The sequence below is a fragment of the Armatimonadota bacterium genome, assembly GCA_039679645.1.
Taxonomy (GTDB): Bacteria; Armatimonadota; UBA5829; order UBA5829; family UBA5829; genus UBA5829.
Genome location: JBDKUO010000067.1, coordinates 1 through 56,975 on the forward strand (window position 1 = coordinate 1; position 56,975 = coordinate 56,975).

General features: G+C 52.6%; 62 protein-coding genes, 1 tRNA gene and 2 pseudogenes (1 of these 65 running past the window's edge). 50 read left to right on the forward strand and 15 right to left on the reverse strand.

Features of this window, described 5'->3' with window-relative positions:
- Window positions 1-131 precede the first annotated feature (131 nt).
- The 37 genes and pseudogenes from rpsJ (at window position 132) to ABFD83_14285 (ending at window position 23,303) form a co-directional block, all read left to right on the forward strand.
- The gene (gene rpsJ / locus ABFD83_14105; protein ID MEN6358204.1) at window positions 132-440 is read left to right on the forward strand and encodes a 30S ribosomal protein S10; all 309 of its coding nucleotides are present in this window, start codon (window positions 132-134) and stop codon (window positions 438-440) included.
- A gap of 11 nt (window positions 441-451) precedes the next feature.
- Complete coding sequence (rplC, locus tag ABFD83_14110; GenBank protein MEN6358205.1) at window positions 452-1,081, forward strand: 50S ribosomal protein L3; 630 nt, start codon at window positions 452-454, stop codon at window positions 1,079-1,081.
- Between the two features lie 3 nt (window positions 1,082-1,084).
- Window positions 1,085-1,708, forward strand: coding sequence for a 50S ribosomal protein L4 (rplD, locus tag ABFD83_14115; protein ID MEN6358206.1), 624 nt, complete (start codon window positions 1,085-1,087; stop codon window positions 1,706-1,708).
- Window positions 1,709-2,002 carry a 50S ribosomal protein L23 gene (gene rplW / locus ABFD83_14120; GenBank protein MEN6358207.1) on the forward strand — a complete coding sequence of 98 codons (294 nt, stop codon included), beginning with the start codon at window positions 1,709-1,711 and terminating at the stop codon, window positions 2,000-2,002.
- A 2-nt stretch (window positions 2,003-2,004) separates the two neighbouring features.
- Window positions 2,005-2,835 (forward strand): 50S ribosomal protein L2, encoded by an 831-nt coding sequence (rplB, locus tag ABFD83_14125; GenBank protein MEN6358208.1) that lies wholly within the window; start codon window positions 2,005-2,007, stop codon window positions 2,833-2,835.
- A gap of 11 nt (window positions 2,836-2,846) precedes the next feature.
- Window positions 2,847-3,131 (forward strand): 30S ribosomal protein S19, encoded by a 285-nt coding sequence (gene rpsS / locus ABFD83_14130; protein MEN6358209.1) that lies wholly within the window; start codon window positions 2,847-2,849, stop codon window positions 3,129-3,131.
- A 120-nt stretch (window positions 3,132-3,251) separates the two neighbouring features.
- Complete coding sequence (gene rplV, locus ABFD83_14135) at window positions 3,252-3,890, forward strand: 50S ribosomal protein L22 (protein MEN6358210.1); 639 nt, start codon at window positions 3,252-3,254, stop codon at window positions 3,888-3,890.
- Window positions 3,891-4,688 carry a 30S ribosomal protein S3 gene (gene rpsC / locus ABFD83_14140; GenBank protein MEN6358211.1) on the forward strand — a complete coding sequence of 266 codons (798 nt, stop codon included), beginning with the start codon at window positions 3,891-3,893 and terminating at the stop codon, window positions 4,686-4,688.
- 5 nt (window positions 4,689-4,693) lie between these two features.
- The gene (gene rplP / locus ABFD83_14145) at window positions 4,694-5,128 is read left to right on the forward strand and encodes a 50S ribosomal protein L16 (GenBank protein MEN6358212.1); all 435 of its coding nucleotides are present in this window, start codon (window positions 4,694-4,696) and stop codon (window positions 5,126-5,128) included.
- Complete coding sequence (rpmC, locus tag ABFD83_14150; GenBank protein MEN6358213.1) at window positions 5,115-5,327, forward strand: 50S ribosomal protein L29; 213 nt, start codon at window positions 5,115-5,117, stop codon at window positions 5,325-5,327. The genes rplP and rpmC overlap by 14 nt, the downstream gene beginning before the upstream one ends.
- Window positions 5,327-5,581, forward strand: a complete 255-nt coding sequence (gene rpsQ / locus ABFD83_14155; GenBank protein MEN6358214.1) for a 30S ribosomal protein S17 — start codon at window positions 5,327-5,329, stop codon at window positions 5,579-5,581. Before rpmC ends, rpsQ begins: the two co-directional genes overlap by 1 nt.
- 87 nt (window positions 5,582-5,668) lie before the next feature.
- A complete protein-coding gene (gene rplN / locus ABFD83_14160; GenBank protein ID MEN6358215.1) occupies window positions 5,669-6,037 on the forward strand; it encodes a 50S ribosomal protein L14 in 369 nt (122 codons plus the stop codon).
- A 52-nt stretch (window positions 6,038-6,089) separates the two neighbouring features.
- Window positions 6,090-6,455, forward strand: coding sequence for a 50S ribosomal protein L24 (gene rplX / locus ABFD83_14165; protein ID MEN6358216.1), 366 nt, complete (start codon window positions 6,090-6,092; stop codon window positions 6,453-6,455).
- A gap of 10 nt (window positions 6,456-6,465) precedes the next feature.
- Entirely contained in the window at window positions 6,466-7,008 is a 543-nt protein-coding gene (rplE, locus tag ABFD83_14170) for a 50S ribosomal protein L5 (GenBank protein ID MEN6358217.1), read from the forward strand.
- A 3-nt stretch (window positions 7,009-7,011) separates the two neighbouring features.
- On the forward strand, window positions 7,012-9,084 hold the full coding sequence (fusA, locus tag ABFD83_14175) for an elongation factor G (protein MEN6358218.1): 2,073 nt from the start codon (window positions 7,012-7,014) through the stop codon (window positions 9,082-9,084).
- Between the two features lie 31 nt (window positions 9,085-9,115).
- On the forward strand, window positions 9,116-9,301 hold the full coding sequence (locus ABFD83_14180) for a type Z 30S ribosomal protein S14 (GenBank protein ID MEN6358219.1): 186 nt from the start codon (window positions 9,116-9,118) through the stop codon (window positions 9,299-9,301).
- Window positions 9,302-9,528: 227 nt separating this feature from the next.
- Complete coding sequence (gene rpsH, locus ABFD83_14185; protein MEN6358220.1) at window positions 9,529-9,927, forward strand: 30S ribosomal protein S8; 399 nt, start codon at window positions 9,529-9,531, stop codon at window positions 9,925-9,927.
- Between the two features lie 16 nt (window positions 9,928-9,943).
- Complete coding sequence (rplF, locus tag ABFD83_14190) at window positions 9,944-10,504, forward strand: 50S ribosomal protein L6 (protein ID MEN6358221.1); 561 nt, start codon at window positions 9,944-9,946, stop codon at window positions 10,502-10,504.
- A gap of 129 nt (window positions 10,505-10,633) precedes the next feature.
- Complete coding sequence (gene rplR, locus ABFD83_14195; GenBank protein ID MEN6358222.1) at window positions 10,634-10,993, forward strand: 50S ribosomal protein L18; 360 nt, start codon at window positions 10,634-10,636, stop codon at window positions 10,991-10,993.
- A gap of 17 nt (window positions 10,994-11,010) precedes the next feature.
- Window positions 11,011-11,505 (forward strand): annotated as a pseudogene (gene rpsE, locus ABFD83_14200) (30S ribosomal protein S5).
- Window positions 11,506-11,687: 182 nt separating this feature from the next.
- Window positions 11,688-11,885, forward strand: a complete 198-nt coding sequence (gene rpmD, locus ABFD83_14205) for a 50S ribosomal protein L30 (protein MEN6358223.1) — start codon at window positions 11,688-11,690, stop codon at window positions 11,883-11,885.
- Entirely contained in the window at window positions 11,882-12,325 is a 444-nt protein-coding gene (gene rplO / locus ABFD83_14210; protein MEN6358224.1) for a 50S ribosomal protein L15, read from the forward strand. The genes rpmD and rplO overlap by 4 nt, the downstream gene beginning before the upstream one ends.
- On the forward strand, window positions 12,326-13,621 hold the full coding sequence (gene secY / locus ABFD83_14215) for a preprotein translocase subunit SecY (protein MEN6358225.1): 1,296 nt from the start codon (window positions 12,326-12,328) through the stop codon (window positions 13,619-13,621). It begins immediately after the preceding gene.
- Between the two features lie 132 nt (window positions 13,622-13,753).
- Window positions 13,754-14,383: an adenylate kinase gene (locus ABFD83_14220; protein ID MEN6358226.1), complete on the forward strand. Its 630-nt coding sequence runs from the start codon at window positions 13,754-13,756 to the stop codon at window positions 14,381-14,383.
- The gene (gene map, locus ABFD83_14225; GenBank protein ID MEN6358227.1) at window positions 14,383-15,165 is read left to right on the forward strand and encodes a type I methionyl aminopeptidase; all 783 of its coding nucleotides are present in this window, start codon (window positions 14,383-14,385) and stop codon (window positions 15,163-15,165) included. Before ABFD83_14220 ends, map begins: the two co-directional genes overlap by 1 nt.
- Window positions 15,158-15,376, forward strand: a complete 219-nt coding sequence (gene infA / locus ABFD83_14230) for a translation initiation factor IF-1 (protein MEN6358228.1) — start codon at window positions 15,158-15,160, stop codon at window positions 15,374-15,376. Before map ends, infA begins: the two co-directional genes overlap by 8 nt.
- Before the next feature lie 96 nt (window positions 15,377-15,472).
- Window positions 15,473-15,589, forward strand: a complete 117-nt coding sequence (rpmJ, locus tag ABFD83_14235) for a 50S ribosomal protein L36 (protein ID MEN6358229.1) — start codon at window positions 15,473-15,475, stop codon at window positions 15,587-15,589.
- A gap of 93 nt (window positions 15,590-15,682) precedes the next feature.
- Entirely contained in the window at window positions 15,683-16,054 is a 372-nt protein-coding gene (gene rpsM / locus ABFD83_14240) for a 30S ribosomal protein S13 (protein ID MEN6358230.1), read from the forward strand.
- A gap of 10 nt (window positions 16,055-16,064) precedes the next feature.
- Complete coding sequence (gene rpsK / locus ABFD83_14245; GenBank protein ID MEN6358231.1) at window positions 16,065-16,463, forward strand: 30S ribosomal protein S11; 399 nt, start codon at window positions 16,065-16,067, stop codon at window positions 16,461-16,463.
- Between the two features lie 70 nt (window positions 16,464-16,533).
- Window positions 16,534-17,166: a 30S ribosomal protein S4 gene (rpsD, locus tag ABFD83_14250; protein MEN6358232.1), complete on the forward strand. Its 633-nt coding sequence runs from the start codon at window positions 16,534-16,536 to the stop codon at window positions 17,164-17,166.
- 19 nt (window positions 17,167-17,185) lie between these two features.
- Window positions 17,186-18,145: pseudogene (locus tag ABFD83_14255) on the forward strand (DNA-directed RNA polymerase subunit alpha).
- Window positions 18,146-18,296: 151 nt separating this feature from the next.
- Window positions 18,297-18,725 (forward strand): 50S ribosomal protein L17, encoded by a 429-nt coding sequence (gene rplQ, locus ABFD83_14260; GenBank protein ID MEN6358233.1) that lies wholly within the window; start codon window positions 18,297-18,299, stop codon window positions 18,723-18,725.
- Entirely contained in the window at window positions 18,725-19,459 is a 735-nt protein-coding gene (gene truA, locus ABFD83_14265; protein ID MEN6358234.1) for a tRNA pseudouridine(38-40) synthase TruA, read from the forward strand. The genes rplQ and truA overlap by 1 nt, the downstream gene beginning before the upstream one ends.
- Before the next feature lie 12 nt (window positions 19,460-19,471).
- A complete protein-coding gene (rplM, locus tag ABFD83_14270) occupies window positions 19,472-19,900 on the forward strand; it encodes a 50S ribosomal protein L13 (protein MEN6358235.1) in 429 nt (142 codons plus the stop codon).
- A gap of 106 nt (window positions 19,901-20,006) precedes the next feature.
- Window positions 20,007-20,402: a 30S ribosomal protein S9 gene (gene rpsI / locus ABFD83_14275; GenBank protein ID MEN6358236.1), complete on the forward strand. Its 396-nt coding sequence runs from the start codon at window positions 20,007-20,009 to the stop codon at window positions 20,400-20,402.
- Between the two features lie 118 nt (window positions 20,403-20,520).
- A tRNA-Pro gene (locus ABFD83_14280) sits at window positions 20,521-20,598 on the forward strand.
- 287 nt (window positions 20,599-20,885) lie between these two features.
- Window positions 20,886-23,303, forward strand: a complete 2,418-nt coding sequence (locus ABFD83_14285) for a hypothetical protein (GenBank protein MEN6358237.1) — start codon at window positions 20,886-20,888, stop codon at window positions 23,301-23,303.
- Window positions 23,304-23,463: 160 nt separating this feature from the next.
- Here the strand turns inward: ABFD83_14285 and ABFD83_14290 are convergent, their stop codons facing one another.
- The 9 genes from ABFD83_14290 to ABFD83_14330 form a co-directional block, all read right to left on the reverse strand.
- Entirely contained in the window at window positions 23,464-26,058 is a 2,595-nt protein-coding gene (locus ABFD83_14290; protein MEN6358238.1) for a S8 family peptidase, read from the reverse strand.
- A gap of 6 nt (window positions 26,059-26,064) precedes the next feature.
- A complete protein-coding gene (locus ABFD83_14295; protein ID MEN6358239.1) occupies window positions 26,065-27,087 on the reverse strand; it encodes an ATP-binding protein in 1,023 nt (340 codons plus the stop codon).
- Window positions 27,088-27,187: 100 nt separating this feature from the next.
- Window positions 27,188-27,586, reverse strand: a complete 399-nt coding sequence (locus tag ABFD83_14300) for a hypothetical protein (protein ID MEN6358240.1) — start codon at window positions 27,584-27,586, stop codon at window positions 27,188-27,190.
- Window positions 27,583-29,166: a recombinase family protein gene (locus ABFD83_14305; GenBank protein MEN6358241.1), complete on the reverse strand. Its 1,584-nt coding sequence runs from the start codon at window positions 29,164-29,166 to the stop codon at window positions 27,583-27,585. Before ABFD83_14305 ends, ABFD83_14300 begins: the two co-directional genes overlap by 4 nt.
- Window positions 29,163-29,618, reverse strand: coding sequence for a DUF2924 domain-containing protein (locus tag ABFD83_14310; GenBank protein ID MEN6358242.1), 456 nt, complete (start codon window positions 29,616-29,618; stop codon window positions 29,163-29,165). The genes ABFD83_14305 and ABFD83_14310 overlap by 4 nt, the downstream gene beginning before the upstream one ends.
- A 56-nt stretch (window positions 29,619-29,674) precedes the next feature.
- Complete coding sequence (locus ABFD83_14315; protein ID MEN6358243.1) at window positions 29,675-30,082, reverse strand: M15 family metallopeptidase; 408 nt, start codon at window positions 30,080-30,082, stop codon at window positions 29,675-29,677.
- Window positions 30,079-30,270: a hypothetical protein gene (locus tag ABFD83_14320; GenBank protein MEN6358244.1), complete on the reverse strand. Its 192-nt coding sequence runs from the start codon at window positions 30,268-30,270 to the stop codon at window positions 30,079-30,081. Before ABFD83_14320 ends, ABFD83_14315 begins: the two co-directional genes overlap by 4 nt.
- Before the next feature lie 75 nt (window positions 30,271-30,345).
- Window positions 30,346-30,933 carry a hypothetical protein gene (locus ABFD83_14325; GenBank protein ID MEN6358245.1) on the reverse strand — a complete coding sequence of 196 codons (588 nt, stop codon included), beginning with the start codon at window positions 30,931-30,933 and terminating at the stop codon, window positions 30,346-30,348.
- A gap of 201 nt (window positions 30,934-31,134) precedes the next feature.
- On the reverse strand, window positions 31,135-31,443 hold the full coding sequence (locus tag ABFD83_14330) for a hypothetical protein (GenBank protein MEN6358246.1): 309 nt from the start codon (window positions 31,441-31,443) through the stop codon (window positions 31,135-31,137).
- A gap of 446 nt (window positions 31,444-31,889) precedes the next feature.
- Between ABFD83_14330 and ABFD83_14335 the strand changes: the two genes are divergently transcribed.
- From ABFD83_14335 to ABFD83_14365, 7 genes are read left to right on the forward strand one after another with little or no spacing between them, the layout of a single operon-like run.
- The gene (locus ABFD83_14335; GenBank protein ID MEN6358247.1) at window positions 31,890-32,207 is read left to right on the forward strand and encodes a hypothetical protein; all 318 of its coding nucleotides are present in this window, start codon (window positions 31,890-31,892) and stop codon (window positions 32,205-32,207) included.
- Window positions 32,204-33,223, forward strand: a complete 1,020-nt coding sequence (locus tag ABFD83_14340) for a PD-(D/E)XK nuclease family protein (GenBank protein ID MEN6358248.1) — start codon at window positions 32,204-32,206, stop codon at window positions 33,221-33,223. The genes ABFD83_14335 and ABFD83_14340 overlap by 4 nt, the downstream gene beginning before the upstream one ends.
- A gap of 2 nt (window positions 33,224-33,225) precedes the next feature.
- Window positions 33,226-33,957: an ATP-binding protein gene (locus ABFD83_14345; GenBank protein MEN6358249.1), complete on the forward strand. Its 732-nt coding sequence runs from the start codon at window positions 33,226-33,228 to the stop codon at window positions 33,955-33,957.
- Window positions 33,954-34,427, forward strand: coding sequence for a DUF669 domain-containing protein (locus ABFD83_14350; protein ID MEN6358250.1), 474 nt, complete (start codon window positions 33,954-33,956; stop codon window positions 34,425-34,427). The genes ABFD83_14345 and ABFD83_14350 overlap by 4 nt, the downstream gene beginning before the upstream one ends.
- Window positions 34,427-34,897 (forward strand): ERCC4 domain-containing protein, encoded by a 471-nt coding sequence (locus ABFD83_14355; protein MEN6358251.1) that lies wholly within the window; start codon window positions 34,427-34,429, stop codon window positions 34,895-34,897. Before ABFD83_14350 ends, ABFD83_14355 begins: the two co-directional genes overlap by 1 nt.
- Window positions 34,864-37,074: an AAA family ATPase gene (locus ABFD83_14360; protein ID MEN6358252.1), complete on the forward strand. Its 2,211-nt coding sequence runs from the start codon at window positions 34,864-34,866 to the stop codon at window positions 37,072-37,074. Before ABFD83_14355 ends, ABFD83_14360 begins: the two co-directional genes overlap by 34 nt.
- Window position 37,075: 1 nt before the next feature.
- On the forward strand, window positions 37,076-40,411 hold the full coding sequence (locus ABFD83_14365; GenBank protein MEN6358253.1) for a CHC2 zinc finger domain-containing protein: 3,336 nt from the start codon (window positions 37,076-37,078) through the stop codon (window positions 40,409-40,411).
- Window positions 40,412-40,482: 71 nt separating this feature from the next.
- Here the strand turns inward: ABFD83_14365 and ABFD83_14370 are convergent, their stop codons facing one another.
- Window positions 40,483-43,305, reverse strand: coding sequence for a DUF4062 domain-containing protein (locus ABFD83_14370; protein MEN6358254.1), 2,823 nt, complete (start codon window positions 43,303-43,305; stop codon window positions 40,483-40,485).
- A 634-nt stretch (window positions 43,306-43,939) separates the two neighbouring features.
- Between ABFD83_14370 and ABFD83_14375 the strand changes: the two genes are divergently transcribed.
- A complete protein-coding gene (locus tag ABFD83_14375) occupies window positions 43,940-44,773 on the forward strand; it encodes a hypothetical protein (GenBank protein ID MEN6358255.1) in 834 nt (277 codons plus the stop codon).
- Between the two features lie 66 nt (window positions 44,774-44,839).
- Window positions 44,840-45,352, forward strand: coding sequence for a hypothetical protein (locus tag ABFD83_14380; protein ID MEN6358256.1), 513 nt, complete (start codon window positions 44,840-44,842; stop codon window positions 45,350-45,352).
- Between the two features lie 3 nt (window positions 45,353-45,355).
- Here ABFD83_14380 and ABFD83_14385 read toward each other — a convergent pair whose 3' ends face one another.
- From ABFD83_14385 to ABFD83_14400, 4 genes are all read right to left on the reverse strand, one after another.
- The gene (locus ABFD83_14385) at window positions 45,356-45,763 is read right to left on the reverse strand and encodes a PIN domain-containing protein (protein MEN6358257.1); all 408 of its coding nucleotides are present in this window, start codon (window positions 45,761-45,763) and stop codon (window positions 45,356-45,358) included.
- Between the two features lie 6 nt (window positions 45,764-45,769).
- On the reverse strand, window positions 45,770-46,072 hold the full coding sequence (locus ABFD83_14390; GenBank protein MEN6358258.1) for an AbrB/MazE/SpoVT family DNA-binding domain-containing protein: 303 nt from the start codon (window positions 46,070-46,072) through the stop codon (window positions 45,770-45,772).
- Between the two features lie 262 nt (window positions 46,073-46,334).
- On the reverse strand, window positions 46,335-47,258 hold the full coding sequence (locus ABFD83_14395) for a tyrosine-type recombinase/integrase (protein ID MEN6358259.1): 924 nt from the start codon (window positions 47,256-47,258) through the stop codon (window positions 46,335-46,337).
- Entirely contained in the window at window positions 47,221-47,619 is a 399-nt protein-coding gene (locus ABFD83_14400; protein ID MEN6358260.1) for a hypothetical protein, read from the reverse strand. The genes ABFD83_14395 and ABFD83_14400 overlap by 38 nt, the downstream gene beginning before the upstream one ends.
- Before the next feature lie 104 nt (window positions 47,620-47,723).
- On the opposite strand from ABFD83_14400, the gene ABFD83_14405 reads away from it, so the two are divergent.
- Entirely contained in the window at window positions 47,724-49,250 is a 1,527-nt protein-coding gene (locus ABFD83_14405; GenBank protein MEN6358261.1) for a hypothetical protein, read from the forward strand.
- A gap of 6 nt (window positions 49,251-49,256) precedes the next feature.
- Here the strand turns inward: ABFD83_14405 and ABFD83_14410 are convergent, their stop codons facing one another.
- Window positions 49,257-49,379 carry a hypothetical protein gene (locus tag ABFD83_14410; protein ID MEN6358262.1) on the reverse strand — a complete coding sequence of 41 codons (123 nt, stop codon included), beginning with the start codon at window positions 49,377-49,379 and terminating at the stop codon, window positions 49,257-49,259.
- 328 nt (window positions 49,380-49,707) lie between these two features.
- Between ABFD83_14410 and ABFD83_14415 the strand changes: the two genes are divergently transcribed.
- The 3 genes from ABFD83_14415 to ABFD83_14425 all read left to right on the forward strand — a co-directional run.
- Window positions 49,708-51,219, forward strand: coding sequence for a hypothetical protein (locus ABFD83_14415; protein ID MEN6358263.1), 1,512 nt, complete (start codon window positions 49,708-49,710; stop codon window positions 51,217-51,219).
- Window positions 51,192-52,781: a minor capsid protein gene (locus ABFD83_14420; protein ID MEN6358264.1), complete on the forward strand. Its 1,590-nt coding sequence runs from the start codon at window positions 51,192-51,194 to the stop codon at window positions 52,779-52,781. The genes ABFD83_14415 and ABFD83_14420 overlap by 28 nt, the downstream gene beginning before the upstream one ends.
- A 364-nt stretch (window positions 52,782-53,145) precedes the next feature.
- Window positions 53,146-56,975: the 5' portion of a DNA adenine methylase gene (locus ABFD83_14425; GenBank protein MEN6358265.1), read on the forward strand. The gene runs 4 nt beyond the window's last position; only the first 3,830 of its 3,834 coding nucleotides appear in the window; it begins with the start codon at window positions 53,146-53,148; its stop codon lies beyond the right edge, outside the window.

A 56,975-nucleotide genomic window follows, 5' to 3' on the forward strand; every position in this document is an offset into this window, starting at 1 on the left:
AGGTGATAGGTGATGGAGGTTAGGTGTTAGGGTTGGATATGTGGTGATTCGGAGGTTCAGCCTTTGAATTCTCAGTATTCCTTACCAACACCCAGCACCCAATACCCAACACCCAACTGGAGTTGGAATATATGCGCAAGGACAAGGTAAGAATCAGGCTAAAGGCGTTTGATCATAGAGTGCTGGATCAGAGCGCTGAGCGGATCGTTGAGACGGTGCGCCACACGGGCGCCAGGATTTCTGGTCCGGTGTTGCTTCCGACGGAGAAAGACATCTACTGCGTCAACCGCGGCACTACCATCGACAAAGAATCGATGGAACACTTTGAGATTAGGACGCACAAGCGTCTGATCGATATCTTGAATCCGGGGCCTAAGACGATTGACGCTCTCATGCGTCTCGATTTGCCCAGCGGCGTGGATATCGAGATCAAGCTTTAGGGGATCATAAAATGATCAATGGAATTTTAGGAAAGAAGCTGGGAATGACCCAGGTCTTCGATGAAAAAGGTCGCCTTGTTCCGGTGACCGTAATCGAGGCCGGACCATGTGTGGTTACGCAGATCAAGACCGAGGAAAAAGACGGTTATGAGAGCGTACAGGTTGCTTTCGGCGATGTAAAAGAAAAGAAGATAAACAAGCCGCTTAAAGGGCACCTCGCGAAGTCGGGTTCGGCTCCAAAGCGTCATCTGCATGAAATAGAAGTTGACGATCTGGGTGAGGTGACTCTTGGCCAGGAAATCAAAGCCGACGCATTTGATCGCGGCGATGTGGTCAAGGTATCGGGAATATCCAAGGGCAAGGGTTTCGCTGGTGCCGTTAAGAGATGGCATTTTCATGGCGGCGATATGACCCATGGCTCAATGATACATCGCAAGCCGCGGTCAGGCGGCGCAACAGATGCAGCTCGTACGTTCAGGGGTGTCAGACGCCCTGGCCGCATGGGTGGAAAACAGATCACACAGCGCGGGCTTTCGATTTTCAGAGTCGATGCCTTCCGCAATCTGATCCTTATTCAGGGGTCGGTGCCGGGCGCAAACGGCGGATTGGTCTTCATCCGCAGGCAGATGATAGGAGGATAGTCGATGGCCAAGATCAATCTGCATAATATGGCCGGTGAAAAGGTCGGTGACCTTGAACTGAAGGCCGAGGTGTTTGAAGTCGCGCCGAATGTCGCTTTAATGCACCAGGCTGTGGTCGGTGAGCAGGCGAATATGCGTCAGGGCACAGCCGACACGAAAAGCCGCAGCGAGGTAAGCGGCGGCGGGGCTAAACCTTATCGGCAGAAGGGTACGGGCCGCGCTCGACAGGGTTCTATTCGTGCTCCTCATTATTATCATGGTGGAGTCGTTTTTGGTCCCGGGCCGAGGTCATACAGAAAGGCTATGCCGAAAAAGATGAGACGCGGGGCTTTGCGCTCTGCGCTTTCGGCAAGGGTCGCTGATGATGCGCTGGTAGTGATTGATGAGATCAAGCTCGATGGCATCAGCACTAAGAAAATGGCGGCATTCCTTGATGATGTTGGTGCAACTCGCAGAGCGCTGGTTGTAATTGACGGACTTTCAAACGAAATTTTGCTTTCGTCACGCAACATTCCGGGCGTTGAGCTTAGAGTTGCGCCGTGCGTGAGTGTTCGCGATATATTGAACGCCGACAAGATTATTATGACTCGTGCGGCCGTGGCGAAATTAGAGGAGGTCTTTGCTTAGATGAAAGATCCTTATGCCGTCATAAAGCGTCCGTTGATTACAGAAAAGGGCATGGGCGCATCAGCGATGGGCAAGTATGTCTTTGAAGTAGATATCAACGCCAATAAGATAGAGATTGCCGATGCAGTGAAGAAGATCTTCCCAACCGTGGATGTTGTGAAAGTAAATACCCTTCATGTAAAGGGCAAGAGCAAGCGGATGGGCAGAATGACGCAGGGCAAGACCGCCGATTGGAAGAAAGCATATGTAACACTCAAGGCGGGACAGCACATAGAAATATTTGAGGGAGCCTAACTATGGCAGTCAAAGAATTTAAGCCTACCTCTCCCGCACGGCGTTATTACACGGTTTCCTCATTTGAGGAGATCACTAAGTCTACGCCTGAAAAGAGCTTGTTAAGGCCGCTGAAGAACACCGGCGGACGCAACAATCAGGGCACATTGACCATGCGCCATCAGGGCGGCGGTCACAAGAGGCAGTATAGAATCATCGATTTCAAGCGGGACAAGATTGGTATCCCGGGCAAAGTTGCCGGTATTGAGTATGACCCGAATCGGTCTGCTCGGATCGCGCTCATCAACTATGCGGACGGCGAGAAGAGATATATTCTCTGGCCGCTTGGCATGAATGTTGGTGACAGCGTTATCGCGGATGAGACCGCGGATATCCGTCCTGGAAATTGCATTCCGCTTGCCAACATACCGCTTGGAACGATTGTTCATAATATCGAGCTTAAGGTCGGCAAGGGTGGTCAGATTGTGCGCAGTGCGGGAGCAGGCGCTCAGCTTATGGCAAAGGAAGGCAAATACGCCAACCTCAGATTGCCGTCGGGTGAGATGCGCAATGTTCCGATTATGTGCAAAGCGACAATCGGTCAGCTCGGCAATGTCGAACATGAGAACATTTCCGTCGGTAAGGCCGGCAGGTCGCGGTGGAAGGGCATCAGGCCTACGGTCCGCGGCGTTGTTATGAACCCGAGAGACCATGCGCATGGCGGCGGCGAGGGCAAATCGCCTGTCGGGCGCAAGACGCCTGTCTCGAAGTGGGGCAAGCCTGCTCATGGAACAAAGACTCGTGGCAAGAAGCTTTCAGATGCAATGATCGTTAGAAGAAGAAACGCAAAGTAGGGGGATAACTAGTGGGACGCTCACTGAAAAAGGGACCGTATGCGGACCCGAAACTCCTTAAAAAAATAGAAGACATGAACGCCAGGGGCGAGAAGAGGATCATCCAGAGTTGGTCACGCCGTTCGACGATCTTCCCGCTGATGATCGGGCACACGATTGCGGTGCACGATGGCAGGAAGCACATTCCGGTGTTCGTCACCGAGAATATGGTCGGACACAAGCTGGGCGAGTTCGCTCCGACAAGACTTTATCGAGGGCACGGCCATCACACCGAGCGCTCGACATCCCTAAAGTAAGTTTTAATGTAGACATGAAGCATAGAACTTCATGAATGTAATTGAAGCGGTTGAGGTGAGGAGTTTTGGGCTCTTAGCTCTCCACTCTCCATTCTTAGCTGTTTTTGGGAGGCCAATGGTATGCAGGCAATAGCGAAGGCGCGTTTTGTGCGCACCTCGCCGCGGAAGGCACGCCTTGTTATAGACGAGATTCGAGGCAAGGATGTTAGGCAGGCCCTGGGGATATTGCAGTTTACGCCGAATTTTGCGGCGCGACTGATCGAGAAAGTCCTCAAGTCGGCTGTGGCCAATGCGGAGAACAATCACCATATGGATGGTGAAAACCTGAAGGTTTCACTGGCCATGGTAGACGGTGGACCGATGATGAAGCGTGTCCGCTATGCCCCGCAGGGGCGCGGCTACCGAATGGTCAAGAGACTTTCTCATATAACCATAGGTGTCGAGGAGACAGAGGCGAAGCTGAAAAAGAAGCGCAAGGAAGTTGCGCGGACGGCAAAGCCGGGGGCAAAGGCTCCTAAGGCTGCTGCTCCTAAGACAGCCACAAAGCGTGCTCCGAAGAAGACGGAAGAGCCGGCAAGTGAAGTCGAGGAAGAGAAGAAAGTAGTCGCGACTGAGCAAGTTGAGCAGGTCAAGACTAAGGCTCCCAAGACAAAGGCCGCTCCAAAGGCCAAGGCAAGCGCCAAGGCCGCGGCTCCGGAGGCCATCAAGTCGGAAACGGCACAATCCGAAGGCGAGAATGACGCCAAAGGAGGCGAGTAATTGGGACAGAAAGTTCATCCTATAGGTTTTAGAATCGGAGTCATCCGAGAGCCTGACAGCAAATGGTATGCTTCGGACAAGGAGTTTGCCGGATTACTGATCCAGGATGCGAAAATTCGCAAGTTCGTTAAGAAGAACCTTTATCAGGCCGGTATTTCCAAAATTGAGATCGAGCGCATGGCAAACAAGGTCAAGGTTACTGTGCACACCGCAAAGCCCGGAATTATTATTGGCCGTGGCGGTAAGGGTGTGGACGACCTTCGCTCGGAGATCGAAAAGATCGCGGGCGGCAAGATGGTCCATGTCAATGTGCAGGAAGTCAGAAATCCTGAGATTGAAGCGCAGCTTGTTGCCGAGTCAATTGCTCAGCAGATCGAGAAGCGTATCTCATATAAGCGCGCCAACAAGCAGGCCGTGCTTCGTTCGATGAGAATGGGAGCCAAGGGCATCCGAATCCGGGTTGCCGGACGGCTAGGCGGTTCGGAAATGGCGCGTGTTGATGGTGACAAGTCCGGCAAGGTTCCGCTTCATACCTTGAGAGCCGATATCGATTATGGCTTCACCGAGGCGAAGACCACATATGGACACATCGGCGTTAAGGTGTGGATATATCGCGGTGACATATTGCCCGGTGCAAGACGCGCGGAACCGACTGAAGAAGAGATTATGGCCGCAAGAAGACCGCGACGCCCGAGAGGCGAGCGATCTGATCGTGGTGATCGTGGCGGACGCGGTGGCTACGGCGGTGGTCGTGGCGGTGGACGCGGTGGTCGTGGCGGCGGCGAGAGGAGAAGTTAAGCCAAATGCTAATGCCAAAAAGACCCAGATACCGCAAGGTACAGCGCGGTTCACGTGCCGGCAAGGCAAACAAAGGTAACAAAGTCGATTTCGGCGAGTACGGTCTGCAGGGCCTCGAAGCGGCCTGGTTGACTGCCAATCAGATCGAAGCGGCTAGAGTTGCAATCACAAGGCATATCAAGAGAGGCGGACAGGTGTGGATTCGAATCTTCCCTGACAAGCCTATCACCCGGAAACCCGCCGAGACCCGTATGGGAAGCGGCAAGGGCAGCCCTGAAGGTTGGGTGGCTGTCGTGAAGCCCGGGAGAATGCTCTTCGAGATGGCCGGTGTTGATGAGAGCCTGGCAAAAGAGGCTATGAGACTTGCTTCTCACAAGCTGCCGATTGCGACCAGGTTTGTGACGAAGAAAGAGCAGAGTGATATCAGTGAGACAGTCTGAGCTTCGCAGCAAAGTTAAACAGTCGAGTGATACGGAACTGGAGACGATGCTCGCGCAGGAGCGTGAGAACCTGTATAAGATGAGGCAGCAGATCGCCTTGAAGCAGTTGGACAATCCTCACGCGATTGGTATCGCCAGGAAGAACGTGGCACGAATACTCAGCGAGCTTAAGAACCGCGAGATTAAGGCAGGCAAGTGATGGACAGAGGCAGACGAAAAGTCCGAAGTGGACGTGTAATAAGCGACAAGATGGACAAGACGGTTGTTGTTGCCATCGAGACTCTGGTCAGGCATCCGCTCTACGGCAGGATCGTGCGACGGACAGCAAAGTTCAAGGCTCACGATGAAGCAAATGAGTGCGGCATTGGCGATACGGTCGAGATTATGGAGACAAGGCCGCTTTCCAAAGACAAGTGCTGGCGGGTTGCCCGCGTTGTCGAAAAAGCGAAATAGTTTCGGGTTGGCGGTATCAGGTAAAGGTGATGGTCATATTCTATCACCCAACACCTAACACCCATCACCCGATGGAGAGGATAGACAATGATACAGCCCTATACGCGATTGAGAGCGGCTGACAATTCCGGTGCGCGAGAAATTTTGTGCATAAGAGTGCTAAAGGGATCAAACGCGCATTATGCCGGTGTTGGCGACGTCATTATCGGCGCTGTAAAACAGGCGACCCCTGGAGCGACAGTAAAGAAGAGCGAAGTCGTCAGATGCGTAGTCGTGCGCACAAAGAACGACGTTCAGCGTCCGGACGGCTCGATACTTCGCTTTGATGATAATGCAGCCGTGGTCATAAATAATGCCAACGAGCCTCGTGGAACCCGTATTTTCGGTCCCGTTGCTCGCGAGCTGAGGGACAAAGGGTTTATGCGAATCATATCGCTGGCCCCAGAAGTCATCTGATTTAGTAGTTAGTATTTAATAATTAATATTTATCCCATGTTGGGAGAGTCGTATGAAGAAGAAAAAACCGGTATACGAAGCAAAAATGAGGCTCAAGAAAGGCGATGAAGTTATCGTTCTTTCGGGCAAGGATAAGGGCAAGCGCGGCAAGGTTCAGCAGACCGTCCCCGAGCAGGGCAAGGTTATTGTTGAGGGCGTTAACATGGTAACGCGTCACCAGAAACCGCGTGGGCAATCCTCTCGCGCAATGGTCAAACAGCAGATGGGCGAGATGCAGATGCCGCTTAGCGTGCCAGTAAGCAAAGTTATGCTGATATGCCCGAACTGCAACAAAGAGACCAGATCGGCCAGCACCAAGACATCCGAGGGTGCACCGGCTCGCAAGTGCCGGAAATGCGGCACCGTGATCGAGAGTTAGGGAGTAACTTATGCCGAGAATGAAGGACAAATATAAGAGCGAGGTTTTGCCTGGCCTGATGAAAACGTTCAGCTACAAAAACGTGATGCAGGCTCCAAGGCTGACCAAAGTAGTCGTGAACATGGGCGTAGGGCAGGCGACACAGGACGCAAAGCTCCTCGACGGTGCGATCAATGACATGACGCTGATAACAGGTCAAAAGCCTGCTGTCACCCGTGCCACAAAGTCGATCTCTAACTTCAAGGTTAGAGAGGGAAACCGCGTAGGATGCAAAGTCACACTTCGCGGAGCCATGATGTTTGAGTTTTTGGACAGACTCTTCAACGTAGTGCTTCCAAGAGTCCGTGACTTTGGCGGAGTGCCCGCAGATTCGTTTGATGGTCGTGGCAACTTCGCTATGGGGCTCAAGGAGCAGCTCGTTTTTCCTGAGATTGATTATGACAAGATAGACCGCACACGGGGTATGAATATCGTTATTGCCACTACGGCGAAGACCGATGAGGAGGGCAGAGCCTTGCTGAAGGCGTTGGGTCTGCCATTCAGAGAGGCATAGTCCATGAAAAAGTATTCTATCGAAGCAATAAGAAATGTTGCATTGGTAGGGCACGGCGGCACAGGTAAGAGTTCGTTAGCTGAAGCGATGCTCTACGCTTCTGGGGGGATCAGCAGGCTGGGGCGAGTGGATGACGGTTCATCTGCCAGCGATTTTGACCCGGATGAAATAAGTAGAAAGATGAGCATCAATGCGGCAGTCTTGCCATGTGAGTGGAAGAATGCGAAGATCAATTTTGTGGATACGCCCGGCTATCCTGATTTTGTTGGAGATGCTATCGGCAGTATGAGAGCGGTCGAGGCTGCTCTGATCCTGGTTGATGGCAGCGGCTCCATTGAAGTCGGGACTGAGACCGGTTGGGACCTCGCCACTGAGGCGGGAATCACGAAGATGTTCTTCGTGAACAAGCTTGAAAAAGAAAACACCGACTTTTATAGGGCGCTTGAGGCTCTGCGGTCGAAGTTCGGAACCAGTGTAGCTCCGCTGCAGCTTCCGATCGGCACCGAGGACAATTTCATTGGCGTGGTTGATCTGCTGACCCACAAGGCGTACAAGTGGGAAAACGGCAAGGTTGCTCCGACGGATATTCCGGAGGATATGCAATCGCAGATTTCCGAGATGCACGATGCGCTTATCGAGTCTGTTGCTGAGATGGACGATGCCCTTATGGAGAAGTTCTTCGATGAGGGGACGCTGTGCGATGAGGATATCGCCAAGGGCCTGGAAATAGGTCTGAAGACAGGCAAGGTGGTTCCTGTGTTGTGCGGCTCGGCGATGAAGATGATTGGCATAGACACGCTGCTTGATTTCATTGTAAAGAGCGTGCCGTCACCAGCTTCTATTCCTCCGGTAGAGGGCAAGAACCTTTCAGGCGGTGAGGAGAAGCGCGCTCCCGGCGATCCGTTCTGTGCGCTGGTCTTTAAGACCATGGCGGACCCTTATGTTGGTAAGCTGACATATTTCAGAGTTTTCTCGGGTTCGTTGAAGTCGGACTCACATATATTTGATGCGACCAGGGATCGTGAGGAACGGGTAGGGCAGGTTTACTTCTTGGTGGGCAAAAACCAGGAAGCGACTACTGATGTCGGACCCGGTGACATAGGCGCCGTTGCCAAGCTTCAGGATGCGACGACCGGTGACACTCTCTGTGAGAAGAGTAAGCCTATAATTCTCGATCCGATTGCATTTCCTGATCCGGTTTATTCGCTGGCAGTAAGAGCGAAGACCAAGGCCGATGAAGACAAACTCGGACCGGCTTTGCAGAAACTCAGTGAAGAGGATCCGTCGTTTAAGACGCATCGCGAAGCTGAGACCAGCCAGACTATTATGGCCGGCCAGGGTGATACGCACCTTGATATAGTAGTTGGAAAGCTAAAGCGCAAGTTCGGAGTTGAAGTTGAGACCGAGACACCGAAGATTGCGTATCGCGAGACGATAACGAATAAAGCTGAAGCCCAGGGCAGGCACAAGAAACAGACCGGTGGTCGCGGACAGTTCGGCGATTGCTGGGTCAGACTTGAAGCGCAGCCCAGGGGCGCAGGTTATGAGTTCGTGGATGCGATTGTCGGCGGCTCTATTCCGCGACAGTGGATACCGTCGGTTGACAAAGGCATTCGTGAAGCAATGTCCACCGGCATTCAGGCCGGGGCAACAGTTGTTGACATCAAGGCGACGGTCTATGATGGCAGTTTCCATACTGTTGACTCATCTGATATGGCGTTTCAGCTTGCAGGGAGGCTCGCATTCAGAGCGGCTGCTGAAAAGGCGAATCCTGTAATCCTGGAGCCGGTTTTGGAAGTAGAGGTGATCGTGCCTGAGGAGTTTATGGGCGATGTGATCGGAGACCTGAACTCCAAGCGCGGCAGGGTTGCCGGTATGGAACCCATTGGCGGCGGGCGCCAGAAGATCAAAGCTCAGGTGCCGCAGTCCGAGATGTTGAGATATTCGATTGATTTGCGATCAATCGCGCGAGGCAGAGGAAGATTCTCTGCGAAGTTTTCACACTATGAAGAGGCTCCGCACAGCGTTGCACAGCAGATCATTGCGGAAGCCGAAAAAGCTAAGAAAGAAGAGTAAACCTCTAACATCTAGACTAGGAGTTGATTCCGTGGCAAAACAGTGCCTGATTCAAAAGCAACAGCGCAAGCCGAAGTTTAGTGTACGAAAGTACAATCGATGTGGGCTTTGTGGTAGATCAAGAGGATTCATCCGCAGGTTTGGTATCTGCAGGATTTGTTTCCGTGAGATGGCGCATCAGGGATTGATCCCCGGTGTCACCAAATCGAGCTGGTAATGAGCTGGGTGCGTGACTGCGCCCACAACATACCCTTGAGGGTAACAGCTCAGTGTTTTTTGAGCAAATTCGAATGATCGTTTATCGTTCGATCGTGTATGAGTCTCTTGACGATTCGCGATCCACGATGCGCGATCAGACGATATCTGACTAGAATTTGTTTGACAGCGACTCGCACAAAATGATAAACTCTTAAAATGTGCGGGCCGATAGACGGAGGATCAAGCATGACCGTGACAGATCCTGTAGCAGACCTGCTGACGAGGATTCGGAACGCGAATTCAGCGAAGCATGACTTCGTGGAGGTACCTGCGGCAAAACTGAGTATGGAAATACTTCGTATCTTGCGGGACGAAGGGTTCATCAAAAATTACGAATCTTTGAAGGACCGAAAGTTTCCGACTGCAAAGATCGCGCTGAAGTATGGCCCCAGGCAGGAAAAGATCATTAGTAATCTGAAGAGGGTTTCAAAGCCCGGACTCAGAGTATACGCCAAGCGTGACAAAGTGCCGAGAGTGCTTCGCGGGCTGGGTGTGGCTGTTATCAGCACATCCAGGGGCGTTATGACTGACCGTGATGCCAGGAAACTTGGCATTGGTGGCGAAGTTCTGTGCTACATTTGGTAGAGTAGGAGAGGTTGTTATGAGCAGAATAGGACAATTGCCTATACCGCTGCCGAGTGGAGTGCAGATTAGCCAGGACGATGGCGTAATTACGGTAAAGGGTCCCAAGGGAACCTTGAACCGTTCTTTACCCGGCGCTATATCGATAAAAGTGGAAGATAACAAGATTGTTTGCGAGAGACCGACCAACAGCAAGGAGCATCGCTCTTTGCATGGCCTTACAAGAACGCTGGTCAACAACATGGTGGTCGGCGTAACTGCAGGCTATGAAAAGAAGCTGCAGGTGCAGGGAGTCGGCTATCGCGCGGAGCTTCAGGGCAAGAACCTGAATCTTCAGGTGGGCCTGTCTCACCCGGTCCTTGTCGAACCTATGAACGGTGTGGAGTTCGAGGTCGGCATGGACACCAACACAAGGATGCCGTTCATAATTGCGCGATGCATCGATAAAGAAGTGTTGGGCCAGCAGGTGGCGAACATTCGCAAGATCAGACCGCCGGAGCCATATAAGGGCAAGGGCATCCGCTATTACGGCGAGGTTATAAGACGCAAAGCCGGCAAAAGCGGCAAAGCAACCAAATAATTTAGTAATTGATATTTGGTATTTAGTATTTCATTTAATATATGTGTTGAGTGTTGGGTTGGAGAGACAAGGCGTATGCCATGACCCCAACCCCCAACCCCTGACATTCAATGCTGTATTGGGGGCACTATGAATAAGAAGGAACAACTTCGGCAAAAGCGCCATAGGAGAGTAAGAAAGACCGTAGCCGGTACAGATTCCAAGCCAAGACTGAATGTCTACAGGAGCATTTGCAATATCTATGCTCAGGTGATAGACGATCAGTCCGGCAAGACGCTGGTTTCGGCTTCCACAATAGATGGCGAGTTGAAGTCGCAAGTCAAGAGCGGCGGAAATGCTGAAGCCGCAAAGTTGGTTGGTCAGCTCGTTGCAAAACGGGCTGTCGAAAAAGGTATTGATACGGTCGTTTTCGACCGTGGCGGATACAAGTATCATGGCCGTGTCGCCGCGCTGGCAGATGGTGCGCGCGAGGCTGGGCTGAAGTTCTAAGAGCCTAGGGAGGAAGCATGCCTAAGATCAATGCGGATACGCTCGATTTGGAAGAGCAAGTAATCCGGACGAATAAGGTACAAAAGACCCACAAGGGCGGTCGCACACTCAGCTGGAGCGTTCTGGTTGCCGTTGGCGACAGAAATGGCCACGTGGGTATTGGCCTGGGTAAGGCTGCAGGTATTCCTGACGCTATCCGTAAGGGTATCGAGGAAGCCAAGAAGAATGTCATCGAGGTGCCGATGGTGGGGACGACAATCCCTCACGACATCGAGATGGACTTCGGCGCAGCTAAAGTAAGAATGAAACCCGCTTCTTCGGGAACCGGAGTTGTGGCTGGTGGTGCGGTCAGGCCGATATTGGAGCTTGCGGGTATAAGAGACGTTTTGGCTAAGTCACTTGGTTCGCCCAATGCGGTCAATACCGCCAGAGCGACGATCAAGTGCCTGGAGAATATAAGAGTGGCCGAAAGAGTCGCGGAGCTTCGCGGCAAGTCGCTCGAAGATATGGTTCCATGGCTTGTCCGAAAGCGGCGTGAAGAGGCTGTTGCAGCCGGCGGCGACTTTGGCGGACCTGACGTAAGTGGCGAAGCTGGAGAGAGCACCGAAGCGGCAGTGGAGGCCGAATAATAAGGTGTTAATGGTGTTTTGGGATTTGATCCTGAAACTCATGTGACTGATACACGAGGCATATAATGCTTAAGATTACTCTTAAAAACTCTGTAATTGGATACAACAAGCGACAGCGCGCTACCGTAAAGGCTCTCGGGCTGGGCAAGGTAGGCTCAACTGTCGTGCAGTCGGATAACGACTGTGTGAAGGGCATGATCGGCAAGGTCGGTCACCTTCTTGAAGTGGAACAACTCAGTGATCCTGTGGAGGTAAAGGAATGAGACTCGAGGATTTGCGTCCTGCTCCGGGATCAACGCATAAGTCAAAGCGGATAGGCCGCGGCACAGGTTCCGGCCAGGGCAAGACTGCCGGCAAGGGCCACAAAGGCCAGAAAGCACGAAGCGGCCAGAAGCCGGGACCGGGCTTTGAAGGCGGACAGACTCCTCTGCATCGCAGACTGCCGCAGAGGCGTGGGTTCAAAAACATGAACCACAAGATTTATGCGGTTGTAAACCTGGATGATCTTGAAAGATTCGACGCCCAGACCGAGGTTACACCGGAACTGCTTATCTCGAGCGGCTTGGTAAGTGGTGCTATGGACGGTATCAAAGTCCTCGGTAATGGCGAGATAACCAAATCTCTAACGGTGCGTGCTCACAAGTTCAGCAAGAGCGCCGAAGAGAAGCTCAAGGCTGCCGGCGGCACGGCGGAGGTATTATAGATGCTTGCATCGTTGATGGCAGCGTTTAGAGTTCCGGACTTGAAGAAGAGGATAACGTTCCTTTTCATGATGTTTGCTGTCTATGTGATCGGGCTGCATATTTCCGTTCCCGGTGTAAACACTGAGATATTGTCCGAGAGGCTCAGTGGTGGTCTATTTGATATTCTCAATGCATTTACCGGCGGCGCGTTCAAGAAGTATACGATCTTCGCAATGGGCATTATGCCTTACATCAATGCGTCGATTATTATGCAGCTTTTGACAATTGCAATTCCGCAGTTGGAAGAGCTGCAAAAAGAAGGCGCCGCGGGTCAGAAGAAGATCAGGCTTTGGACTCGATGGCTGACAGGTGTTCTCGCAGTGTTTCAAGCGTTTGGAACAACAACCTGGCTTCGTTCGATGGGTGCTATACAGTCGTCGGGCGGAATGTTCGATCTTACCATCTGGTGGATAGCGCTTACGCTTGCGGCGGGAACCGCATTCCTTATGTGGATGGGCGAGCAGATTACTGATAAAGGCATTGGTAATGGCGTATCAATAGTAATTTTTGCCGGTATTGTTGCATATCTGCCGAGCCAGGTGTTTACAACGTTGGAAGTCGCCATCACGAATAAGTCCTGGGGCTCACTGATTGTGCTTGCTTTACTCTTTGTCGGCACTGTGGCGTTTATGATTGCGTTCACACAGGCGCAGCGCAAGATACCGATCCAGCATGTCAAGCGTGTTGTGGGCAACAAGATGTATGGCGGTCAATCAAGCTTCCTTCCATTGAAGGTAAACTCGGCCGGGGTTATCCCTATTATATTTGCCGTGTCTATCCAGTATTTCCCGCTGACGGTGGTAAATATCTTTACGCATGGCGATCCTCAGACCAGGTTTGGTGAGATTGCTCAGAGCTTTGCTCACAGCATCGCTCCGGGCGCTACCTGGTGGGGTTCGTTGTTCTATGCTCTTATGATTATTGGCTTTACTTACTTCTACACTGCCGTTACGTTCAATGTAAAGGATGTTTCGGATAATCTCAAGAAGTGGGGAAGTTTTATTCCAGGCATAAGACCCGGAAAGCCGACGCAGGATTATCTCGATAAGATCATGACAAGGATTACTCTTTCCGGCGCGATCTTCCTTGCAATAGTCGCATTGTTGCAGTATTATGTTCCGTCTATCACAGGTATCCAGACTTTCAGTCTGGTTGGCGGCACGTCACTGCTGATCGTTGTCGGTGTCGCGCTTGAGACTATGCAAGCCATTGAGAGTCATCTGCTTATGAGACACTACGAAGGCTTCATAAAATAGAGTTGTAGTAAAGCAGCATTGGGCAATCGGCTGTGATTTTTGGCAGCCGGTTGCCGGTTGCTGTGTAAATAGTGTATAATTGTAAGGTTGACGGTTTTTATTGCTGAATAGAGGATAGTTTTGAGGATAGTTTTGTTTGGACCTCCCGGGTCCGGTAAGGGCACGCAGGCGAGTATACTGAAAGAAAAATACGGCGCGGCTCACATCTCAACTGGAGACATACTGCGCGAGGCAGTTGCCAATAAGACCGAGGTCGGCTTGAAAGCCAAGGGCTATATGGACAAAGGCGAGCTTGTGCCGGATGAAGTAGTGATTGCAATCGCAAAAGACAAGCTTGCATCTGTCGGCGAGAAGGGTTTTCTTCTTGACGGCTTTCCGCGCACTATAGCGCAGGCCGAGGCCCTGGACAATGCGCTTGTTGAAATAGGCAAGCCGCTTGATGCTGTGGTCAATCTGCAGGTTGACGACGAGGAACTTGTGAAGCGGCTTTCGGGCAGAAGAGTATGCCCGGGCTGCGGCGAGCCTTATCACGTTGACAGCAAGGCCCCAAAGGTTGAGGGTAAGTGCGATAAGTGCGGCGGCGATCTTATCCACAGAGCCGATGATCAGGCAGAAGCGATAAGAAACAGATTAAAAGTTTATAATAGCCAGACGGCGCCCGTGCTGGGGTATTACAGCGAAAAGGCAATACTGAAGAACATAGACGCTGTTGGTGATATTTCTGCCATTCAAACACGAATTGCAGAGGCACTAGGTGCGTAATGATTACTAAAAAGACACCAGCTCAGATTGAAAAAATGCGCGCTGCCGGAGCTGTGGTGGCACGGTGTCTGAAAGAAATTTCTGAAAGTATTGTTCCCGGCAAGACCACAACTATGGATATCGACAGAATGTCCGAAGAGCTGATTAAGAAGTATCACGCAAAAAGCTCTTTCAAGAATTACAGGGGATATCCGAATACGGTCTGTGTCGCGGTAAATGAAGAAGTTGTTCATGGAATTCCGAGTGACAGGGCGCTATTGCCGGGCGATATTGTGGGTATAGACCTTGGAGCGATAGTTGACGGTTGGCATGGTGATTCCGCGATAACAGTTGCGGTAGGCGGTAAGGGTTCCGAAGAGGCGATGCGTCTGCTGAGGATTACTCGAGAGGCGCTGTATACTGGGATCGAGGCTGCCAGGGTTGGAAACAGGTTGTCTGATATCGGCCATGCGATTCAATCATACGTTGAGAAGAATGGCTATTCGGTTGTGCGTGATCTGGTCGGTCATGGGATCGGACGGAGTATGCATGAGGACCCGCATGTTCCAAATTACGGCAGGCCGGGTAAGGGCGTAAGACTTGAAGAGGGAATGACTCTGGCTATAGAGCCTATGGTAAATGTCGGCACATATGAAGTCGAGACTCTTGGTGACAGCTGGACGGTTGTGACTGCGGATAATTCTTTGTCTGCCCATTTTGAGCATACAGTGGCGATAAGGCGTGACGGACCCGACATCCTGACCGTGATACCGGCTGAGGAGGCGTTAACCACAAATGGCTAAAGAAAAAGCCATCGAAGTCGAGGGGAAGGTGAGTGAATCACTTCCCAACGCAATGTTTCGTGTAGAACTCCCGAATGGGCATACGGTGCTTGCGCATGTTTCGGGTAAGATCAGAATGCACTTTATCAAGATCTTACCGGGTGATCGTGTGCTGTTGGAGCTTAGCCCGTATGACCTGTCGCGGGGGAGAATTATATATCGATACAAGTAGCGGCATGACGGCCGGCGGCTGGTCTTCACTCTCACATCGACACTTCGAGTGGAGGCTTCGGTAAGATTGCTTTCTACATTCTGAGAGGTCAATTAGATGAAAGTAAGAGCTTCTGTGAAGCCCATGTGTGACAAGTGCAAAGTGATCAAGCGGAAGGGTGTTATCCGCGTGATCTGCAAGCAGTATCCTAAGCATAAACAGCGACAAGGATAGACGTTTCGGTTGACCGGTTGACAGGTTGGCGGTTTGGAACTGAAAACCGACAACTTTGAACCGACAACCATTTTGATTGGAGGGTAATTTAGCTTGGCGAGAATTGCAGGTGTAGACCTTCCCAGGGAAAAAAAAGTAGAATACGCGCTGACCTACATATATGGTATCGGTCTGCCCAGCGCTCAAAAGATAGTTGAGAAGGCGGGAGTCGATCCGAGTACAAGGATGCGTGACCTGACGGAAGGTGAAATCTCAGAACTGAGGCGTGTCATCGAAGGCGAATACACCGTGGAAGGCGATCTGCGGCGTGAGTTTTCGATGAGCATAAGGCGTCTTATGGAAATCGGCTCCTACAGGGGTCTTAGGCATCGCCGCGGACTGCCTGTGCGCGGTCAGCGAACGAAGACCAATGCGCGAATGCGCAAGGGTCCCAGAAGAACTGTCGGCGTGCGCCGCAAGAAGTAGGAGGCTCTAATTGGTTAGAAAAGCAGCAACGACTGTGCGTACAAAAGCCAAGGAAAAGAAAAATATCGTCCAGGGCATAGCGCACATCAAGAGCACGTTTAATAATACTATCGTTTCTATAACCGACGCGACAGGCGCCGTAGTTGCATGGTCGAGCGCAGGTCAGGTCGGTTTCAAGGGGACAAAGAAGAGCACGCCGTTTGCGGCGCAGCTTGCAGCCGAGGCGGCTGCGCGCAAGGCCATGGAGCATGGAATGAAGCGCGTGGATGTGTTTGTCAAGGGTCCGGGTTCCGGTCGGGAGACCGCGATAAGGTCGCTTCAGACGGTGGGGTTAGAGGTCAGTATGATAAAGGACTGCACCCCGATTCCTCACAATGGCTGCCGTCCGCCTAAGAGACGAAGAGTATAAACAAAGCATAACGCATATATTTAGTATCAATAACAATACTAAATATTCGATATTAAATGGAGACTAAGGTATGGCATCGGAAGGAAACGCCGTCTGCAGGTTATGCAGGCGCGAAGGCGTAAAGCTCTATCTCAAGGGCGATAAATGCTATTCCCGCAAGTGCCCTGTTGAGAAGAGGGCATACCCGCCCGGTCAGCATGGCCAGGGTGGAATGCGGCGCAAATTGTCTGATTACGGCGTCCAGCTTCGCGAGAAGCAGAAGATGCGCCGTGTATATGGCATAAGAGAAGGCCAGTTCAGAATATATGTCAAAGAGGCAACGCGGCGAACAGGCGTAACGGGTGAAAACCTGCTTCAGCTTTTGGAGATGCGTCTGGACAACGTGGTCTATCGATTGGGACTTGCGACATCAAGGGCGCAGGCTCGCCAGTTCGTCAATCATGGCCACATTCAGGTCAATGGGAAGCGCGTGGACATCCCATCATATCAGGTCCGTCCAAATGATACTGTTGAAGTAGTCGAGGGCGCGAGGAAGATTCCTCCGCTTGTCGGTGCAATCGAGGCTTCGGGCGGACGGGCACTGCCCACCTGGCTCCAGTTCGATGCGAATCAATTCAGGGGCAACATTGTGTCGGCGCCCACGCGGGATGAGATCGACACAGATGTGCAAGAATCGCTAATAGTCGAGTTCTATTCGAGATAATAACGGAGGCGACCAAAACATGGAGATGGTAGCGCCGCGCATCGAAATATTGGAAGACGGGGCAACCTATGGAAAGTTCGTTGTTGAGCCGCTGGATCAGGGGTTTGGTTATACTATCGGCAATGCTCTGAGAAGAGTGCTGCTGGCAACAATACCGGGAGCTGCGGTCACATCAGTGAAAATTGATGGTGTGCTGCATGAGTTTTCGACAATACCCGGGGTAAAGGAAGATACGACGGAGTTGATCCTGAACCTGCGGGAGCTGTTTGTGAAAATGGACCTGGATGGCGAGCAGGATTCTGATGAGCCGCGCGTGATCAAACTTGATGTGCATGGACCAGGTGAGGTTACAGGCGCTGATCTGATCACACCGCCCGAGGTGGAGATAGTAAACCCCGAGGTGCATATCGCGACCTTAAACGATGAGACGGCCACACTGCGAGCCGAACTGACCGTTGAACGCGGCAGGGGATACGTTCTGCCGGAAAAGCAGGAAAATATAAAAAAGAGCATTGGCGTGATTCCGATTGGCGCAGTCTTCGCGCCGGTGCGCAAGGTCGGCTATACGGTCGATCCTACAAGAGTCGGTCACAAGACGGACTATGATCGTCTTGTAATCGAGGTTACGACGAATGGAACTGTTATGCCGAGTGACGCGATAAGTGACGCGGCAAAGATTCTTGACAGACAGTTAAGGCTATTCTTTGACTTCGCCCGAAAGCCCAAGGGCGCGGGATTGGAGTATGGGGAAGCCGGAATGGGCAACCTCCCCGGACCGCCGGATGCCAGGATTGAAGAACTTGACTTCTCGGTCAGGACATATAACTGTTTGAAGAAGGCTAACGTTCTTACGATACACGAGCTTGTTCAGCTTACCGAAGCCGACCTTATGAACATAAGAAACTTTGGTAAGAAGTCTCTTAATGAGGTGCGTGACAAGCTTGAATCTATGAGTCTTTCTCTCAAGGCCGGTGGAGATAGAACTGAACTAAAGATTCTTCCGTCCACCGATGAAGACGAAGAGGAAGAGGATTATGAAGACGAGGAGTTGGTCGAGTCTGAGGAGGAGACCACAGGCTCCGAAGAAGAAATTGAAGAAGCCGAAGAGTAGAGGATAAGGCAGGTAAAAAATGCGACATCGTGTTGCCGGCAGAAAATTAGGTCTGCCAACCGACCAGAGGATGGCTCTTCTGCACGGTCTGGTAAGATCATTGATAATGTATGAAAAGATAGAGACCACCGAACCCCGCGCAAAAGAAGCTCGGGTGATTGCCGAAAAGCTGATAACACTGGCTAAGCAGAATACTGTTCATGCCAGGAGGGAGGCTCGCAAGGTCCTACCGACAGCAAACATGCCCAAGGGTATGCTCAGCGCTCATGGCAAGGCTCAGAAAGAGATGCGCGCAGAGATGGTCGCAAATGATGCCGTAAAGCATCTTTTCGACGTAATTGCCCCGAAGTTCGCGGACAAGCAGAGCGGTTATACCCGGATGACAAAGATCGGGCTACGCCGTGGTGATGCAGCTTCGGTAGTGAAGCTGGAGCTTGCGGTAGACTAGTGCGGAACGTCAAGGTCGTCGTGGAATACGACGGCACTGACTATTTCGGCTTTCAGTATCAGCCGGGCGTGCCGACGATTCAGGGAGAGCTCGAAAGAGTTCTCTCCACTATCGTGAAGCGAAAAGTGACTGTTTACGGTTCGGGGCGCACTGATGCAGGAGTGCATGCGGCGGGTCAGGTAATTAATTTCCGAATAGGCGATGGCATTCCGACTGAGCGGATATGTGCGGCGATGAACTCGCTGCTTCCAAAAGACATAGCCGTTCTTTCGGCAGCCGAAGTGGAAGATGATTTCCACGCACGATATTCGGCAGTCTCCAGGCTGTATAGATATGATATACTTTGCCGGAGTGTACGAAGCGCGCTTGAGGGACGTTTCAGTTGGCATGTAGACAGGGCTCTGGATGTAGATTCGATGAGGGTAGGGGCTAAGTGCCTCGTGGGTGTCCACGATTTCTCATCGTTCTGGTGCGCGAAGGGGGCTGACGATTGCCCGATTCGCGATATGATCTCGGTAGAGGTTAGTGAGCGCGGCGAACATGTGATTATCGAGATGCGTGCAAATGCGTTTTTGCGCTCGATGGTCAGAGTGATAGTCGGAACGCTGGTTGATGTGAGCCTTGGCAAGCTAGCCGGCTCGGACGTGTGTGATATTCTAGAGGCAAGGGACCGCAGGGCGGCGGGCAAGACAGCTCCGCCACAAGGTCTTTGCCTTGTGGAAGTTGAATACTAAAGAGGATACTCGATGGGTACTTATTTTGCTAAACGCGAAGATACGACACGAAAGTGGTTTGTGATTGATGGCGCGGGCATGCCGCTCGGAAGAGTGGCTGTCGAGGCTGCAAAGATTCTCAGGGGAAAGCACAAACCGACATTTACTCCACATATGGATTGTGGTGACCATGTAATAGTCATCAATGCCGCGAAGCTTGTTCTTACAGGAACCAACAAGGGTGATGAGCTTATTTACAGGCATTCCGGGTTTCCGGGCGGGATCAAGAGTGTATCACGTGCCAAGATGATGGAGCAGACTCCCGAGAAAGCAGTTATGCGCGCAGTGAAGGGCATGCTCCCGCACAACAAACTGGGTGATGCGATCTTGAAAAAGCTCAGAGTCTATTCAGGGGCGGATCACACTCAGGAAGCTCAGAAGCCTGAGGAATTTAAATTCTAGTTTGAAAGTCAAAATGTGCGAAAGTCAAAAAGTTGGAGTGTTAGGATATTGCCTACTTTTTGACCTTTAGACTTTCCAACTTTTTGACTCTATACGGAGGAACGATTTGGAACAGACCGCAAGATATTACGGTACGGGTCATAGAAAGAACGCCACAGCGCGTGTGTGGCTCGTTCCGGGTGATGGAAACGTCACAATTAACGGTCGGACGATGGCCGAATACGTCGGACGCAAGGCTCTCGAACTGCTTATTATGCAGCCGTTCGAAGCAGTCGATTCGATGGGCAAGTTCGATGTTATAGCCAAGTGCACAGGTGGAGGCATATCCGGCCAGGCTGGAGCTGTGCGCCATGGCATCAGCAAGGCTCTGCTGGAAGCAGGCGATGATATGCGCACTCCGCTTCGCCGCCAGGGCTTCTTGACAAGAGACCCGAGAGTTAAAGAGCGAAAGAAATACGGACGCAAGAGAGCAAGAAGAGGGTTCCAGTTCAGCAAGCGCTGAGGAATGCTTGTGCTCAATTTATACAACTTGGTCCGACGGAATTACCGCCGGACCAAGTTATGGTGTACGCAGAGAATCTCTTGTTGTATATAAAGTGATAATGGTATAATAAACTCGCCGGGGCGTAGCGCAGCTTGGTTAGCGCGCTAGTTTTGGGAACTAGAGGTCGCGAGTTCGAATCTCGCCGCCCCGACCAACAACTAAAGTAAAACTGTTCTCTATGCGAAAATGACCTCGTCGGATTCCGGCGAGGTTTTCGCCTATTTACGCGCACGAAGCAGGGATTTTGATGGTGTTATCCGAACTAATTCCTGTGGTCGAGGTTTGGCCCCAATCGGCATATTTTCCTGTGTTTTCTCTCTATCTGGCGGATTTTCTCTGAATCCTGTAGTCGAAGAGGGGGTTCGACTCCAAGATGCCTAGTGCAGGTCTTGCCGAGCAAAGCCGAGCCGCCTTATTACGAACATACATAGATAAGGAGATATGAGCAAGGGCATTGCGACAATGTTAACTAGTGGACAGCTAAACACGCTTCAACAGCCTGGATTGCCAGAGTTTCCAAGTGAGGCTCTGTTGCAGCAAGCGATTGCCCGTCTATTGGGCATGATGCCGGGTATTGAAGGGGTTCAGATATTACAAGGGACACTGGAACTGGGCAAGGATATCATTTTCCGATCTGTTGGTCCCTTAAGTGAGACTCTGACCTGCGCTTGTATTGTCAAGAACAAACCCTTTAGCGGAAAACTGGGCACTACCGGAAACCTCCGCGTATTGATTGACCAAATCGATCAGTCTTTTGATACGCCATTCATTGATGAAAACGCCGAGGATCGGCGGATTCAGCGAGTTTATGTGATGAATCCTCATCAGTTAACTCCATCAACTATGGCTGCCATAAGTGGTAAGCTGCAACAGCATCCGGGACAGATCGAGTTTTTTACTGGCTCAAGACTATACGACCTGTTTCAAACATACTGGCCAGACTTTCTTGCTGCTGAATCATCCATTCTTGCACAGTTCAGGAAGGATATCGAAGAAGCCAGCGGCTCTGTGAATTCGCTGATGTCGGTCGCGTTTGATCACCACCTCGGCGAAGCCGGAGAAGCAACAAAGCATATTTACGTTGCGCCTTGCTTCAGAAGACTTATGAATTTTTACTCGCTTCCCAAGAAGGCAGAAAGGGTGTTATCGAAGGGCAAGATCGAGAGTCCTTGGACAAAGTCTGACTGGGTATACCTTCAGAAAGACGCAAAACAGTTGCTGGAGTTGGTGAACCATTTATCTGCTTGGCCGTTCCCTGGACTTATTGCCAAACCTGATATAAGGATAGTTACGGCAACTCACCGTAAGCTGCTTGCCTCTGTTGAAAAGGCCCTTATAGATGCATTCTGCAAGCGGTCTGGTGTAGCGAAAGCGAGGATAAGACAATTTCCGAAGGACGCCGAGCTGGAATTATCGGCAGTGGACAAGGCTACGCTGGTTGGTTTGTCTAGTAAGGCTGAGCGAGAGATCATTGCTTGTTTTGATGAAGTTCGGTCTGCGCTAGATCAGATGAAAACTACCGCGAACGCTATGCCTCAAAACTCAGATGATCTTCTCTCGGATACGACGTTTATTCGATTCTGTGCTATAGATGATTGTTTTCAGGCGTTACAGTCGCCAATGATGGAGGTCGTCTCGAAAAAGCTATTTCGCTTCAGCAAAGGTGTGCATCAACGCTGTCAATCATCATTAATAATAGTCGGAGGTCCAGGAACCGGGAAGACCTCCTTTTGTACACGTAATGCTCTAGACGATGCCGAACATTTCTCGAATGATACTTCCTCCAGTATGCCCGTATATGTACCTCTTCAGAAATTACCTTTTTCCAGCGCTGCAACGTTTCAGGATATGTTTTTATCAGCAGCAGGCCAATCCGCACTTCTCCCACAAGGAAATCAGGAATGTGGTAAACGCCGCCTGCGTATGTATCTGGATGGACTTGACGAGATAGGTGATAAATCTCAACGGACCCATATTCTAGAAGTCACCCGAGAAGGTGCGGGGCGCTCGGAAACATATCAAGTTATATTGACTGCTCGAGACTACCTTTACGATCCTCAATTGGCATGGCTTCCACGCATAGCATTGTGTGGTCTAGATGACAATGAAGTTGAGACTCTCGCATCCCAGTGGCTTGATCATGATAATGAAACTACGAAAGGTTTCATGACGCAGCTAAATGGTGTCCCTTGTATTCGGCGTCTTGTTCGGATACCCTTACTGGCAACAGTTACTATCCTTGTATACAAGAGAACGAAACGTCTGCCTGAGAACCGCGCTCGTTTATACACCGTTTTTGTCAACCTATTGTGTGGTGGGTGGGATCTGGCCAAAGGAATCGTACGACCTTCGCGCTTCAATATAAACGCCAAAACACTTGTGCTTTCTTCCCTCGCCTTCCAGATGCATCAGGATAGACAACGCGAGTTTGACCAGGATCAGTTTGTTCGCGTAAGTAACCGAATCCTGTCACGCCGATCATCTGAGGAGTTGGATGATCTCTTGACAGAAGTACTCCGAGACGGCCTAATTGCACGCACAGCCGGTCGCTACCATTTCACACATCTTACGTTCCAAGAATTCCTGACAGCCAAGCAAATGCTCGGAGACATGCGAGGGTCTAGGATGGATCGGTTGCTAAATACATACTGCAAAGGTGATGACTGGTGGCGGGAGGTCCTATTTTTCTCAATTGGCCTAAGTGAAAATCCTGAGAGTGTCGCTTGGTTGTTGGCTAAGCGGCACATCAACACACAAAGTGGGCGTGGCAAACTCATTAAGCAAGTGTTTTCAGAGACTTTCCCTGACTTCGACTTGGAGCAGATCCAAGATGTATTCTCGCGCAACAGTATGCTATGAGCGATAACGTGACATTGTTCACTTGCTTACCTGGCGAATTCATATTTCTCAATCTGCTCATCCCAAAGCATGGGAATCTTACTGGTAAGTTGGTTCAGCGAAAACACGTCCGGCTCGTTGCATTGGTGGCGACTGAACCGAAAGCAGCGGCTGCAAGCCACTATTCCATTGCGTCCAAGCCTGGAGCGATTCTCACTACGGGTCTGATTCGAGCAACGATGTCTTCGTACAATGGCAACTTGGTCTCTGGTGCGACTTCGAGGGTGACGGCAAGTCCGTATGGCACAGTCTCAGTCAGCCTCCCAGCGTCTTCTGAGCAGCTCACGTGAATCTGAACATCACTTTGGCTTGAAAACACGGAAGCGCTGTCTCCCTCAAAGACTTCGTGCTGGAGTGTTCCCCTCAGGGCAGCTTGCCAATCCACGCCGCATCGGGACACTTGGAGAGCCTTTGCGCAGTCTCCCTGCCTATCTGAACCTTGATAAGGCTTGAACCACACATGCGCTTGTCGATATGCCTGATGGGCACAGTTGACTGGCGTAAACCAAGCGAGTGTTATCGTCAGACGACGCCAGCACTTGACACCGTTAAGGCTGGCAGGCAGAGGAAGCTTGTAGTTGTGACCCTCGTCTTTGTTTATATTACCCCAGCCGAGCAACGTGATTCTCTGATCTGTGCATGCCATGACTCGGTCCGGTTCGGCGATGCCGTAACCGATCAGTCGCATAACGGTGTCCACATCAAGTTCCGTCAACTCTGTAACGGTCTGCCAGGTTGCGGAATGAACCAGAAGTGCCTTTAGCAGGATTGATTCATAAGCATTGGTGAGCCTGTCTCCTCCCGGTGAGCCCTTTAGGTGGTTCAGCATATCGTAGATCATAGCTGCGGATCGGGACGCCAACGCGGTTGCGTTGCTGGTTCCACACATGAACCTAACAGCATTGATTTGACCCGGAGTTGATGAAGTCGAAGCCACCTCTTGCCCGAAATGATTGGATAAGAAGATAGGTCTGAGCTCAATATTTCCTTTCGCACCTATACTATCGCGTGAGTAATGTTGTCTTCCTCCTGCAAAGAGAAGATCGGGCTTGACGAAACGTCGAAAGCCTGGCCCTTGGGCATTCACTGGGCTCGGCAAACTCGTGTGATCCAACGGATCGATGGAATTCCCCAGTGGCGTACGAGCAAGAAAGTCATAATGGTGTGCAGCGACAGTGAGTGAGTTGACTGACTCGGATGGTGACATCAGCCTGCGGGTCAGTACGGCTCTTGCGACCGCCGATACTACAGACTTGCGCAGGAACTCCTTGTCCTTTATGATAGTATCAATATCACCGCCGTTGCAGTCTATGACGACAGTCTCAGGATGGTTGCCTGCACTCACCATAAAGAGAACTCGGTATTTCCACGCCAGCCAGTCCAGCAATCGGGCTAGAGGACTCATCGTCCTGTCAAACAGCCTCGACCTGTCACCAATCGACAGATTGACGATTCGAACGGAAGGCGCAACGGGCTGCTCGCCTGCCTCGCCATCGAAGAGACGTTTCACTGCTCGATGGATGAGATCGACAGCAAGCATTCCTTCGGGAAGACACTCCTGCCTGGAGCTTTGGAGCCAATCAGGTCCGTAGGGTCTGAGGATCGGTCGAACATAAACAGGTCTGGGCAATGGCTGTTCCATAGCAGCGAGATCACCGTGCAGGATCAGCGAGGCCATAGCGGTTCCATGGACACGCTCGCTTGCTGGATACTCGGCAGCCCAAGCCTCTGGATCATCAATGATGAGTCGGTTTTCTAGACATTTGTGATGTTCAAGGGGTAGTCCGTCTAAAAGCGCCACCACCGGATCTCCAGTGGATTTCTCTGTTTCACGCTCAACCGAATCGTCTGATACGGGCATATCATCTGGCACGCCTACAGTAAGCTGACCGTGCGGCCTGAAGTACATCACTTGCTCACACTTGATCAGTTCGGCCTCATGCGTGAATAGCTTTTCGACGCTTGTGATTGGCAGTCTCGCAGAGAGGGCATGGTATCTGATCTCAGGGATACAAGTTGACTGGATGATTTCGCCACCTTCTGCACCAACCAAGATTCGCAAGGCTGCCTCGGCGGCCGAGCGCTTCGCCTCATCTCGTACAAACCATATCTCGACCTCAGCGACTACGGATTCCTCTCCTGCCTTGACGCGCCCGTCAAATTCCTCTTTCAGCCCTGTCTCATATAAGCGGTCGATAGGACCCCACGGTCGCACATTGCGAAGCTGCCGGAACAGGTCTCTCCATTTGGTATAGCCGCGCTCAAACTCAGGGTGTTCGGGATTCTCAGAGTATCGCCGCCATAGCGACGTCAGTTGAGAGACTCCGGCATGATTTGACATCACGAGATACAGTCTTCCGCTCAGCGGATTCTCTGGATGCTCTTCTATGTAGAAATCTTCGTCAGCAGCGATATCATACTCGTCCCATTCGGCAAGCCACTCAAGCCCTTCTACTTTGTCTACCGCACGCATGAAGTCGCTGATGGAACCGATAGTCTCTATGACCAGTACCATCTCTGGCTCAGCCGTTGGCATGTCCGGAGATGCTTGGACTTTGCGTGCTTCAATCTGGTGCTCAAGAACGTCCAACTGCGGCAGGATTCTTTCACTCTGCCTGGTAAATCCAGGACAATGAACCTTGGCCTGGCCACCACCTTTCTTGTTGCGTGCAGCCGGTGTTGCTTCTGGAAAAATGACAATGGGACGAGTGGCCATATACCTCTACTCCGTGCTCGATTCAGGAAGATTGTATCGCGCCCACAGTTGCTTGAGGCGGTCCTGCACTATGCGTTTCACGCTGCCGCTGGGATCTGCCAACACACGGCATCTGGCAATGTCCGTACCAAAGTCCTCGACTTCTGCGAAGCTGAGACCGGCCAGCTTTTTAGCAAGCTCACGCAGGCCAACCCCAAACGGCTGTCCCAAAGATTCTTGGTACCGCTGCAACCACTCGTTGATCTGCTCGACGCCTGGATTCGGCAGAGAGAGGCGCAACTGAAATCGTCTCCAGACGGCGCGGTCCAGCAGTTCAGGATGATTCGTTGCAGTGACAACAACAACGTGACTGGGTAAATCATCTACCTGCAGAAGCAATGAACTGACAACACGTTTGATTTCGCCGGTTTCATGTACGTCGCCACGCTCCTTGCCAATCGTATCGAACTCATCCAGGAACAACACGCACTGCCTGGTCCGAATAAAATCAAAGAGTTTACGCAATCGAAGTGCGGTTTCGCCCAGATAGCTACCAATTACGCCCTCATAACGAACAACGAACAGAGGCACCATCAATGCTTCAGCCAGTGCCTCGGCTAGAGTTGTCTTTCCATTGCCAGGCGGACCAACCAGCAACACTCGATGTCTGGGCTCAAGGTTGTATGAACGAAGCAGTTCACATCGCTGCTGCTCCTCAACAAGCTCATCGACACAAGTGACCACTTCAGGAGGAAGTATAAGGTCTTGGAATGACCGACGCGGGATCAGCTCGCTCAGCAGGCTCTGTACCTGGTCATCGGCAGTGTGAGTACCTCGAATGCCGTTAAGGCCGTTTCCGTTGGAAAGTAGTTCCGTCAAGCGTTCAGCCAAGACGTTATGATTCTTGGCACGCTCTTCGGCAGCAATTGCCTCAACAGTGCGCCTAAACTGTGCTTGGTCACCACGTGAACCAGCTTTGACCAAATTTACGAGTAGATCAGATCGAGCCATATATTCCTCAAGCGGTTTCAAGCCCCAACTGGTGGGCAAAAGCATAATAAAACCACAACTTTCTTATTAGCCATGGGTGCCCACAAATCCTTCTCAAACAGAAACAGTGCCAGCGACCTACTGGTTCTATGGCTGGCAGCTATTTGTACTTGCCATGTTGCTCATCCCAAAGCATTGGAATCTCGCTGGTAAGCTGGTTCAACGAGAATCCGTCCGGCTCGTTGCCCGCAAGTATCGCCTTGATAATGTCCGGGGCAAGCAGCGTAAGCCGCAGCATTCGTGCCATGTGGTGACGATCCATCTTGAGCGCCTGTGCCATCTCTTTTATCGAGGCATACCTACCCTCGTCAAGTAGCTTTTTCCAGCGGTGTGCGCGGGATATGGCTATCACAAGCGCTTCGTGGTAGTCTGGGCCGGTATCCACAGAATGTACCAGACCATCCGGCACTACTATCTCTTTCCTTCCCGAACGTCGCTTGAGTGTCATCGGAACATGCACGCAGACGCCATCATCATTGTTGATAAGCCCAATGCTCATACCACACCGACCCTTTCCTCGCTCTCGCTTCCCTTGACCTCAGCGACTATTGAGTGAATGCCTTCCGCCCGAAGCTGAATATCGAGGCCATTAGGATGGACCGTTACTCGCTCCACAAACGACCGCAGAATTCTGTGCTGCTCGGATGGAAACAACTCATCCCACACCGGATCGAGCTTGCGGAGCGCATCAGCAACGTTTTGTTCGGTGAGTGATCCTGCAGTAAGTTCCGATATTCGTTCGTCGGTTTCTGCAAGTATGCGGCGTGTCTTCTGTATTTCATCGTTAAGTTCCGAGAACCTCTCCGTGCTCTTGTTATCCTCAAAGTCGCATGATACCAGTTCACCTGCTGTCGCTTTTAGTTCCACCATCCGCATCTCAAGGTCGGTCTTTTCATCATAAAGAGAGCGCAGCTCCTGCTCCTGAATATCCATCGCTGCCCGGAATGTCTCAGCTATCACCTCCGGCGATTGCAGGAGCGCTCGAAGCTGACCAACTACTGCATTTTCAATTTCACCAGCAGGAACGGATTTGACCGGACATGAATCGTAGCCATTCTTTGTCGCGCTGCTGCAAGCGTAGTATCGATAGACAACCCCATTCTTTTTTCTTGTATATGTTCCGATCATAGATTTGTCGCAGTGTCCACAGCGAATGATGCCCTGCAGGAGCGACTTGACCTCGTGGGTTTCCTGGCCTTTCTTCCGCGCGGTGCCGCTTGAAAATATCTGCTGGACTTTATCCCAGAGAGACTTCGAAACAATCGCCTCGTGCTCGCCGGGATATGACTTGTCTTTATGGACAGTCTCGCCAAGATAAGTTCGGTTGTTTAGGACACGGTATATGTGTTGAGTGTTCCAAGGCCCACCCTGATGGAACGATCCATTTTTCGTGGTCCATGACTTGGTAGGGATTCCATTTGAATTGAGTTCCCTGGCGATTTCCAGACAGGAGCCAGCCTCGATGAATCTTTTGAAAACCTGCCGGACCAGTTTTGCCTCTTCCTGATTCACGATGAGCTTCGTATTTTTGTAGTCTACATCATAGCCATATGCAGGAGTGCCGCCGAGATACTTACCTTTCTTTTTAGCGGCAGCTATTTTGTCCCTGACTCTTTCGGCACTTATAGCCCTCTCAAATTCAGCAAAGCTCAGAAGGATGTTCAGAATCAACCGGCCCATCGCCGTCGTACTCGAAAACTGCTGTGTGATAGATACAAAGGTCACATTATGCTGGTCGAAAAACTCCGCGAGTTTTACGAAGTCAAGTAGCGACCGGGAAAGCCTGTCGAGCTTGTAAAACACAACGCAGTCAATTCTGCCGCGCTCGATGTCTCGCATGAGCTTTTTCAGCCCCGGCCGTTCGATGTTGCCTCCAGAAAAACCAGGATCATCATAATGCTCTGTCAGCGCAATCCAACCTTCGTGACGCTGGCTCGCTATGTATGCCTCGCATGCCTCCCGCTGGGCATCAAGCGAATTAAACTCCTGCTCGAGGCCCTTTTCCGTGCTCTTGCGTGTGTATATCGCGCAGCGCATACCTCGACAGGGTTCAGAAGAGCCGTTGCTTTCGTTTATCATCTCGCATTCCTTCCCGCAAGTCCAAAGAACGCGCGCCCGTTCCAATGCGTGCCGGTTATCACCTTTGCGATAGCCGACAGTGACCGGTACTTCCGGCCCTCATACTCGAAACCGTCGCGAAGCGTCGTGACCTCATAGCGTCTGCCGTTCCATTCACGAACGAGCTTGCTTCCGATGACGGGCATGTCTTTCTTACCCTGTGCCCGGCCGGACGTTACCTTGGGCATGCCGAACTCATCATAGCCGTGGCGCTTGAGGGCTGCGTCCATCTTGGCGTGCGCTTCCTCGGAAAGCCCACCGTAGGTTATTTCTTGTATGCGGTGTGCTAGCCTCTTTATAACGAACCTCCGGTTGCTGGCCGGAGGCTTATTGCCGAAGAGTGTGCGCCACAGAGACACAAGTTCTTCGTGAGTCAGGTTTTGCAGATCCGCAATCTGCTTAAGTACACTCATAGTCATTTACCTCACCGTCAGTTTCGGGTGAAGATCGGGAGAGGTCGCCATTGGCTTCACTTCTTTGATGCGGCAGCTTTTCGCATTTGGGCGAGCGTCCTGCCTTTTGTCCACTGCACATGCGGCCGGTCGACTATGCTTTTGAAATCGCCGCCCCATTCAAGACCGCACTCACGCGCCGTTTTCCCGAACACATCCCACGGGCCGTTCCAAGTTACCTTGCCGTTGACTATGAATGCATAATCGGCGGCAAGGGCGAAGTTGTGCCACGAATATCCTCCGCGAGCGTTGGTTACTCTCTTTCCCGGCGTCGTCCTGCCGATGGCATAAAGCCTGTTCTGTTCGGCTATGGAGCGATACCCGCAGGTCATCATTACCTTGATGCCGCGCCCGGCAAGCTTCTTCTCGAACAGGTTCAGTTTTGTTACAAACTCGGGATCGAGTCCCTGCTTTGTAGCACTCATCGGCCTCCTCCTTCCGCACCCGGTATGTCACCATGAACGCTCACACTTTTAGAAATATCAAGTCCGTGTGCGGTGATTCCGGTGTTAATACCAGCTTGATTCATCGCACGCAGCTTTGCCCGAAGGAACCCCGCCGCCAGTATCGCGGCTGCTTCGCCTAAGCTGCTGGTTTTCGTAACGTGTTGCATCTGTCTACCTCGCTTTTGTGTGATTTGCCCCCACTTGATATGTACTTCTGGGAATGGTGCAGTTGTCGAGTTTTTTCAGGAGTAATTCTTTATCCCGGCCGCACTCAGGATGTCTCGCAGCCTGCGCATCATCTCGTAGAGCTTCGAGCGTTTTATGCCGAGTTCCCGCGCGGCGGCTGTCACCGTCGTGTATGAGAGAAGCTTGCAGACCTTTTGCAAGTCTTCGGGAAGCGAAGAGACCGCCCGCCGCACGTCTATCCGCAGCTCGACCATCTCAATAAGGGTACGGTTTACATTGCCGAGCATTATCTGGTAATCGTCTGTGTCAAGTATGTCGGCCATGGTGAACTCATCGAATCTCGCGCTTTCGGCGGCAGCATCGATGGAGTAAGCGTGCATACGGACGTCCAGCGTCGAGCAGCTTCTCGACTTGATGATCGCCTTCACCCTGTTATCGAGAACACAGTTTATGAAGGTCTTCAGGGACCCTCGTGAGGCATCATGCTTTGGCAGATTCTGTCGCAGGTGGATCGCTAGGTCCTGCTCGATGTCCTCCCGGTCAGACTCGGTGAGTCCGAGGTAGCCGATAAGTCGTTGAGCCTTGTAGCGAATAAGGTGTACTGAGTAGCCGTCCAGGCCCTCGAAAGCGTTTGTGTTTCCCAATGTCTCCTCCGAATCTGGAGGAGATCGCCGTGGGCGTCACACGTTTTCGGGGACAACACGTGCCCAAACGCAAAGGCGGAGGCATTGTGATGCCGCCGTAATTGGCGACACCCACAACGACCTCCGCCTTGCGGTCAGTCTGTTGTCTGGTGATGTAAAATTTTGTGATTAGCGCTGCAGCATTAGCTGCAGCGCCTGGCGCTATTCCCAGTCCACAAGGACCGGCAGTCCATCCTGCACGGTTACGGACTTAATGACACCATTGCCTACCTCGGCAATTTCGGAAAGCAGCCAGGACATCTGTGCTTTAAGCGCGAAGTCTCTTTCCTGCGGTGTTTGTGTCTCGGTCTTCTTGGTGTACTTTCTGCTGCGGCGAAACGCAGGCGCTGGATACTGCAGCGGCTTGCCGTCTCTGACATGAAGCGTCTCGACCTTGCCATAGCGCAGCTTCCGCATTGCCTCGACAAGCCAGTCTTCCGACTCATCGAGCGACGATTTCATTTGGTCCATTCTTTGCCTCCTTCGAGTTCTCAAGTGATTTGTAATCCATCAGCACATGGCCATACTGCTCAGTTCTATATTTACCGGAACCGCATGTGAAGTGGTGAAATTTATTTTTAACGGCCTCAAACCTCGACAAGTTGAGGCCAGATCAGCCTCCGCGAAAATTCCACCCCCACTTAGTTATTTACTTCTGTAATCCATGAAGTGTCGGGATTATTTTTTGTGGGGACGGAACATGTGGACGCCTGTCCCCTCGATTATAGCAACCGAACAAGTGTTCGGTCAACACCAACAAATCTACTCCCACACAGGCGCGAGCCAACCAGCCCTCGCAGAGTTTTCCGACACATCCTGGTTTTCGGAAGTACATATCAAGTGGGAGCGAAACCACGGGGATTCTCTTCCAGGCGCGCCATTTTACCCCGCACCAGATGATCCTTTGGAGGACGGATGTGAACAGAACAGTCTACAAAATCCAGTTCGCTAAAAGGCTGCCTGTCGGAATGGTGGACTACCACCTTATGACGGCAGCGCTCGCGGCTGAGAGCCTTTACGGAAGAAACGCGGTGCGCCTGGACGCGGTGGCGCGGCTTAACTCGAAGAATCGCACAGTAATTATCGATGCTGAGACCCAGGTCGGAGTCGACCTCGCCAAGATGTTCATGGGCTTCATGACTAACGAGTACGGCGAGAAGAGCTTTGCCGTTACGAAGGCAGAGGAGTTTATGCGCTTTGACGACCAAGAGCTTTTAGCGAGGGTCATTCTGTGAGCAAGCGGTTCCTCACTACCTATTCATTCTGGAACTCGTTTCGTAATTGCCGGAAGGCGTGCGAGTGGCGGTATTTGGAAGAGTTGGTTCCCATCAGTCGGGACCAGGCTCTCTCATTCGGGACGCTTATCCACTCATGCCTTGAGATGTGGCACGGTGGCAGCGGATTGGATGCGGTGCTTGACTTCATCGACAAGTCACTACCGAACCGCTCGCAGGATGAATCCCAGAAGTCCGACTGGCACCTGGCGACGGCAATGATGACGGGTTACGCCGCGCGCTACCCGGTTGAAGAATTCGAGATTGTTGCTCTTGAGAAGATCTTCGAGGGCAGGATCATAAATCCCGCGACAGGAGCGTGCTCACGGAGTCTTATCATTGCTGGGAAAGTCGACGGCATTGTAAGAATCGGCCGGGATTACTACATCCTGGAGCACAAGACTGCCTCGCAGCTAGACGCCGACTATCTTGAGCGACTGTGGACCGACCTACAAATAAGCCTCTATGCGCATTACGTCGAGCAGGCATTTGGTATCAAGATCGTGGGTGTCATCTACAACGTGCTCGTGAAGGCGAAGCTCCAGCAGAGCAAGGGCGAGACCCAGGCCGAGTTTGATACCCGCCGCGCGGAGTTGCTTGCAAAGTCCAAGACCGGCAAGACGACGGCGGCGCGCAAGCTGCCGGAGACCGACGAAACGTTCCAGGAACGACTGGCCGCGAAGTATGCCGAGCCAGGCATGCTTCATCGTGAGATGCTCTACATCTCGCGTGATCAGTTCGACGCCATGAGAGCCGACCTCTGGGAGCTTGCCCGGCAGTTCCTCGACTGCCGCCGCCGTGGTGCATTCTATCGCAACACGGCATTCTGCTTTGCCAACCACAGGCAATGCGCCTATTTCCCGCTGTGCCGTGCAAACGGCAACGAGAATGTGATCGCCAACTTCTACGAGGTAAAACCGCCGCACGAGGAACTGCGGTCGGACGATACTGCTGACCAGGATAAGGAGACATTCTAATGCTGCTTCCAACTGCAAAGACGCCGCCAAAACCCAATCTGGCGGACCTGACGGTGTTATGTTACGGAGCCACGAAGATAGGCAAGAGCACATGGTGCTCTTATTCCGATAACGCGATCTTCCTATCGACCGAACCGGGTCTCAATTCCCTGGAAGTGTTCCAGGTCCCGATCCGGTCGTGGGACGAGCTGCTCACAACCTGCGGCGAGATCGCCGAGGGCAACCATGAGTTCAAGACAGTCATCATCGACACCGTGGACAATGCCTATCGTATGTGCGCGGACTACGTCTGCCGGAAGTTTAAGGTCGAGCACGAGTCCGACCTCGGTTACGGAAAGGGATTCTCGCTGACAAATAATGAATTTCAGCGAGTACTGAACAAGCTTGCATTCATGCCCTACGGCTTGTATCTCGTCTCGCACTCTCAAGAAGTAGAGATCGAGACGAGGACCGGCAAGTACAACAAGACCGTCCCCACATTGCCGGAGAAGGCACGGAAGATCGTGCTCGGCCTTGTCGACATGGTCCTCTTCTGCGACATCGAGGCCGTTACCGGGCCGGACAACAAGGTCGTGGGGCGGCGGGTCATGCGCACCAAGCCGAGCATCTATTATGAAGCCGGTGATCGCACCGGCAGGCTTCCCGATATCATCGACCTCGACTATGGCAAGTTCGTCGAGGCGTTCAATGCCACTGCAGGCGGCAAACAAGCTGCAAAGGAGAAGACAACATGAGTACGGACTACTGCCCTAATCAGGATTCGAGTGTCGAAGACTTCGACCTCGCTCAGTTCGACGGAAGTTATGACGAAGCGCCCATAGAAGAGCGCGAATTCGAGGATGTCCCGGATGGCAAGTATCAGGTAAACGTGGAGAATGTTGAACTCACCCGCTCTCAGACATCCGGGAATCCAATGCTCAAGTGGACCCTGAAAATCCTCGGGCCCAAGTATGCCGGAAGACTGTTGTGGCGCAACAACGTCATTACCAACGACAGCCTCAAGTGGCTCAAGACCGACCTACATACCTGCGGGGTCACCCTTGGCAAGCTATCTGAACTTCCATCCAGGCTCAACGATCTTTTGGACGTGAAGCTGGAAGTGACCAAGCGCACCCGGGGCGAGAGCGAAAGCATCTACCTAAACCGCCGCATAGTGGTAGACGACACCAGGGCGGTCGATGAGTCTGCTCTGGCTCCGTTCTAGTGAAGGCGAAGCCTGTCGTAGTAGTCGACACGCGGGAAAAAGAGCCTTACACGTTCGATCCGGCCCGAGTAGAAGTCGTTCGCCGTGCGCTTGCTGCTGGTGACTATTCTCTGCTCGGGTTGGAAAGCTCTGTGGCGGTAGAACGCAAGAGCATGGAGGACTTCGTGGGAACCGTGATTCGTGGGCGGGAGCGGTTCGCAAACGAGCTTGCCAAACTCCGAGGATGCGAATTCGCCTGCGTGGTCGTGGAAGGCAGCCTGATGGACGTTCTCTCCGGCAACTACCGGTCCGACGCCCATCCCAATGCCGTGCTCGGCTCTGCGCTTTCCATCATTGTCGACTACCGCATCCCGGTATTCTTTTGCTCAAACAGGCAAGCGGCGCGTCTGTTTGTCGAGCAGTTGCTTTTGAGACTCAGTGAGAAGGTAGATGCTACATGCCAAAACCAGGAGGTGCCACGACAAAGCTAAGAGGCCGGGTCGTGGCAGTGTTCTACGCCAGCCCGACGTTTTCGGCCGGGAAACTCAAGACAGAGGCTGGTGATAAGGTGTCGTTCGCGGGTCCCGTGTTCGTTCAAGACGGGGACCGACTCATTCTGATCGGCAGGTGGGTCAAGCACCCGAAGTTCGGTCGGCAGCTTGAAGTCGAGAGCATGGAATATGACCAGGACCTCGATGCTGAGGGGCTTGCCAACTATATAGCAAAGCACCCGGACATCAAGGGTATCGGTCCCGCGAAGGCTCGCGTCATAGCAGAGAGGTTCGGAGGTGACTTCGACCGCTGCCTTGTCGAGGAAGCAGAGCAGATAGCGCAGGCGGCCCATCTTCCGCTTGAGGCAGTCGAGCATCTGCGCGATGTCTGGCAGGAGACCGGCAAGGTAAACCAGGCAATGACCGCACTTTCGGCTTTCGGCCTCACGCATCTTCAGGTGGTAAGCCTGGTGAAGAAGTTCGGCGGCGCGGCGGTCGGGCTTTTGAAAAGCGATCCATATTCTATCGTCCGGCTTGTGCCTGGCTTCGGCTTCAAGCGGATCGACCAGATCGCCCGCGAGAAGATGAACGTGCCGAAGGAAACACCGGGACGAATTTGTGCTGGCGTCGCATTCTGTGTGGAAGATGCGCTTGAGCAGGGGCACTGCTGGGTGGAATATGAAGAACTCATAGACCGTGCAAATACCCTGCTGGTAATGGACTGTCTGGACAGCAGGGAACGGATCGAGCACGCCCTCGAAGAGCTTATCAGCGAAAGACAGCTTACATGCTTTGGAACCAGCGGCAGGTTCCTCGTCGCCATTCCACGTATCCGGGAAATGGAAGAGTATCTTGCGCAAATACTCCGGCGTGGCGATGGTCCCAATCCAAGGTTTCCGAAACTGGCTCCTGATGCTTTGGATGCTGTCGTGCGCCAAAGTGCTCCGAGTCTTAAGCCCTGGCAGCATAACGCGGTAGCTGCGGCGCTCAGGCATTCCATCACGCTCATATCGGGAGGCGCTGGCAGCGGCAAGACATACACCATATCCGCGCTTGTCGGTATCTGCCAGGAATATGACCTGTCCGTCATCCTTGCGGCCCCTACGGGCAAAGCGGCGAAGCGTATGGAGCAGGTTGTCGGTATGGAAGCGCAGACAATCCATAGGCTTCTCGGCTACGACGGGCATGCGTTCACGCGCGAAAGTGTCGACGCCGATGTGGTAGTGATCGACGAGCTTTCCATGGTTGATGTGCCGCTTGCGTGGCATCTTTTCAAGGCCATAGACCTTTCCAAAACGGCTGTTGTGCTGGTGGGAGATCACAACCAACTCCCGCCCGTGGGACCGGGCAATCTGCTGCGGGACCTTGTGCGCTCACGTGTCGTGCCGACCGTCATACTTGATGGTGTTCAACGGCAGGCTGGAGTCCTTAAAGAAAACAGCATAGCGATCCTTTCGGGCGAGGTGCGAAAGACGTCAGAAAAGAAACCCGACGGCAGGCGCGCGTGGTATGTGATAGACCAGTTCACCGACCCGATGCAGGCTCAGACATTTATCCTTGAGCTGTTCGACAAAGTTCTTTCAGAGAGGCTCAACTTCGACATCATAAACGACGTGCAGGTGCTCACACCGACGCACAAGGGTCCGCTCGGCACCCGGGAACTGAATACTCTGCTGCAGAGTCTTGTGCAGCGTAAGCTCTGGGACCGGTATGTGGAGCCGACGCCTCCAGGCAAGCGTCCGAAGCTTATGCCCGGCGACAAGGTCATCCAGACCCGCAACAACTACACCACAGGCGTCATGAACGGGGCTGTTGGAACGGTTGTCGATGCGGACGAGGCCGGAGGGTTGACCATCGACTTCGACGGCACGCTATTGAACTTCGAGAATGGCGCTCCTGAACTCGCCCACATCCAGCTTGCCTTCGCGCTCACGTTTCATAAAGCCCAAGGCTCGGAATATCCCTGCTCGATAGTGGTCGTGCATAAGTCGCACTCATTTATGCATCATCGTAACTTGCTCTACACGGGAGTCACTCGCGCCTCCGAGTCCGCCATTATCGTAGGCGACCACTGGGGGATCGGGCACTGCGCCAAGGTGAAACAGGTGGAGGAACGCAAGACATTCCTCTCGCTGCTTTTGGGTCAAACCCTGGATTCGGACAAATGGGGCAAGTAGCATGGTGGAGGCGGGATTCGACAATGTAAGAGAGTACTACCAGATCGTAACCGACATCGACATCGGGCTTGTCGCAAGGGAGCTTCTTGCCGGACGGATCACCCAGCAGTCCGAGAAGCTGCTTCAGTGCGACTGCCCGAACCACAAGAGCCAGTCCCATCGTTCTCTGCATATACAAATCGACAAACAGTGCTGGTTCTGCTTTGGCTGTGGAATCGGCGGCGACGTGCTGCAGCTTGCCGAGTTCGTGCAGTCCGGGCGCATCACTGTGGGTGTGACCGGTCCAATGCCTGAGTCTCACCGGCAGGCGCGGGACTACCTTGCCGAAAAAGCCGGACTTCCACCGCTCGCAAACTACGGACTCTCGCCGGAAAAGATAGCCCAGACCGAGGCCGCCCGCGCGTTCGGGCTTCGTGTCCAGTCTGCGCTCACGGCTGTCGCCCGCTATTATAACGAACGTCTGAAAGCATCACCCAAGGTGCTGGAGTGGTTCACGCGGCACTATGGCATATCGCTTGAGACAATAGACTCGCTTCTCATTGGGTATTCTGACGGGACGCCATATACTGACGGCCAGGGCGGTAAGCATCCAGGAATAATATCCGCGCTCACCAGTGGTGATGACCCATTTACATTTCGGGAACTCGCTGCGACCGGCGCTTTCAATCCGACCAGCAATGACGATCTGGTTCCCGCATTCAATAATCGGATCACATTTCCTTACTGGAGCCGTGGGCGCGTTGTATTTATGATAGGGCGCAAGACTCCATGGACGCCGGAGAGTAATTGGGAGCAGGGCAAGTACAAGAAGCTCAAGTGCCGCGACGAACACTCCCGCAAGCACATAGCACCGTGCATCAGCAACAGCTTTCTCTACAACGAGGACTGTCTGACGGCGCGGCCGGAGCGCGTAATCATCACCGAGGGTGTGACTGACTGTATTTCCCTGATGGAGCGCGATTTCGCCACGGTTTCTCCGGTCACTGTCCAGATAAAGGAGGACGACTGGAAACGGATACTGCCGAAACTCGCGGGAGTAAAGACGGTCTACATCTGCCAGGACAATGAAGTGTCTGAGGTCGGCCTGAAAGGATCGCTCCGCACGGCGCGTCATCTTGCTTCAGCCGGAATAGAGACTCGCTTGGTGGTCCTTCCGCTTGAAGAAAAGCACACGACGGCACGCAGCGCCCTGAAGGAGCGGTTCGGTCTGGACTCGGCTGTCGGTCCTCGCGAGCTTGCAAAGCGCCTTGCCGGGAAGCCGCCGGAGCAGGTCAAGGAAGCCGAGGGTCTGTTCGCCGATGCCAAAGTGGATGTCAATGAGTTCTTTGTCGCCGGTCATTCAGCGGAGGACTTCGAGTCCCTGCTTGCATCCGCGGTCACGCCGCTCGAATATAGCATCGATAGGATTCCATCGGGGCTACCGGAAACCGAGCGCAACCGGCTCCTTACCCCAATCCTGTGTGAAGTGGCGGATCTGCCACCACTGGATCAGTCTCGAGAACTGCGGCGAATAGTCGAACGCTGCGGCAGAGACGGGCTGTCGATCGGGGTCCTAAAAGAACAGATGAAGGCTCTGCAAAAAGACAAGCAGGCACGGCTGCGCCAGGAGCGCAGGCAAGAGAAGCGGATAAGCACCGCCCCAGCAGGTTCCTGCAGGGCGTGTGTTGAACAGGTTTTGCTGGATTCCGAAGCCGAAACGGGAAGCGCCGATTATTCCAAGGCTGCAGAGGCGACGTATGATTGGTTTATGTCTCATGGCGCGCGCTTTTTCAAGACTCGTCACGGTGAACCATTCATGTTCTATGATGATGTCATGCTTTGGATGGACTCGTCCGAGCGGGCGCGCAAACGCGTGTATTCTTCTGTTATTTTCAACGCGACCGGCCTGGTGTCAGCTACCACTGGCGGGCGCATCTTCTTGGAAGTGCTTGCCAATCTTGCCGCTATTCGCGGTGAGGTTCGGGATCAGTTGTCCTGGCTGCACACCGATGTTGCCAATAACACAGTGTATTTCAACCTGAACAACGAGCGCCGCGAGATCGCTAAGATAACGCCCGATGGTGTAGAAATAATGAAGAATGGGAGTAACACTGACGGGATTATTCTGGAAGCGTCCGACAAAATCGACCCGATAACTTTTATTCCAGATATGGACAACGACGAGGCAGACCGACTTATCATGGAATTGGTGGGCGAGAATCTCACCTGCTCGCCGTCGAACAGGTTCCTTATACTTGCCTGGCTTTCCTGTTTCTTGCTTATCGACTTTGCAGGCACACGTCCCATGATTCGGTTCGAGGGCAGTTCGGCGTCGGGCAAGACATCGGCCGCCAAGCTTATAACTGCCCTTTTGTACGGCCAGCCGCAGCAAAAGAAGGCCACTGATGCTGCCAATTACTCTGATGCTGCACGCAACCCGTTGATTTCACTCGATAATGTGGAGTCCAATGATGTAACGGAGGATTTCGTGAACTTCTTGCTCACTAGTATCACTGGGATTGCCAAGGAAAAACGCAAGGCAGGTTCGGATACCGAGACAGTGATAGAGCGTCCGCGCTGTCTGATAAACACGACCGGCATAGAACCGCTTGCGACCGACCTGACAGAGATTCTTTCACGCTCATTCATCCTGAAGTTCGAACTCGGAGAAGCGACAGGCAATTGTTTTCTTGAGGCCAAGGTACTCGCGAAAATCCGGCAACACAGAGACGAGATGCTTTCAGTCATAATGAAACGCACGAGTTGGGTCTTGAGAATGCTTCAGGATGGTGGTCAGGAACGGGTAATGACATTGCTTCACCGAAACCTGGGAAACCACAGCAAACGGCGCTGCAACGACTATTTGAGCTTGATGTATCTGATGGGTATTGCCGGAATGCCGGAGGCGGACGTCAAGGTCGCGATGGAATCCATAGACTCCAGGTTTGCGGACATAGTAACGTCTCTAAACGCCATAACGGAAGATGCTGCCCGGGATTCCAACCCAATCGCAACCGCACTTGTGGGCCTGTTTAAAGCATACGCAAGCGCAGTACGGGCTGACGAGCAGTCTTACGGGTTTCCGCCGTCGCGGTCTGCGAAAACCGTGTTTCTGGAGCGCTATCAGATCGAGTTTGCCGATGAGAATTCGCTCAAGGGAGTGCTTGCCAGAGATTTGTTCATCGCCTTGAAGCGCGTTGCCAAGGAATATGGTCTTGCTTTCAATATGATCTCGGTGCAGCAGTTCGCTCAGCGGTTTGCCAACGATATGGACACGGTACGGACAGCAGGCTTTGAGATAACCGTGAATCAGCTTGCGCATAGGGTGAGGACGTATGATATTGCGCTATTGCGTTAATGTTGCTCTGGACATCCCAGGGCAGAATTGGTGCCATTCCGACCTTTTCAAATGAAAGCTCTCTTCTATACCTAGAAGCGATTACGGCGGTTAAATGTGCCTTTTACCCACGAAATGTCCTCAAGATCTTTCCAAAGCCATTCGTAGGCGATGTCGGTTGCCGGCCTAGCGCCAAAGACCTTCAATATCTCTTGATGCGAAGAGGCACGAAGCCAGTCTATTCCAGGGCGATTCTTCTGAATACTGCCTCTTATCGCTTCGTGATTGCTAAACGGATGTGAAGGCCGAGGCCCGTAGTCAATGCAAACCTGATTGTCATCACCTTCAGGCAAAGCTTCGAAATGCCAAGATAGGACGGGAGAGCCTTCGAACCCTTTGCCAAGGCGAGGGGCGTTTAAAATCCCCACTAAGCGCATTGGCATAAGAACATAGGACTTGAGGCGACTGGAAAACATTGGAAACCATTGCTCAACGATCATCTTGTACATTTCTAGAGCTGCTGTGTACACCTGTCTAGTACGCTTCAAGAGTGCTTCCTCGCTGTAGAATTGCCAAGGATAACCAGTAATAATCTTGCTTTCAGGAATTAGGTCGGGACCTTGCCAAGGAGCATTTATTTGAGTCTTACCTAGGCCACGCAAACGAGCAACCTCTGATTTGAGAGGTTCTATTATATGGGGAACATTCATTGAGCCCAAAACGACCATTTTGTGGCCAGAATCACGTGTCGTGCAAATCCAAGTTTCTATATCTGACAGTTCTCTTTCAATATCCGATAGCGATATGGGCTGCTCCAACCCCTTATAGGAGGCACACAAATTGGCTGCAGTATCCCAAGCTGCTTCATATGCCATAGGGCCTATTACAACCGGCAGCTTCCTTGCCTGTAATATTTCCGCCAGTTTTTCCACAAGCTCATCGTATGTCCATCGCCACGCCCAAGTCGGCTGGTCGCTTGTGCTCGAACATGTTATTGACTGATAACCTTTGGGCATCGATTCAGAAAACAATGCTTTAGTGTCCGCCTCAAACACATACTCAGATATGTCATTGCCGCAATACCATCCAACAGTCAGCATATCGTTGTCAGTACAAATGCCAACACGATAGACAATGCCCTTTTCATTTACAGGGGCAACCAATTTTGCCAATCCTCCCAGGCCGTTTGCCCACGCCTGCATAGCTGTTCGTATTCTCTTGCCGCACTCAATTGGCGGAGGCAGCTTGGCAGTTCTGAACCCGTCCCGTTCGGCGACCCCGTTTCGAACGATTGCTGCTGCTAAACGAGGATGTTTCTCAGCAATCGAAACGAGATAATGTGATGCGGTATCGTTGTCCGCAGACGCGGTCAATACGGTTAGAGGCGCTTGCCAATTATCTACGCTGGTGCTGTCGGACAAATCTTCGGGTGATATCCTCCTTTGAGCGAGAGCCTGGAAAGCAAACCAGTCGTGAAACAGAGGCAATGCAAAGCCAAGCATTCCTGAATCTTCAACGACTAGGCGAGAATCAAGCAGAGGCTGAATTTGAGTAAGGCTGCCAAACTCTGCGGCAGGTATTCGCCCGTTTCGTTTTACGCATTCACAGCCAAGCCGTGACAGAAGATGGAGCGCTTCTCCCAAATCTGCGCTAACGCCGCGTAATGCACGTTTCACTACAAAAGAAATCATTTCGCCTTCTGACTTTGGCTGCATGATATTATTATTTCGTATGAATGTACCAAGAAGAAGGGCAAAAAGTGGAAAATGCACGGCATCTCGCACTGATTTATCGAGACCGTAAAGATTGTGTTCATGATATTCCCAGTCAACGCATCTATTGATCAGTGCTGCGGCTTCATCATCGGTTAAAGGTGGTACGTCGACCCTGGCTTCCTCTTCCGTCAGATGTTTTAACTCTGGGATTGTTGAACGGCTCGTCATAATGATTTGAGAGTCTGACCACATCAGGCTCATTTCTCTAGCCGCATCAATAAGTCGGATGGCAGTATCGTTGCCGCATTCGTCCAGACCATCAAGAATAAGCGAAATACCAGAGATTCCAGGTTCTCCCAGACCTCTTGAAAAATCGCGGACGGCGGCCTTAAGATCGATTGCAGCTGTTTTCAATGCAGCCTCGGTGAGATAGATTGGAATTGGGGCGTTCGGATCACTTATGGCGGCATTTACTGCAACTTGATGCAAACGTTCTGCAACTAGCGATTTTCCAGATCCAATATCACCTGTGATAATAATCCGCTTGTCTTGCATGTGTTTGTACAACCACGGGCCTGGAAGCCCAAAGCTAACATCATCAATCCATAGCTTAGCTTGTTCTTCTGGCAATCCTGTTGCAATCAACCTTCTTACACACCGAGCATGAGATGCGCTCAGCAAATCATTTAAGGTCCTATTTCTGAGATCGATGTCAATTCCACTGCGCTTTTCGTTTTCCATATCCAAGAGTGCTTTGCAAACTGCTCTTACAAGCTCATCTGGGCTATTGAACGTTGCACGTATTTGCTCGTTTTCCACGCGTGCTCTGAGCTGTTTTAGCTTTGCTTGCTTTTCGATGTTATTCTCCATCAGATTAGCAGGCACTAAGAAATCATTTGGAGCCAAGAACATTAGACGCGGCTTCTTCAATTCAACAGCGGTGTTGTACTCTCGTTCGGTATATGATTGTCCATTGGAAAAGCAGCTTCCATATACATGGCCAATTATTCCTACGAAGATATCGGACTCAGCTACTTTAGCCCTGCAGAATTCATCCGAATCCCGATCACGTGCATTAAATTTCTCCATGCAAATGCACTTATAGCTGTCCAAACCATCGAAGAACTCTATGAGCTTCTTGCGGTGTTCCTGCAAGTCCTTAAATGTAGAACTCAGGAAGACAGTCGTGATTTCAGACACAGTGGCACCTCAGCGCGTTTCAAGTCTCTGGCGCGATTATACTCCTTGTTTACGTTAATTGTAAAAGTGAGTATAAAACCAGGTGGACGAATCAGATGATTCGTGTAGTCTGGTACCGTTAGCATTGGTCTGACGGTCTGCACGAGTTTCGGACATATAACTCGATGATGACCTTTCACCTGGATACGATAAGTTACGCAAGGTCCAAAACACACCTTTCACCCTCCGAATTCCAGGGATTTCACGCTCAAATCCGGTCCAAAACCGGCCGCGCGGTGAAAGGGTGAAAGGTTTCCGGCATGTCCGCCCCCATGTTTTTTCATGCATGTATATTACACGCATGTAATCCACTCACGCGCATGCGTGCGCACATGTATCATACATGCACGCGCGCGCATACACACGTATACATATATAACCTTTCACCCTTTCACCTTTATATAGTTATAAGATAAGAAATCAATCTCAAATAGAGTTAAATAGACCATGTGAAAGGGTCCGGTGAAAGGTCTGTTCAAGACTCAAGAGCATTCACCCATTCACCTCCGCTGATTGATTTCCCAAGGAAACCCCGACACTTTCTGGTTTCCAGGAGTACATATCAATTGGGGGACATTTCCAGCGGAGGTATACTGTGAGCTTGCTGAATTGCTTGCCGCCAGTCGAACAAGCAAGTCGACCAGAGACCATAAATGCAGACTCTACAAATTCAGTTTTCAAGGGCCGCGACGCTCCGAACCCCTTCGCACGCGACATTCTGTTTGTCGCCACCAACCTCGATTCCTGGGCGGCCGATGATATCCGGTTCGGGCATGAAGTTATGCTCGATGTCTGCTACCGCCAGTTCGACGCGTCCTATTATGCCTGGCTGCGCGACAAGATGACCCAGGTGAAACAGGCGCATGATTCAGGCAAGATGAAGCCCGAACTCTTCCAGGGACTCCGCTATCAGTTCAACACTATCCACGAATGGGCCGTAAAGCATATTGGCGAGGAAGCTCTACTTCAGGCTGTGCAGACCACGAGCGCGAAATCCTTTGTCCCTCCGTCCGAGCGGACATTTACCGCCTACCGAAAGGCACAAGATGATGCATGGGAGGCACATCAGCGGCAGACAGCGCAGAGTGGTTCCTCCCAATCCGAGCAAGCTCAAAAACTGGAATACGTGCTTGCAACTCGGGGTTACGCCTGCATCAAATCTTCCATAGTTGAAGACATTGTGGTGTTCGTCCGCGACGACTCGGTAGTCGTGCCTGATAAGTGGACCGATAAAGTTCGTTTCATGATGGACGAGTTGAGCCTGATGATAGGTTCCTCGTCGGAAGCCGTTAAGCAGATTTACGAGGTCAAGCACGTGTTTGGTGGAAAAGTAGTGCCTGCGGGCGACGACCCGTTCGGAAGCGATACTCAATCGACAGTATCGGCGGCTCAGCAGACGTTATTTCCGGCTGCGGCAGGTACAAAATGAGGCTTGATGCGCCTCTCTCGCCCGACTCCGACTTGCCGTAACAACATAAGCGATAGGAACACACTGATGACTAACGACAAGCAAATCGAACAGACTGAGACTGAGGTCGGCGTCAGAGATCACGACGGAATGGACCGTTGGAAAAGGAATGCCGAGCCTATAAATAAGGGCGGCGCTCCCGAAGGCAACACCAATGCGCTGAAGCACGGCATCTACGCGGACCGGTTCCTTACGCCGGAGGAGAAACCCATCTTCGAGGCAATCATAGCGCAGCTTTACGAGGACTTTGTGTTCAACAAAAGCTCGGACTTCATTCAAGTCGAACTGGTGGCCGTATACTTCCTTAAGCTGGGCCGCGCGCAGGAGGCTGGCGACTGGGACGCCGCCGAAAGGCTCGACCGGATGATCCGATGCCACATGAAAGACCTGAAGACGACTAAGATCAGCCGCGAGGGAGCAGATGCTCGAGGTGACGAGACCACGCCTGCCGAATGGGCGACTGCACTCTTGGAGAAGTACGCCGAGGCCGAGAAAGCAAAAGCCGATAATCCCACTCCTGATTCGGAAGAAGCGAAATAGTGACTATTGCGTTGACTTGCGGCTGTTCAGGTACTGTGCGGGTGTGAGTACTAGAACGCCGTGCACGGAGGTTCCGAAAAAAACTCCAAAGTGCTGGCAGTCGCCGGTGACGAGGTGCGAACATTGCGCGTGCAGGGCGGCAGCCAAAATGGGAGCGTCTTTGTCTGCAATGTCTATCTCATCGGGCAGCGATGATTCTGAGATGTTTATAATCGTAATTACGTTGCAGAGTTCTTCCAGGCGAAGCAGGGCGCTTGGTCTATGCGCGGCAAGGTTGCGGCGTGCTTCTTCCAGTGCCAGACGTGATGTCACTAGTTCGACTTGGTCCAGTGACCACAAGTCCGTAAGGCGTGAGTCCTGACGATATGCAGCTGAAAAAAGGACGTTGGCGTCCAGAAAGACCTTGTCCATACGACTTTACTCCGGCTTTTTGTGAGGTATGTTTTCAGGGTCAAGGCGCATTCGCTTTACCTCTTCAACAGCCGATGCATAGTCAGCCGAGTCAATCGCATTGGACAAAATGAACTCAGCGATCCTTTCAGGGGAATAGCTCTCTATGGGAAGCGCAACAGCCGGGCGTATCAGAACGCCGTCGCCGGTTTCTTCGGCAATAACTAGTGAGCCTTCGGTGATCCCGAAGCGCTTCCTCAGCTTTGCCGGAATAACAACTGTGCCACGTTTGCCGACTTTACTGGTTTCTTGAGTCTGTAGTTTGCTCATAATAACCTGCCGGAATATCAGATATTCTAACATTCAAATTATACCCCTGAACCGGGCTATTTGCAACAACAATCTTGTGAGGAAGTCTGTGAAAACGCGAAAAACAGTTCAGATAACACCGGCGCGACCCTGTAAAACCGGGTGAAATCACGCGTGAAAAACAGGGGGACTGCAGACGCAATGTCAGATAACACTCATTATCGGAACAAGCGGCGGCCGGGAAATGCCTCGGTGCTGAAGTTCTTCCCGGCACGGCGCGAGGTCAGAGTCGCTCTATCGCGTCTTCGAGTGGTTCGTTCGCAAGGTGAGTGTAGACTTCGGTGCTGCCGATGCATAGGTGGCCGAGGGCTTCCTTGACCAGCCGCACATCGGAAGTAGCGGCATAGAGGTGAGTAGCGAAGGTGTGCCGCAGTCCGTGCGGCGTGACGTTCTTCTGGATTCCGGCTTTGCCGAGCCAGTAAGCAAGGCGCTGGGCGATCTGTCGGCAGCAGAGCCTCGTTCCGCGAGAGGAAACAAACAGTGCGGTGACCTCGGAGCCTGTCAGTCGGTGGCGCTCTTTGAGGTAACTGCGCAGTAGCGTCCGCAGGGACGATTTCAGGAACTTGGCCTGCGGGATGCCGCCCTTGCCTGTGATGTAGATGTGTTTGCCGTCAAGATCGACGTCGTCGATGTCGAGGCTCACAAGTTCGGCTATGCGAATTCCGGTGCCGAGGAAGAGTTCAAAGATGACCCGGTCGCGGCGTGCGAGCGGACTGGTTCGGTCGTGCAGTTCCTTAATAAGCCTGCGCTTCTCGTGTTCGGTGAGGAACTTCGGCAGCTTACGGGAGAGTCGTCTGGACGTGATCGACCTGCCCGGGTTGGATTCCACCAGGCCGCTTTCGGCAGCCCAGGTGAAGAAGGCTCGCAGCGTGGCCTTCAGCCGATACATTGTCGCAGGGGACTTCAGCGAGCCATTTTCGGAGCAGATCAGTGCGGGATCGGCGAGCGCCGTGTCCATTATCGTAGGCGTCACTTCGTATATTCCAATGCCCGGTATGGCTCTGGCAAAGCAGTGCAGGTCGCGCAGGTAGGCGGAAACGGTAAGCTCCGAGCGACCTTGTGCCCGGAGCCTTACCGCGAAGTCATCTATTGCCTGTTCGAGACTGCTGCTAGGCTGCAGCAGCCGGATCGATGTGTTCGTCGGCATTTGTCACCTCGTCTGTAGTCTTGAGACTGTGGCCAAGTGGGACGTCCTTTGGTAGCGGGAGCTTGCTGATGTAGCCCCGCTCCAAACACCAGGCAAGGAAAACTCGGAAGACGCGGATGGTCTTCTTGATCGTGATTTCCGAACGGTCTTTGTCGCCGTGCATTTTGAGAAGTATGTCCGACTTGAGAAAGCCGGAGACGTGGGGAATGAGGATCGAGCGGAGCTTCTTGTCAGGGCCGAAGTAAGCTTCAACCTGCTCGAAGTCCTTTCCATACGTGTAAAGGGTGCGCTCGCTCTTGCCTTGGCTCTTGAGGTATTCAACGTGTTCCTCAATGGCCTCGTGTAGTGTTTTCTGTTCCATTTCACTACCTCCAGTGGTTGTGTTGTTCACATGGATCACTCATATCGCGTTTGAAGTCAAGGGTTCTTGCCTCGAATGTGCGAGAAAAAGCGGAGGAAAAACAGTTGGTTGAGATAACGTCGGAAGAAGAAAGACTGGGAATGTCGCTGCGGGACCCGGTGCTCTGGGGTGAGAAGTACCTGCGCAATCGGGACGGTTCCGCGCGCAGTTATTGGCCACACCAGATCGACGACCTCAAGTGCGAGGATCGGAACATCATCCACCTCGACGGCCGTGATTGCGGAAAGTCGATATCGCTTACGACTGATGCTCTGCACTTCGCCTTTACCAAACGCGGCGGCCAGGGGCTCATCGCTGCTCCCCACCAGGGACACCTCGATACGCTCATTGAGGAGATTGAGTTTCAACTCGATTCCAACTCCGAGCTTATGAGAAGCATTGCCCTCACCAAATACGGTAAGCCGAAGATCACACGCAAGCCGTACTTCAGACTGGAGTTCACCAACGGCGCGGTCCTCTATTTCCGACCTGCCGGGGCCTACGGCGACGCCTTCAGATCATTGCACGTCGAGCGTGTCTGGGTAGACGAAGGCGCATGGCTCACCGAAAAGGCATGGAAGGCTCTCCGGCAGTGCCTCAAGGCCGGAGGACGACTGCGTATATACTCGACTCCGAACGGCCTGCGGAACACCACCTACTACCGGCTCACGACGTCGCCGCAGTTTGAGGTATTCAGGTGGCCGTCGTGGATAAACCCGGACTGGAGTGAGGAGCGCGAACGCGAACTCCTTGAGTTCTACGGTGGACGCGACACTGCGGGCTGGCAGCACGAGGTCGCCGGTGAACACGGCAAGCCGTCCTACGGTGCGTTCAACGTCGAGCACTTGAACCTCTGCCGACAGGAAATGCCGGAGTATTTGAAGGTCGTGATAACTGGCGAGGGCATGCGCGACTGCGTAACTGAAGAAGAATCATACGACCGCCTGGAGATGCTCCTGAACCTGATGCCGCAGACCGGCGTCTTCTGGATAGGCGGCGACCTGGGTTACACCAATGACCCGACAGAGATCGTCGTCTTTCAGGAGATAGAGGTCGGGGACCGCTCGGTCGTGAAACTCGCGCTGCGAATCCACATGGAGCACGTTTCATACCCGCACATTGCTCAGACGATCAGCCTGCTTGAGCGATATTTCACTCCGGTCGGGATCGGTGTGGACAATGGCGGCAACGGTCTGGCGGTCGTGCAGGAACTACTCACACTCGACAAATATAAACCTCTCCAGCTTGAAGGTCGACTGCGCGGTTACGACTTCGGCGGTATGACAACACTTGCCGTGCGCGAAGGCCAGGAGGTGAAGAAGCGTACCAAGGAGCTTATGACCAGTCTTATTAACGGCGTGCTCCAGCGCAGGCAGCTAGTCCTGCCTGCCGACGATCTTGAGATAGAGGACCAGTTCACCACTCACACATATACTCTCTCGAACGGCAATGTCATCTACTCCAAAGGCAACGACCACATAATCGACGCCGTGCGCTGCGCGATGCTGGTGCGGGAACAGAGAAGCCTGGACCATGTAACCGAGGAGACGGTCTGTGTCATGCCGGTGCTTACCGACCCGATATTTTTCTGAGGCAGTCTATGTTTCCGGCAGCGCCGATTCCACAAGTGCAAGAAGTGTCGCAAGTGGAATACGCAGCGCCCATGCTATGACGATTATCTCGGAAAGCTCCGGGTCGTGCTTGCCATTCGAGGCACTCAAGGACAACCCTTGACACCAAAGCGCTCGCTGCATAGATCAATTGTGTTTTGATGTGTTTTATACTTATCACCTCTGCGCTTTAGTCAGGGGATTTTGTCGCTTCATTTCCCTGCAATGGTGCTCATGCCTCTTGTTGTGCTACTTATATGATTCGACAAACACCAGTATTTACGATGGGTTTGCAAGCTCGTTGCCACCCGTGCGGAAACCAGGGGTATCGTCAGGCCGTTTGCGGATTACTCCGACACTTCCCGGTTTTGGCGAGTACATATCAAGTAGAGGCACTCTTGTGTGCCATTACCGACTTCAAGACAGCGAGTATCCTATAATGAAAAACTCCAGACGACGATCAGGGCCACGAAAAGCTGTGTCCGACCAGCCGGGCATGCGGACCGACGGTATTGTCGTTGCGCCGCTTGCGTCAGCGGCGGCACTAGACTCCTCCACGTTTGCCGGTGTGAATGCAATTGATGTCATCCCAAAGACCTGGGAAGAGCGCGCTAAGAAAGCCTGGGATTACTACGTCGAGGAGCCGCTTGTCAAAAACTGCATCAACTCCTGGCGGACGTTTGCCGTTGGAGACGAGATACGGATATCCAGCAACGACGACACCGTCAAGACCGAGGCAAACGATCTTGCCGACAAGCTCGGCATCTCTGAGTTCGTAAAAGACATGGTCCTCCAACTTCTCGTTAAAGGCGACGCAGTAGGCTTCAAGCATTACGCAAAAGATGGCAGAGACATCGAAGAGCTGACGTGCGTGAACCCGATCTCGATTAAGGTCAAATACGCTCAGTGCCAGCTAATCGAAATTCAGCAGTTTCCCGGTGATGGTCTGGCTGTAGGCGACGGCCTGAAGCTGCCCATTGAGCAGACCCTGCACCTTAAGTGGGACGCGCCGTCGTTTTCCCCTCGCGGCAACTCACTCGTGCTTCCGGCCTTCCAGTCCATCGAGTTGCTGCGTGACTACCGAAGGGCTGAACAGGCCATAGCTAAGCGCTGGGCGACACCGTTTCGCCTGCTCAAAGTCGGCGGTGCATTCGGTCAGAAGATGATAATGCCCGACCAGAAGATGCTCGAACAGACACGCGACATGGTCAACAGAATGGATATGAAAAGCGGCCTGGTCGTGCCGTTCTACATCACCGTCGAGACCCACGGTACTGAAGGCCAGGTTCTCAATGTCGAGGACAAAGTCAAGGATGTCAAGGAAGACATCGTCGTCGCTCTCGGCCTGTCGCGTTCTCTTGTGGCTGGCGACGGCCCCAACTTTGCCACGGCATCAGTCTCTATGCAGAAGATGCTCATCATGATCCGCGAGATTAAGCATGCGGCGAAAACCATACTCGACTGGGTGTTCGACGACTGGCTGGAGATCGCGGGGCATCAGGGCAAAAGCGTCCAGTTCGTCTTCAACGACCTCGATCCGACCGATGCGGTAGACTTCAAGAAGCTCCTTATCGAGCTATACGACCGGAAACTCATAAGCCGATCAAGTCTGCAATTGAAGATGGACCTTGACCCGGATACCGAGACGGCAAATCGGCAGCACGAGGGTCAGTCGGTCGACTTGCTCGATGAGAAGCAGGTCAAGCCAATCGTGGACATGGTCGTGGCCGGGATAATGAGTATAGAGACCGCGCAGCAGATGCTCGGCCTCGATCCGGCGAAGAACCGACCGGATGGCCAGACAGCCGCGTCCCTCTATTCCAGCGTGGGTGTCGGCGAGATGTGCGACTCCTGTGCCTACTTTGGCGAGGATCACAACTGCTGCGGAGTCACGCAAGCCGAGACAACTTTCGATTCCCCGGCATGCCGCTTCTTCGTGCGACAAAGATGATCTGCACTATTGCATCGGATTTAACTCCGCAGGCTCAGGCGATCCGCGAAGCCACGCTCAAGAGTCTACATGCCCGTGACCTATACTCCGAGCAGATCGCGCACGAACTGACACAGTCCTTAAAGACCGCGCAGGAACAGGTACGCAAAGTGCTCCTCAACTATAAGAGCCTGGGGTCACTGCCCGACAACAAACTCGCCGCCTTGAAAGGTCTTGAGAAGCTGGACGCGGAGATAGGCGACCTGATGAAGACGCTCAAGAAAGAGCAGACTCTGGTGTTCCGCAAGGCTTCCCGCGCGTCGTTCAGGTCTGGCATATATCACGGCATCGGGGAATTCGTCGCGGCGCAGTTGCCTTTCTACCGTGATCTTGCACCAGACGGGATAGACAAGCTCACCACGTCTATGTTTACCCTTATCGACACCGACGCGCTCGATTTTATTGTCAACTACAACCTCGTGCTTGCAGCCGATGTGCATCGGGAGCTTTCAGACGGCATCAAGCGCACGATCCTCTCCGGGATTGCCACAGGCAAAGGGGTAGACGACATCGTCCGCGACCTGGGCAGGGTCATCGAGAACAAGGAATCATTCCGCAACGCGGGAAGCAAGGTGTTCAGCCGGGCGCAGTATCGCATGGAGATGATTGCCCGCACCGAAGTCCTGCGCGCTCACAACCAGGGTCGCATCAAGTTTTACCAGCAGGTCGGCGTTCAGAAGCTCGAATGGATGGCTGTGGAAGACGAGCGGATGTGCCCTGTCTGCGGCGGTCTCGACGGCCAAGTATTCGACATTGACAAATTCCCCAACATCCCGGCACATCCTCTATGCCGCTGCCAGTCTCTGCCAGCATGGCCGCTGGTTGTAAGCGGCGGCGAACTCGGCGCTGCGGCTACCAAGGATAAGCCCGCCTGCATTCTATCTCCGCAGGCGATCCAGGAGCAGGCAAGACGGAAGATAGAGGAAGAGAAGATGCTCAAGGGCGCATTCGAGTCAGGCCAGATCGCGGATTTGAGCGCCCTTACGGTAAAACAGCTACAGACGCTGGCAAAACAAAACGGCATATCAATCGCGCGCACCAAGTCCGACTTCATCAAGCTGCTTGATCTGGTGGAGCCGGGGGTTCACCACAGTGATCTATCGGGAGCGGTGCTGCAGGCGAAGATAGGGCAGTACAACATCGCGGCGTTACGGGGTAAAGACGAACTCGTGAAGCTGTTGGCCGAAAAGCAGGCTGCAATCAGGAAGGCGAAGGCTCTTGAGGAAGCCGCGAAGAACGCGATCTCTCAGGAAGGTCTTGCCGCTCTCAGCGTGGCCAAACTCAGGGAGATGGCCAAAGATCAAGGTATTCCTCTGAGCCTTACGAAGAGCGAGGTTATTGAAATGCTGGATACGCTCGAACCCGGAGTGGATCACTCAGGTCTTGCCGGAAAAGCGCTCGCTGCTGCGAAAGCCAGGCATAACATCGGGTCCATCAAGAATAAGGATCAGCTCATAAATGCTTTGGAGAAGGTCGCCGGTCAAAAGATGGCGCTTCGTGTTCTCCGAGATAAGCAGCCCTGATTGCTGCTGCGTGCCGATTCGCCGATAGGCTTTATAATTGTTATCCCGCTGACCGCCGCAAACCGGGCGCGCGCTTTACTTTGAGCATCCCTTGCAAAGCTCGTCTATCTTTTCCAGCGCGGTCCTCACGTGTCGAGCCGACACCGTTTTGTGGCCCGAATCACCCGAGTGGTCCGTGTAGTCTTGTCAGTGATTCTCGGAGCTATTATACGGAGAACCACCAGATCGCTAAAGTCAACGCACTTGCCCTATCCAACTTCCAGCATCGCACACCACAAAATTATTTCGACACTTTCTGGATTTCAGAAGTACATATCAAATAGAGGGCCTTTTTGTTTTGGCCTGTTGAATGTCGGAGTGATACATGCAGCTTTTCGCCACAGACCTGGATCGGCTGGCATTTCTTCTTGAGACGGATGCTTCGCGCCACCTTGAGCTTCTTCTCGCACAGGCGGCCGAGCTTATTACCGAGGAACTGCCGGAAGATAAGCGGCCAAAATACATAACAAACTACATCGGCTCGAAACAGAAACTCGTCGATTGGATCTGGAAGAACACGCCGGAAGATGTCGGCTCCGTTCTTGATGCGTTCTGCGGCTCGGCTGTTGTGGCGTATATGTATAAGACCAAGGGTCTGTGCGTTCTGGCTAACGACCGGCTCCACTACTCATATCATGCCGCGCGTGCAATCATCGAAAATGACAGTGTACGCATAAGCCAGGATGAACTGGACGGGCTTCTGGCAGACAATCCGAAAGCTGGAACCTTCGTCCGCGACAACTTCAAGGGACTCTTCTTCGCCAGCGGCGTCCACGCAATTATCGATACCATCCGAGCCAACATCAACAAACTCGATGGCTTCAAAAAAGACATCGCGCTGTTTGCTCTGGGTAAGACCTGCCTCTCGGGTAAGGGCGGGTTCGGGCACTTCTCTTCGTCTACGAATTATGGCAAGTTCCAGGACTCGCCGGAGGAGTTCCGCAATCGATTCGCGGACAACATCGCCCGCATAAACGCCCTCATATTCAACAACGGCAAAGAGTGCAAGGCGTATCGGAAAGATATCAATGACGTGCTTTCCGATGCAAGGGTCGAACTGGCCTACTTCGATCCTCCTTACGCGACAGAGTTCTCGACAACCAACTACGAGAAAAGCTATCACTTCATCGAAGGCCTGATGACTTACTGGGATGGCCTTGAGATCAATACAGACTCGAAAACCCGTCATTACGAGACCGACCACAAGTCGGTCACGAAGGCAAATGCCAACGAGTTCTTCGGTACGTTTCTGGCCAACGCTAGGCACATTCCGAACTGGCTCATTTCATATCGTGACCATGCCTATCCCAACGAGAGCGAGATGAAAGGGATCATCTCGGTAAACGGCATGTCCAGCCGGATGCAGTCTCAGAAGCATCGTTACAGCATTTCATCGAAATATTCTGAGAACTCAGATGCGGTGGAGCGGTTGTTTATCTGTAGCCGCGCGAAAGAGATGAAACAGGCAGCGTCTGTACGTCCGGCATGCTCACAAATGCAGACACAGGCAGAATGGGATGAGACTGCAAACGAGATTCGCTATCGCGTGCGCGATCCCGAGCAGTTCCAGCCGGATAGTATTAGACGAAAAGCCCTCGAAGGCGTTGATGGCATCTCCATCATTACCGGCAGGCTTAAGGAAGAATTCGTTCCTGATGGCCACGACCCAAAATCCATGGTCCTTCAGTCTTACAGGTTCGCAAAGAAAACGGATGATAACGCCTATGGCTGGACGATGGAGAAGGCAAAGCAGTGGATTACCGAACACGAACTGGAAGCATCAAAGGCCGAGGTCCGCATCGAGGACAATATGCAGGCTCTGGCGGATGCGCCGTTTGCCGAAAGCCTTGATCTGCTTTCCTGCCAGGCAGGAACCGATGACCCCGTCAAAGTCACAGGCTTCATGGGAAACAAATACGTAATGCTCGGCTGGATTGAACGACAGGTTCCCAAGGATGCAAAGACCGTGCTTGATGCCTTCTCCGGTGGAGCCAATGTTGCATATCATTTGAAGCGCAGGGGCATGAAGGTCATCGCCAATGACCTGCTGCTCTATCCGTACCATATTGCGCGCGCCGTAGTGGAGAACTCTCACGAGACTCTTTCGAATGAGGATATCGAACGCATCCTTGCACCAAATTCCAATGCAGGCACGTTCATAGTCGACAATTTCCACGGCTACTACTACACCAAGAAAGTCCTGGCGTGGCTGGATCAGGTATGGTCGAACATCCAGAAGCTCTCCGGTTACAAGAAAGATTTGGCTCTTGCCGCACTCGGCAACACGGTGAAGGCGAAATCCATGTTCGGGCAGTTCCACCGCTCGAAGATCAACCTCAAAGCAGATATGGATGCTGACGCAGGTATCAAGGAAAACCAACTCGTAAGCATTCCAGTAACGCATATGGTCGAGAGCTTCAGGCGCTACGCCAGCCAGCTCAACAAGCTCGTTTTCGATAACGGTCAGGAATGCAAGGCATTCTGCGGGGATGCAGTGGAGGCAGTGCGCAAGTACGGTGCCGATGTGCTGTACCTCGACCCGCCTTACATCACGGAGTTTTCTAACAACGATTACGAATTTTCGCTGCACTTTGTCGAGGGTCTCATGAACCGCTGGGCGGATAAGGAACTCCTGAACGACAACCGCCGCAGCTACAAATCGCGCACGCATTACGACCGTGACAGTATCCGCTCCCTCATAGACAACCTTGCTTCCGAAGCGCGCGGCAAGTATGAGACCGTGATTATGTCCTACCGGGACCGCGCATTTCCCACAGAGAAAGAAATCAAGGACATGTTCGCCCAGCGATTTGGGCATGTCCGGGTCAGAGGAATGGACGTCGAATATGGCATTGTTCTGGGAAAAGGCAGCGAGGGAAAGACTGCCCGTGAACTGCTCTTCGTGGCGTCGAACAGTGGCCGTGTTCCGAAATCTACAGCAGCGTCGCTTGCAGCGAATTGTCACACATCCATTCCTGTGGAAGTGGCCATCTCCGGTGACAGTAGTCTTTCAGCGTCGGCCGTGGACATCAATCCCAACGCCGGTGATCCACAATTCGGCTTTATTATGTGCCGAGCGGGGACGAACAAGAATGGCGATCACTTTACAGCAGATGAACTAGCGTCACGCTACACAACGGCCATCAACAAGAAAATTGATCTAAAACACTCTCAGGATTTGACGGATATTGTCGGCGGCATCATTGCTTCCGAGTTTGTGGAGGATGAGACCGGCGGTCGGGTCGAGTGTGCTGGGGAGTTATATGTGGCCGACTCTCCCACTGCCGCCCTCGCTTACAAACTCATGAAACGCGGGATCATCGCGCAGGTCTCTATGGAATGCGACTACGAATCGGGCGAGTGTTCCGTCTGTGGCAAGAAGGTGACAAACAAAAGCGACTACTGCATCCATCTCCGAAAATCCAAGGGCGGCGAGTATCAGGGTAAGCCGGTCTTCGAGATTTTGCACGGTGTCACATTTACTGGCCTTGGACTTTTGGATCGTAAGGGTGCGGATGAGAACGCACGCATAACACAAGTTGCCTCGGACATGACGGGGCACACAACTTCAGGAGGCGACTCAGTGGACGATGATAAGAAAGACCAGTTGACAGACGAGCAGCGCGAAGAGGCTGCCAAGAAGAAGGACTCCGGCGGCGGGGGTGCTTCGATGGATGACAAGGCTCGGATAAAAGAGCTTGAAGACGAAAACAAGCAGCTCAAGCAGCAGGTTTCAGACATGCAGAAGCAGATTGCTGAACTTGAAGCCGAAAGCAAGGCTGTCGCAAACAAGTCTCGCGCCGCGAAACTCATAGACAAGCTCGAAAAGTCAGGCATGAGCTTCGCCTCTGACGATGAGCGCGAGAAGGAGCTGGGTCGCCTTTCTGAACTTTCGGACGATGCATTCGCTGCAACCGAAGCTGCATATGATCGTGCTATCAGCACAAAACCGGCTGATTCAAAGTCGTCTGAGGCAGACGGCGCGGGCGACAAAGGCAAATCTGAATCCAAATCGGATCAGACTGACAAGCAGATGCGGACTGACGCAGGTGTGCGCCCTCTTGATGTGGACGACAAAAAGACCAGCCTTGAGGACAAGCTGCGCGACGGGTTCATGGTCGCATATCGAGATCGCGTAGGCGCGGGTCAGAGCAA

Excerpts from the sequence above, each read along its gene's own strand:
- rpsJ (MEN6358204.1), top strand. The coding sequence starts at position 132 with ATGCGCAAGGACAAGGTAAGAATCAGGCTAAAGGCGTTTGATCATAGA.
- rplC (MEN6358205.1), top strand. The coding sequence starts at position 452 with ATGATCAATGGAATTTTAGGAAAGAAGCTGGGAATGACCCAGGTCTTC.
- rplD (MEN6358206.1), top strand. The coding sequence starts at position 1,085 with ATGGCCAAGATCAATCTGCATAATATGGCCGGTGAAAAGGTCGGTGAC.
- rplW (MEN6358207.1), top strand. The coding sequence starts at position 1,709 with ATGAAAGATCCTTATGCCGTCATAAAGCGTCCGTTGATTACAGAAAAG.
- rplB (MEN6358208.1), top strand. The coding sequence starts at position 2,005 with ATGGCAGTCAAAGAATTTAAGCCTACCTCTCCCGCACGGCGTTATTAC.
- rplV (MEN6358210.1), top strand. The coding sequence starts at position 3,252 with ATGCAGGCAATAGCGAAGGCGCGTTTTGTGCGCACCTCGCCGCGGAAG.
- rplP (MEN6358212.1), top strand. The coding sequence starts at position 4,694 with ATGCTAATGCCAAAAAGACCCAGATACCGCAAGGTACAGCGCGGTTCA.
- rpsQ (MEN6358214.1), top strand. The coding sequence starts at position 5,327 with ATGGACAGAGGCAGACGAAAAGTCCGAAGTGGACGTGTAATAAGCGAC.
- rplN (MEN6358215.1), top strand. The coding sequence starts at position 5,669 with ATGATACAGCCCTATACGCGATTGAGAGCGGCTGACAATTCCGGTGCG.
- rplX (MEN6358216.1), top strand. The coding sequence starts at position 6,090 with ATGAAGAAGAAAAAACCGGTATACGAAGCAAAAATGAGGCTCAAGAAA.
- rplE (MEN6358217.1), top strand. The coding sequence starts at position 6,466 with ATGCCGAGAATGAAGGACAAATATAAGAGCGAGGTTTTGCCTGGCCTG.
- fusA (MEN6358218.1), top strand. The coding sequence starts at position 7,012 with ATGAAAAAGTATTCTATCGAAGCAATAAGAAATGTTGCATTGGTAGGG.
- rpsH (MEN6358220.1), top strand. The coding sequence starts at position 9,529 with ATGACCGTGACAGATCCTGTAGCAGACCTGCTGACGAGGATTCGGAAC.
- rplF (MEN6358221.1), top strand. The coding sequence starts at position 9,944 with ATGAGCAGAATAGGACAATTGCCTATACCGCTGCCGAGTGGAGTGCAG.
- rplR (MEN6358222.1), top strand. The coding sequence starts at position 10,634 with ATGAATAAGAAGGAACAACTTCGGCAAAAGCGCCATAGGAGAGTAAGA.
- rpmD (MEN6358223.1), top strand. The coding sequence starts at position 11,688 with ATGCTTAAGATTACTCTTAAAAACTCTGTAATTGGATACAACAAGCGA.
- rplO (MEN6358224.1), top strand. The coding sequence starts at position 11,882 with ATGAGACTCGAGGATTTGCGTCCTGCTCCGGGATCAACGCATAAGTCA.
- secY (MEN6358225.1), top strand. The coding sequence starts at position 12,326 with ATGCTTGCATCGTTGATGGCAGCGTTTAGAGTTCCGGACTTGAAGAAG.
- map (MEN6358227.1), top strand. The coding sequence starts at position 14,383 with ATGATTACTAAAAAGACACCAGCTCAGATTGAAAAAATGCGCGCTGCC.
- infA (MEN6358228.1), top strand. The coding sequence starts at position 15,158 with ATGGCTAAAGAAAAAGCCATCGAAGTCGAGGGGAAGGTGAGTGAATCA.
- rpmJ (MEN6358229.1), top strand. The coding sequence starts at position 15,473 with ATGAAAGTAAGAGCTTCTGTGAAGCCCATGTGTGACAAGTGCAAAGTG.
- rpsD (MEN6358232.1), top strand. The coding sequence starts at position 16,534 with ATGGCATCGGAAGGAAACGCCGTCTGCAGGTTATGCAGGCGCGAAGGC.
- rplQ (MEN6358233.1), top strand. The coding sequence starts at position 18,297 with ATGCGACATCGTGTTGCCGGCAGAAAATTAGGTCTGCCAACCGACCAG.
- rplM (MEN6358235.1), top strand. The coding sequence starts at position 19,472 with ATGGGTACTTATTTTGCTAAACGCGAAGATACGACACGAAAGTGGTTT.
- ABFD83_14285 (MEN6358237.1), top strand. The coding sequence starts at position 20,886 with ATGAGCAAGGGCATTGCGACAATGTTAACTAGTGGACAGCTAAACACG.
- ABFD83_14290 (MEN6358238.1), bottom strand. The coding sequence starts at position 26,058 with ATGGCCACTCGTCCCATTGTCATTTTTCCAGAAGCAACACCGGCTGCA.
- ABFD83_14300 (MEN6358240.1), bottom strand. The coding sequence starts at position 27,586 with ATGAGCATTGGGCTTATCAACAATGATGATGGCGTCTGCGTGCATGTT.
- ABFD83_14305 (MEN6358241.1), bottom strand. The coding sequence starts at position 29,166 with ATGATAAACGAAAGCAACGGCTCTTCTGAACCCTGTCGAGGTATGCGC.
- ABFD83_14310 (MEN6358242.1), bottom strand. The coding sequence starts at position 29,618 with ATGAGTGTACTTAAGCAGATTGCGGATCTGCAAAACCTGACTCACGAA.
- ABFD83_14315 (MEN6358243.1), bottom strand. The coding sequence starts at position 30,082 with ATGAGTGCTACAAAGCAGGGACTCGATCCCGAGTTTGTAACAAAACTG.
- ABFD83_14320 (MEN6358244.1), bottom strand. The coding sequence starts at position 30,270 with ATGCAACACGTTACGAAAACCAGCAGCTTAGGCGAAGCAGCCGCGATA.
- ABFD83_14330 (MEN6358246.1), bottom strand. The coding sequence starts at position 31,443 with ATGGACCAAATGAAATCGTCGCTCGATGAGTCGGAAGACTGGCTTGTC.
- ABFD83_14350 (MEN6358250.1), top strand. The coding sequence starts at position 33,954 with ATGAGTACGGACTACTGCCCTAATCAGGATTCGAGTGTCGAAGACTTC.
- ABFD83_14360 (MEN6358252.1), top strand. The coding sequence starts at position 34,864 with ATGCCAAAACCAGGAGGTGCCACGACAAAGCTAAGAGGCCGGGTCGTG.
- ABFD83_14365 (MEN6358253.1), top strand. The coding sequence starts at position 37,076 with ATGGTGGAGGCGGGATTCGACAATGTAAGAGAGTACTACCAGATCGTA.
- ABFD83_14380 (MEN6358256.1), top strand. The coding sequence starts at position 44,840 with ATGACTAACGACAAGCAAATCGAACAGACTGAGACTGAGGTCGGCGTC.
- ABFD83_14385 (MEN6358257.1), bottom strand. The coding sequence starts at position 45,763 with ATGGACAAGGTCTTTCTGGACGCCAACGTCCTTTTTTCAGCTGCATAT.
- ABFD83_14390 (MEN6358258.1), bottom strand. The coding sequence starts at position 46,072 with ATGAGCAAACTACAGACTCAAGAAACCAGTAAAGTCGGCAAACGTGGC.
- ABFD83_14395 (MEN6358259.1), bottom strand. The coding sequence starts at position 47,258 with ATGCCGACGAACACATCGATCCGGCTGCTGCAGCCTAGCAGCAGTCTC.
- ABFD83_14400 (MEN6358260.1), bottom strand. The coding sequence starts at position 47,619 with ATGGAACAGAAAACACTACACGAGGCCATTGAGGAACACGTTGAATAC.
- ABFD83_14415 (MEN6358263.1), top strand. The coding sequence starts at position 49,708 with ATGAAAAACTCCAGACGACGATCAGGGCCACGAAAAGCTGTGTCCGAC.
- ABFD83_14420 (MEN6358264.1), top strand. The coding sequence starts at position 51,192 with ATGCCGCTTCTTCGTGCGACAAAGATGATCTGCACTATTGCATCGGAT.